56 protein-coding genes, 2 pseudogenes and 1 riboswitch are annotated in these 56,194 nt (G+C 66.6%); of the genes and pseudogenes, 41 read left to right on the plus strand and 17 right to left on the minus strand.

The genetic code is table 11. From position 1 onward, the window contains the following. Nucleotides 1-254: 254 nt before the first annotated feature. Entirely contained in the window at nucleotides 255-629 is a 375-nt protein-coding gene (locus U9978_RS10845; protein WP_322760963.1) for a hypothetical protein, read from the minus strand. Nucleotides 630-696: 67 nt separating this feature from the next. On the opposite strand from U9978_RS10845, the pseudogene U9978_RS10850 reads away from it, so the two are divergent. The 4 genes and pseudogenes from U9978_RS10850 to U9978_RS24015 all read left to right on the plus strand — a co-directional run. Next, nucleotides 697-895: pseudogene (locus U9978_RS10850) on the plus strand (IS701 family transposase); the annotation flags it as partial. Nucleotides 896-1,019: 124 nt separating this feature from the next. Beyond that, the gene (locus tag U9978_RS10855; protein ID WP_322760964.1) at nucleotides 1,020-1,211 is read left to right on the plus strand and encodes a hypothetical protein; all 192 of its coding nucleotides are present in this window, start codon (nucleotides 1,020-1,022) and stop codon (nucleotides 1,209-1,211) included. A gap of 95 nt (nucleotides 1,212-1,306) precedes the next feature. After that, nucleotides 1,307-1,456 carry a hypothetical protein gene (locus U9978_RS10860; RefSeq protein ID WP_322760965.1) on the plus strand — a complete coding sequence of 50 codons (150 nt, stop codon included), beginning with the start codon at nucleotides 1,307-1,309 and terminating at the stop codon, nucleotides 1,454-1,456. 200 nt (nucleotides 1,457-1,656) lie between these two features. Continuing rightward, nucleotides 1,657-1,773 (plus strand): annotated as a pseudogene (locus tag U9978_RS24015) (group II intron maturase-specific domain-containing protein); the annotation flags it as partial. Nucleotides 1,774-1,826: 53 nt separating this feature from the next. Here U9978_RS24015 and U9978_RS10865 read toward each other — a convergent pair. Together U9978_RS10865 and U9978_RS10870 are read right to left on the minus strand one after the other, a co-directional pair. After that, nucleotides 1,827-2,084: a hypothetical protein gene (locus U9978_RS10865; RefSeq protein ID WP_322760966.1), complete on the minus strand. Its 258-nt coding sequence runs from the start codon at nucleotides 2,082-2,084 to the stop codon at nucleotides 1,827-1,829. Nucleotides 2,085-2,539: 455 nt separating this feature from the next. Next, nucleotides 2,540-3,106: an HdeD family acid-resistance protein gene (locus U9978_RS10870; protein WP_322760967.1), complete on the minus strand. Its 567-nt coding sequence runs from the start codon at nucleotides 3,104-3,106 to the stop codon at nucleotides 2,540-2,542. Nucleotides 3,107-3,346: 240 nt separating this feature from the next. Here U9978_RS10870 and U9978_RS10875 point away from each other — a divergent pair, with 240 nt between their 5' ends. The 9 genes from U9978_RS10875 (at nucleotide 3,347) to U9978_RS10915 (ending at nucleotide 13,331) form a co-directional block, all read left to right on the plus strand. Then, nucleotides 3,347-3,844, plus strand: coding sequence for a hypothetical protein (locus U9978_RS10875; protein WP_322760968.1), 498 nt, complete (start codon nucleotides 3,347-3,349; stop codon nucleotides 3,842-3,844). 467 nt (nucleotides 3,845-4,311) lie between these two features. After that, a complete protein-coding gene (locus U9978_RS10880; RefSeq protein ID WP_322760969.1) occupies nucleotides 4,312-4,473 on the plus strand; it encodes a hypothetical protein in 162 nt (53 codons plus the stop codon). 675 nt (nucleotides 4,474-5,148) lie between these two features. Further along, the gene (locus tag U9978_RS10885) at nucleotides 5,149-6,291 is read left to right on the plus strand and encodes a sugar ABC transporter substrate-binding protein (protein ID WP_322760970.1); all 1,143 of its coding nucleotides are present in this window, start codon (nucleotides 5,149-5,151) and stop codon (nucleotides 6,289-6,291) included. 119 nt (nucleotides 6,292-6,410) lie between these two features. After that, the gene (locus tag U9978_RS10890) at nucleotides 6,411-7,964 is read left to right on the plus strand and encodes a sugar ABC transporter ATP-binding protein (protein ID WP_322760971.1); all 1,554 of its coding nucleotides are present in this window, start codon (nucleotides 6,411-6,413) and stop codon (nucleotides 7,962-7,964) included. 67 nt (nucleotides 7,965-8,031) lie between these two features. Further along, complete coding sequence (locus U9978_RS10895; RefSeq protein ID WP_322760972.1) at nucleotides 8,032-9,264, plus strand: ABC transporter permease; 1,233 nt, start codon at nucleotides 8,032-8,034, stop codon at nucleotides 9,262-9,264. A gap of 91 nt (nucleotides 9,265-9,355) precedes the next feature. Then, nucleotides 9,356-10,855 (plus strand): aldehyde dehydrogenase family protein, encoded by a 1,500-nt coding sequence (locus U9978_RS10900; RefSeq protein WP_322760973.1) that lies wholly within the window; start codon nucleotides 9,356-9,358, stop codon nucleotides 10,853-10,855. 57 nt (nucleotides 10,856-10,912) lie between these two features. Then, the gene (locus tag U9978_RS10905) at nucleotides 10,913-11,398 is read left to right on the plus strand and encodes a nuclear transport factor 2 family protein (RefSeq protein WP_322760974.1); all 486 of its coding nucleotides are present in this window, start codon (nucleotides 10,913-10,915) and stop codon (nucleotides 11,396-11,398) included. Nucleotides 11,399-11,555: 157 nt separating this feature from the next. Continuing rightward, entirely contained in the window at nucleotides 11,556-12,371 is an 816-nt protein-coding gene (locus tag U9978_RS10910) for a FadR/GntR family transcriptional regulator (RefSeq protein ID WP_322761014.1), read from the plus strand. A 96-nt stretch (nucleotides 12,372-12,467) separates the two neighbouring features. Further along, complete coding sequence (locus tag U9978_RS10915) at nucleotides 12,468-13,331, plus strand: TIGR03619 family F420-dependent LLM class oxidoreductase (RefSeq protein ID WP_322760975.1); 864 nt, start codon at nucleotides 12,468-12,470, stop codon at nucleotides 13,329-13,331. Nucleotides 13,332-13,338: 7 nt separating this feature from the next. On the opposite strand, the gene U9978_RS10920 is transcribed toward U9978_RS10915, so the two are convergent. The 4 genes from U9978_RS10920 to U9978_RS10935 are packed head-to-tail and all read right to left on the minus strand — an operon-like array spanning nucleotide 13,339 to nucleotide 17,510. After that, a complete protein-coding gene (locus tag U9978_RS10920; RefSeq protein WP_322760976.1) occupies nucleotides 13,339-14,481 on the minus strand; it encodes a thiolase family protein in 1,143 nt (380 codons plus the stop codon). Between the two features lie 17 nt (nucleotides 14,482-14,498). After that, nucleotides 14,499-14,990, minus strand: coding sequence for a Zn-ribbon domain-containing OB-fold protein (locus U9978_RS10925; RefSeq protein ID WP_322760977.1), 492 nt, complete (start codon nucleotides 14,988-14,990; stop codon nucleotides 14,499-14,501). Next, on the minus strand, nucleotides 14,987-16,207 hold the full coding sequence (locus tag U9978_RS10930) for a CaiB/BaiF CoA transferase family protein (protein WP_322760978.1): 1,221 nt from the start codon (nucleotides 16,205-16,207) through the stop codon (nucleotides 14,987-14,989). The genes U9978_RS10925 and U9978_RS10930 overlap by 4 nt, the downstream gene beginning before the upstream one ends. Nucleotide 16,208: 1 nt before the next feature. After that, complete coding sequence (locus U9978_RS10935) at nucleotides 16,209-17,510, minus strand: CoA transferase (protein ID WP_322760979.1); 1,302 nt, start codon at nucleotides 17,508-17,510, stop codon at nucleotides 16,209-16,211. Nucleotides 17,511-17,797: 287 nt separating this feature from the next. On the opposite strand from U9978_RS10935, the gene U9978_RS10940 reads away from it, so the two are divergent. The 9 genes from U9978_RS10940 to U9978_RS10980 all read left to right on the plus strand — a co-directional run bounded on the left by U9978_RS10940 (nucleotide 17,798) and on the right by U9978_RS10980 (nucleotide 24,505). After that, nucleotides 17,798-18,856 carry an NADP-dependent oxidoreductase gene (locus U9978_RS10940; protein ID WP_416210923.1) on the plus strand — a complete coding sequence of 353 codons (1,059 nt, stop codon included), beginning with the start codon at nucleotides 17,798-17,800 and terminating at the stop codon, nucleotides 18,854-18,856. Nucleotides 18,857-18,958: 102 nt separating this feature from the next. Further along, nucleotides 18,959-19,117 (plus strand): hypothetical protein, encoded by a 159-nt coding sequence (locus U9978_RS10945; protein ID WP_322760980.1) that lies wholly within the window; start codon nucleotides 18,959-18,961, stop codon nucleotides 19,115-19,117. After that, nucleotides 19,117-19,257: a hypothetical protein gene (locus U9978_RS10950; protein ID WP_322760981.1), complete on the plus strand. Its 141-nt coding sequence runs from the start codon at nucleotides 19,117-19,119 to the stop codon at nucleotides 19,255-19,257. Before U9978_RS10945 ends, U9978_RS10950 begins: the two co-directional genes overlap by 1 nt. After that, on the plus strand, nucleotides 19,254-19,715 hold the full coding sequence (locus tag U9978_RS10955; RefSeq protein ID WP_322760982.1) for a nuclear transport factor 2 family protein: 462 nt from the start codon (nucleotides 19,254-19,256) through the stop codon (nucleotides 19,713-19,715). Before U9978_RS10950 ends, U9978_RS10955 begins: the two co-directional genes overlap by 4 nt. A 55-nt stretch (nucleotides 19,716-19,770) precedes the next feature. Next, nucleotides 19,771-20,235: a nuclear transport factor 2 family protein gene (locus tag U9978_RS10960; RefSeq protein ID WP_322760983.1), complete on the plus strand. Its 465-nt coding sequence runs from the start codon at nucleotides 19,771-19,773 to the stop codon at nucleotides 20,233-20,235. 59 nt (nucleotides 20,236-20,294) lie between these two features. Next, a complete protein-coding gene (locus U9978_RS10965; RefSeq protein WP_322760984.1) occupies nucleotides 20,295-21,464 on the plus strand; it encodes a cytochrome P450 in 1,170 nt (389 codons plus the stop codon). Beyond that, entirely contained in the window at nucleotides 21,461-21,721 is a 261-nt protein-coding gene (locus U9978_RS10970; RefSeq protein ID WP_322760985.1) for a ferredoxin, read from the plus strand. Before U9978_RS10965 ends, U9978_RS10970 begins: the two co-directional genes overlap by 4 nt. Nucleotides 21,722-21,880: 159 nt before the next feature. Beyond that, complete coding sequence (locus U9978_RS10975; RefSeq protein ID WP_322760986.1) at nucleotides 21,881-23,062, plus strand: amidohydrolase family protein; 1,182 nt, start codon at nucleotides 21,881-21,883, stop codon at nucleotides 23,060-23,062. A 237-nt stretch (nucleotides 23,063-23,299) separates the two neighbouring features. Beyond that, entirely contained in the window at nucleotides 23,300-24,505 is a 1,206-nt protein-coding gene (locus U9978_RS10980) for an acyl-CoA dehydrogenase family protein (protein WP_322760987.1), read from the plus strand. A 129-nt stretch (nucleotides 24,506-24,634) separates the two neighbouring features. Here U9978_RS10980 and U9978_RS10985 read toward each other — a convergent pair whose 3' ends face one another. After that, on the minus strand, nucleotides 24,635-25,423 hold the full coding sequence (locus U9978_RS10985) for a CHAP domain-containing protein (RefSeq protein ID WP_322760988.1): 789 nt from the start codon (nucleotides 25,421-25,423) through the stop codon (nucleotides 24,635-24,637). 388 nt (nucleotides 25,424-25,811) lie between these two features. Continuing rightward, nucleotides 25,812-25,972: riboswitch (cyclic di-AMP (ydaO/yuaA leader) on the plus strand. Nucleotides 25,973-26,317: 345 nt separating this feature from the next. Here U9978_RS10985 and U9978_RS10990 point away from each other — a divergent pair. The 10 genes from U9978_RS10990 (at nucleotide 26,318) to U9978_RS11035 (ending at nucleotide 34,999) form a co-directional block, all read left to right on the plus strand. Continuing rightward, nucleotides 26,318-26,764 carry a C40 family peptidase gene (locus U9978_RS10990; protein WP_416210924.1) on the plus strand — a complete coding sequence of 149 codons (447 nt, stop codon included), beginning with the start codon at nucleotides 26,318-26,320 and terminating at the stop codon, nucleotides 26,762-26,764. Between the two features lie 147 nt (nucleotides 26,765-26,911). Then, nucleotides 26,912-27,784, plus strand: a complete 873-nt coding sequence (locus U9978_RS10995; RefSeq protein WP_322760989.1) for a peptidoglycan-binding protein — start codon at nucleotides 26,912-26,914, stop codon at nucleotides 27,782-27,784. Between the two features lie 305 nt (nucleotides 27,785-28,089). Further along, nucleotides 28,090-28,461, plus strand: a complete 372-nt coding sequence (locus U9978_RS11000; RefSeq protein ID WP_322760990.1) for a hypothetical protein — start codon at nucleotides 28,090-28,092, stop codon at nucleotides 28,459-28,461. 338 nt (nucleotides 28,462-28,799) lie between these two features. After that, the gene (locus U9978_RS11005) at nucleotides 28,800-29,894 is read left to right on the plus strand and encodes a hypothetical protein (protein WP_322760991.1); all 1,095 of its coding nucleotides are present in this window, start codon (nucleotides 28,800-28,802) and stop codon (nucleotides 29,892-29,894) included. Between the two features lie 169 nt (nucleotides 29,895-30,063). Then, entirely contained in the window at nucleotides 30,064-30,696 is a 633-nt protein-coding gene (locus U9978_RS11010; protein ID WP_322760992.1) for a hypothetical protein, read from the plus strand. Nucleotides 30,697-30,794: 98 nt separating this feature from the next. Continuing rightward, nucleotides 30,795-31,544 (plus strand): protein phosphatase 2C domain-containing protein, encoded by a 750-nt coding sequence (locus U9978_RS11015; RefSeq protein WP_322760993.1) that lies wholly within the window; start codon nucleotides 30,795-30,797, stop codon nucleotides 31,542-31,544. Next, a complete protein-coding gene (locus tag U9978_RS11020; protein ID WP_322760994.1) occupies nucleotides 31,535-32,668 on the plus strand; it encodes a protein kinase domain-containing protein in 1,134 nt (377 codons plus the stop codon). Before U9978_RS11015 ends, U9978_RS11020 begins: the two co-directional genes overlap by 10 nt. 65 nt (nucleotides 32,669-32,733) lie before the next feature. Beyond that, nucleotides 32,734-33,444: a vWA domain-containing protein gene (locus U9978_RS11025; RefSeq protein WP_322760995.1), complete on the plus strand. Its 711-nt coding sequence runs from the start codon at nucleotides 32,734-32,736 to the stop codon at nucleotides 33,442-33,444. Between the two features lie 9 nt (nucleotides 33,445-33,453). Next, nucleotides 33,454-34,398: a hypothetical protein gene (locus U9978_RS11030; RefSeq protein ID WP_322760996.1), complete on the plus strand. Its 945-nt coding sequence runs from the start codon at nucleotides 33,454-33,456 to the stop codon at nucleotides 34,396-34,398. A 151-nt stretch (nucleotides 34,399-34,549) separates the two neighbouring features. Next, the gene (locus U9978_RS11035; protein WP_322760997.1) at nucleotides 34,550-34,999 is read left to right on the plus strand and encodes a peroxiredoxin; all 450 of its coding nucleotides are present in this window, start codon (nucleotides 34,550-34,552) and stop codon (nucleotides 34,997-34,999) included. Nucleotides 35,000-35,135: 136 nt separating this feature from the next. Here the strand turns inward: U9978_RS11035 and U9978_RS11040 are convergent, their stop codons facing one another. Then, the gene (locus U9978_RS11040; protein WP_322760998.1) at nucleotides 35,136-36,656 is read right to left on the minus strand and encodes an MDR family MFS transporter; all 1,521 of its coding nucleotides are present in this window, start codon (nucleotides 36,654-36,656) and stop codon (nucleotides 35,136-35,138) included. Between the two features lie 245 nt (nucleotides 36,657-36,901). On the opposite strand from U9978_RS11040, the gene U9978_RS11045 reads away from it, so the two are divergent. Continuing rightward, complete coding sequence (locus U9978_RS11045) at nucleotides 36,902-38,110, plus strand: FAD/NAD(P)-binding oxidoreductase (RefSeq protein WP_322760999.1); 1,209 nt, start codon at nucleotides 36,902-36,904, stop codon at nucleotides 38,108-38,110. A 122-nt stretch (nucleotides 38,111-38,232) separates the two neighbouring features. Here U9978_RS11045 and U9978_RS11050 read toward each other — a convergent pair whose 3' ends face one another. After that, nucleotides 38,233-38,442: a BldC family transcriptional regulator gene (locus U9978_RS11050; protein WP_322761000.1), complete on the minus strand. Its 210-nt coding sequence runs from the start codon at nucleotides 38,440-38,442 to the stop codon at nucleotides 38,233-38,235. Between the two features lie 288 nt (nucleotides 38,443-38,730). Here U9978_RS11050 and U9978_RS11055 point away from each other — a divergent pair, with 288 nt between their 5' ends. Further along, complete coding sequence (locus tag U9978_RS11055; protein WP_322761001.1) at nucleotides 38,731-39,294, plus strand: hypothetical protein; 564 nt, start codon at nucleotides 38,731-38,733, stop codon at nucleotides 39,292-39,294. A 58-nt stretch (nucleotides 39,295-39,352) separates the two neighbouring features. Here the strand turns inward: U9978_RS11055 and U9978_RS11060 are convergent, their stop codons facing one another. Continuing rightward, nucleotides 39,353-40,456, minus strand: coding sequence for an ABC transporter substrate-binding protein (locus tag U9978_RS11060; protein ID WP_322761002.1), 1,104 nt, complete (start codon nucleotides 40,454-40,456; stop codon nucleotides 39,353-39,355). Nucleotides 40,457-40,763: 307 nt separating this feature from the next. Continuing rightward, nucleotides 40,764-41,777, minus strand: a complete 1,014-nt coding sequence (locus tag U9978_RS11065) for a hypothetical protein (protein WP_322761003.1) — start codon at nucleotides 41,775-41,777, stop codon at nucleotides 40,764-40,766. Between the two features lie 155 nt (nucleotides 41,778-41,932). Here U9978_RS11065 and U9978_RS11070 point away from each other — a divergent pair, with 155 nt between their 5' ends. From U9978_RS11070 to U9978_RS11090, 5 genes are all read left to right on the plus strand, one after another. Then, on the plus strand, nucleotides 41,933-42,067 hold the full coding sequence (locus tag U9978_RS11070; RefSeq protein WP_322761004.1) for a hypothetical protein: 135 nt from the start codon (nucleotides 41,933-41,935) through the stop codon (nucleotides 42,065-42,067). 225 nt (nucleotides 42,068-42,292) lie between these two features. Further along, nucleotides 42,293-43,180, plus strand: a complete 888-nt coding sequence (locus U9978_RS11075) for an alkaline phosphatase family protein (protein WP_322761005.1) — start codon at nucleotides 42,293-42,295, stop codon at nucleotides 43,178-43,180. A gap of 6 nt (nucleotides 43,181-43,186) precedes the next feature. Continuing rightward, entirely contained in the window at nucleotides 43,187-44,593 is a 1,407-nt protein-coding gene (locus U9978_RS11080) for an MFS transporter (protein WP_322761006.1), read from the plus strand. Beyond that, complete coding sequence (locus tag U9978_RS11085; RefSeq protein WP_322761007.1) at nucleotides 44,590-45,618, plus strand: TolB-like translocation protein; 1,029 nt, start codon at nucleotides 44,590-44,592, stop codon at nucleotides 45,616-45,618. The genes U9978_RS11080 and U9978_RS11085 overlap by 4 nt, the downstream gene beginning before the upstream one ends. Before the next feature lie 178 nt (nucleotides 45,619-45,796). After that, on the plus strand, nucleotides 45,797-47,170 hold the full coding sequence (locus tag U9978_RS11090; RefSeq protein WP_416210925.1) for a M20/M25/M40 family metallo-hydrolase: 1,374 nt from the start codon (nucleotides 45,797-45,799) through the stop codon (nucleotides 47,168-47,170). Between the two features lie 99 nt (nucleotides 47,171-47,269). Here U9978_RS11090 and U9978_RS11095 read toward each other — a convergent pair whose 3' ends face one another. The 3 genes from U9978_RS11095 to U9978_RS11105 form a co-directional block, all read right to left on the minus strand. Continuing rightward, on the minus strand, nucleotides 47,270-50,656 hold the full coding sequence (locus U9978_RS11095; protein WP_322761017.1) for a pyruvate carboxylase: 3,387 nt from the start codon (nucleotides 50,654-50,656) through the stop codon (nucleotides 47,270-47,272). Between the two features lie 197 nt (nucleotides 50,657-50,853). Next, complete coding sequence (locus U9978_RS11100) at nucleotides 50,854-51,519, minus strand: response regulator (RefSeq protein WP_416210927.1); 666 nt, start codon at nucleotides 51,517-51,519, stop codon at nucleotides 50,854-50,856. 299 nt (nucleotides 51,520-51,818) lie between these two features. Beyond that, the gene (locus U9978_RS11105) at nucleotides 51,819-51,995 is read right to left on the minus strand and encodes a hypothetical protein (RefSeq protein ID WP_322761008.1); all 177 of its coding nucleotides are present in this window, start codon (nucleotides 51,993-51,995) and stop codon (nucleotides 51,819-51,821) included. 282 nt (nucleotides 51,996-52,277) lie between these two features. Here U9978_RS11105 and U9978_RS11110 point away from each other — a divergent pair, with 282 nt between their 5' ends. Then, nucleotides 52,278-52,835 carry a hypothetical protein gene (locus U9978_RS11110; protein WP_322761009.1) on the plus strand — a complete coding sequence of 186 codons (558 nt, stop codon included), beginning with the start codon at nucleotides 52,278-52,280 and terminating at the stop codon, nucleotides 52,833-52,835. A gap of 69 nt (nucleotides 52,836-52,904) precedes the next feature. On the opposite strand, the gene U9978_RS11115 is transcribed toward U9978_RS11110, so the two are convergent. Together U9978_RS11115 and U9978_RS11120 are read right to left on the minus strand one after the other, a co-directional pair. Then, entirely contained in the window at nucleotides 52,905-53,747 is an 843-nt protein-coding gene (locus tag U9978_RS11115) for a rhomboid family intramembrane serine protease (RefSeq protein ID WP_322761010.1), read from the minus strand. A 319-nt stretch (nucleotides 53,748-54,066) separates the two neighbouring features. Next, nucleotides 54,067-54,351 carry a GlsB/YeaQ/YmgE family stress response membrane protein gene (locus U9978_RS11120; RefSeq protein ID WP_322761011.1) on the minus strand — a complete coding sequence of 95 codons (285 nt, stop codon included), beginning with the start codon at nucleotides 54,349-54,351 and terminating at the stop codon, nucleotides 54,067-54,069. A gap of 236 nt (nucleotides 54,352-54,587) precedes the next feature. Between U9978_RS11120 and bioA the strand changes: the two genes are divergently transcribed. Then, nucleotides 54,588-55,868 (plus strand): adenosylmethionine--8-amino-7-oxononanoate transaminase, encoded by a 1,281-nt coding sequence (gene bioA, locus U9978_RS11125; protein ID WP_322761012.1) that lies wholly within the window; start codon nucleotides 54,588-54,590, stop codon nucleotides 55,866-55,868. Nucleotides 55,869-56,194: the final 326 nt, after the last annotated feature.

Genomic DNA, 56,194 nt, shown 5'->3' on the forward strand with positions numbered 1-56,194 from the left:
AAAACAGGACAGTTATGGACGGGCCCTTGTGTGTGCTAACGTGAGCAGTCAGATGCAAAACGTGGCATCGACAAACGACTTGGAGATCTTAGACCATCGTGCGAATGCGAAAAATTCTCCTCTTCTCGCCCGTCTTGGCATTAACCGCGCTGACGGCATGCGGGACGGCGGGCACGGGAACCTCTGTTACTTCAGCAGCTGTCACGTCAGCCTCCGCCACAGTCCGCGAACCACAAAACGTAATCAGAACCGATCTAGGGCGCGTCCTTGTTTCCCCGAAAGGCCCGCCCATAGAAATAATCGTAGATCGAACTGGCGCGTTTGATTGGGCTTCCCCATCCTTCGCGAAAAGGCCGGTCGACTTCCTGCCCGGAGTCCGGGTTGAAAATGGCGAAATAACCTATCGGGTCGAGCCGAGATTCGAACCGGTCGAGCAGGCCGACGGCAGCTTCGCCATTAAGCTTCATTTTGAAGTAGACAGTTTCTCCGGCAGTCCCATATTCAAGATAGTTCACATTGAATACCACGAAGAGAAACCTATATCCACATCCTCTTAGTACCACAGCCACAGTGATCGCCGTGTGGTCTCTTTCCGGATCGTCGGCGTGGCGCGATGCGCGGGCGGCCATCGCGTGATTCCTCGACTGTGTGAAGAAAAACGACGCAGATGCGGTGGCCGCGACTGACAGCGTAACCCTGGGTGACGTCGCGGAATGGGAGGCTGGGCTTGCCGAGCTGTTCGGTCGTGTCGCGCACTGTATTCCCCGGCGACCAGCCGAGGGCGCAGGCGTGGGCCTACTTGGACGGGCTGTTGTCGAAGAACGAGCGTACGAACGGGTGGACGCTCGCCGAGCACGCCAAGGATCCAGGGCCCCGGCGTAGCGAACTTGCGTGGTGATCTGCGATGTCTGGGTAGTTGATGACGGGTTGGCCGGTTTCGGCGGGGGTGGCAGGAGGCGGGCACAACTTCACAAAAGATCAAGGGTGTCGAATCCAAACGATGATCGGGGGTCGCGCCCGTGTCTGCATCTTCGCCTGTCCAGGTCCAGAACACCGAACCTGACACTCGGGACCTGTTCGCGGTCCTCAACGGCTTGCCCGATCCCCGCAGAACCCGGTGGCGGCGCCACCCGCTGGGCTACGTCCTGGCGGTGATCTTGTCGGCATTCATGGTTCCGGGGTTCGAGTCGCTGGACGCCGCCGGGCAGTGAGCCGCAGCCTGTACCCGTAGCCAACTGCTGCGACTGGGCGCCTGGGTGGACCCGTTCGATGGTGCCGTGCTGCTGCCGTCGGAGAAGACGATCCGGTGGGTGCTCACGAGGCTGGACCCGGACGCGTTGGTCGCCGCCTGTGTGGCCGGACTCTCGCCCACCTGCACGCGGACGCCGGCACCGCCGACGCCGAGCAGGAGGGTCAGGCCATGGCCGGCCGGCTGAGCGGGTCGACCTGTGGCTGAAAGACCGGGGGCTGGCCCTGAACCAGGAGAAGACCGCAATCCGTCGCATCGACGGCGGATTCGACTTCCTGTCGTTTAACATCCGCCGCTACCACGTCCGTGGCGGCACGAAGGTCCTCACCAGACCCAGCCGTGACGCGGTCAAGAAGATCCGGCGGAGGAACGCCGCGACACTGCGTAGCCTGCGCGGCGCGAACCCGATCGAGGTGATCGTCACCATGAACCCGATCATCCGAGGCCAGGTGAGCTACTACCGGTCAAGGGTATCGAAGAAGTCGTACCAGAGCCTGGACGAGCACCTGTGGCAGCACCTTTACAAATGGGCTTGCCGCAGGCATCCCAGGAAAGGCCGAAAATGGGTCACCGCCCGCTACTTCGGCCAGTTCAACCCGGCCAGGAAGGACCGAGCGAAGACCTTGCTGACCGAAATCCCGATATCCGGGTGGGTGCGGTCGACGGCGAACGGTTCGACCCCGGTGTGCTGGAAGATTTTCTCGGCGCAGACCCGGACGGCGTCGTCCACGGTCGGAGGGTCGGCGACTGGCGCCCGGACGTCGACCAACAGCTGATCGTGTTCGGGCGGCGGTTTGGCCAGGGGATCGAGCGACCGGTAGATGTCCACATCCACGTCGTCACGGGCGCCCGAGATCGCGACCAGCCGTGGCTGCCGATGCTCACCGGGACACCGGTTGCGGCGAGCCCGGCACGTCTTCGAGACTCCGGTCGTGGCCCGGCCGTTGCCGTTGCCGTTGCGACCAGGCAGGGGTCGGGCTGGCTGCTGTTCGGCTAGGAACTCGTCGGGATGACCGTCACGCGATGATGATGAGAATGACCACGACGCCCGCCGAGACGGTGTCCAGGTCGGCGTCGGTCAGTTCGGCCATGTCGACCAGTGGCTGTTCGGGGACGTGTAGCCTCAAGACGCGGCGCTTTCCCGGCAGGGACTCCAGCCGATGGCGCTCGATGGGCGGCTCGGATCGATGGCGAACAAGGCCGAGTGGCCTGTCCGCCCACCCGCCGCCGGTCGTGCCGATTCAGTGCGGACCGCCGGTGGAGGCGGTTCTCAGTGCGGGAGATCCGCCATCAGGGGGCGGTGGCCGCCAGCGCCCGGCGAAGGCTCAGCGCAAGGATGATCTGTGTGACCCCGTGGACGATCAGCCAGATGCCGAAGACCACGGCCAGGACGAACACGGTCGCCGACGGCCAGGACATCGCCACGATGCCGGCGATCACGCACAGGATGCCGGCCGCGGCGGCTCGCCCACGCCCGGGGTCGTCCGCCGGAGCGGCTGAGGCGATGATCAGCCGAATGAACCCGGCTATCACGAGGGACACTCCGACGATCACTGCCAGCGTCCAGAGCGTCACATCAGGCCACGCCAATGCCACGATTCCGCCCAGGACCAGCAGAACGCCGAACACGGCCGCCCTGGCAGGCTCCGGCGCGCGTCCCGCCGCGAGCACCTCGGTGATACCGGCGAGCACCAGCGCCAACCCGACCAGAATCGCCAGCGTGCTCGCCGAGTCGGACGGGTTCGCGACGAGCACGGCGCCGAGCGCCGTGACGGCGATGCCCAGTACAAGGAGAACGGCCCACACGGCACCGGCGGCGTCGCCGTACACTCGATGCTCCGTCGCTGTCCTGGACATCGTGGCCTCCCTGTGTCCGATGCCGCCGCGCCATGGCGATGGTCGGTGGCTGACCGAGGTATTCCCCGACTTCGACCGCGCCAGTCCCGGGGAGCCTCGCCCGACCCGATGGAGATGCCAGCGTTTTCTTCCCCTGTGATGAAACCATTACCACAGTGCCCGGTATGTGACGTCTCGACGCCGTGCGACGGCTTACGGTTCCAGGGAAACGTCCACTACGGATATCTGCTGGGGGCAAGCATGACCGCCAGAACCCTGCGGCGTGCCGGTGTCATCACCGTCACCGGCGTGCTCGCCGCGATCCTGGGTGCCACTCCGGCCAGCGCCTCTCCCTTCCTCACCGCCGGCGGCGACCCGGGCGCCGGGGCAGCCGGGGCAGCCGGCGACGTGTCCCGCGTTGCTGTCGACATCACCCGTGGTGCGCTGTTCAGCGCCGCGAATGCGGTCTCCGGCGCTGGTGGAACCACTACCAGCGCCAGCACCACCCCCGGCTCAGGTGTCGGCTCCACCTCGGGGGGCGACACCGGTACCGGTACCGGCGGCAACAATGGTGCCAACCCCGGCAGCAGCGGCGAGAACACCGCCAAGGATGTTACGCATGCTGCGTTGGACCTCACCCGTGGTGCGCTGTCCAGCGCCGCGGACGCACTGTCCGGCGCTACCGGGTCCGGGCCTGGGTCTGGGTCCGGCACCGGAACGGGCGGCGGCGCCGGTGCCGGTGGTGGGTTCCCGGGGTGACATCGACCGTCAGGACCGGACCGGTACCCGTTATCCGGCCCTGACGGCTTCGCAGCAGTGGTCGCCGTGTGCAACAACGCAGCCGGACGGGCGTGAACTCACGCCCGTCCGGCTGCGTTCTTGGGCTGCGTTCTTGGGCTGCGTCGTTGGGCTGTGTCGTTGGGTTGTGTCGTGGGACAGGTCCACGGGAGCGGATAGGTACCTGCCGATACCGGGCCGACCAGTTGGCCTCGCATTATCATGCGAGGCATCGCATGACTGGCCGCCCCTGCCCGCACCACCGACCACCCGCCACCCCATCATGGTCGGTGGCGGGTGCGATGTCGGATGGGTGAGGGGGCGAGTCAGTGGCTGGCCGGGACGTCGATTACGACCGTCCGACTCTGTTGAGCTGTGGGCGATGCAGTGTCCGTTGGACGGCGTTGAACGCCGCCCACTGCCCGAGCTGTCATGAAACGTTCGTCGGGGTGAGCACCGGATTCGATACACACCGGGTCGACGGCAGGTGCGCTCCACCCGCGCAGGTCGGCTTACACCGTGACGGTGGCTACTGGTTGATCAACGGCGAACGGGCTCCGGGCAGACTCCTGGTGGTGGGCAACGACTCCCGCACGCATCCGGTGGACTGAGCTCGCCCCGCACGACACCCACGGCGACGATCATGGAATCGGCGCCTTGCCCGTTATTCCTCATGAGGAGTCACCTGCGAGGGTGCCCTCGCGCAGGGCCGGCGTCTGTGCCGGCCGATGCGCGTGACCTTCCCGCATCGTTCCCTTGCGGTTAATCGTCATGACGTTTATGGTCTCCGTGTGACGTGGACCACGGTTGGAGCGGGCAGCGTGGACGCCCTCCGGTATCTCCTCGGTCCGCGTGTCCGGTCCGGCGGTACCGACGGTCGGCGGAGGGGAGGGCATACCTCGTACGTGGCCACGGCGTCCGGCGACCCATGGGGCCTTCGAGCGCGCGAAAAGGTCCATGATCGCGTGATCTTCGGCCAACTGGATGACGGCCGGGCGTGTCTGGTTCCCGGTGGATCTCCAGGAGGGGGCCGCCGAGTATGTCCTTGACAGCGAACATCGCGAGGAATACTTTTCCTGGCACTTGATCCGGCTCTGACTCGGCGTCCAGGTGCGACACCGCCGACAATCCTTCCCCACATCCAGCTGTTTCCCAACTGATCTTCTATCACTCGGCGACGGCATTCCGATACGGTGGCCGGCCTGTGCCGGCGCTGTGTCAGGACGCCCGTCTTTTCCTTCAAGGACCGACGGGGTAATCACATGCATCGCAGTTCTCGAAGAGTAATGCCCCTCGTCGTCGGCGTGGTCCTCGCGCTGTTCCTCGCGGCGTGCGGCAGTGATTCGGACTCGGCGTCGACGCCGGCGGCGACGGCGTCGGTAAACCCGGCTCCGACGTCCGACGCGTCGTTAGCAGCAGCCAAGGCGAACCTCGCCAAGTACCTGACGCCGCCGACGAGCATCGTTCAGTCCACGCCGCTGAAGTCTGCGCCGCCGAAGAAGAAGGTTGCCTTCGTCCAGTGCGCGGACCCGAACTGCGCCATCCTGGCTGGTTTCGTCAAGGACGCCACCGCAGCCCTGGGTTGGAGCCTGACCACGCTGAGCGCCACCGCAACCGATCCGGGTTCGGCCATTCAACAGGCCATCGACGCCGGCGTGGACTACATCGCCACCACCGGCTTTCCCGTCGACCTGTTCAAGCAGCAGATGAACCAGGCGAAGTCCAAGGGCATCCCGCTGTTCATGTGCTACAGCACGGACGTGCCCGCGGGACCGAGCAACAACCTTTTCTCGGACTGCAACGACGCCACCGCCGCCAGTGCCTTCGGCGGCGCGATGGCCGACTTCATGGCTGTGGATTCGAACGGCAAGGCCGACATCCTGCTGGTGACGATCCCCTCCTACCCGGTTCTGACGGCACAGGCCGACGGGGTGAAGGCCGAGCTCGGCAAGAACTGCCCCAGCTGCAAGATCCACACTCTTGAGACGACGGTCAACGACCTCGCCGGTGGCGCCGTGCCGCAGAGCGTCTCTTCCTACCTGCAGGCAAATCCCAGCGTCAACTACGTCTTCTTCACCTACAACGGCCTTGAGAAAGGTGTGCCGGCCGTCCTGAAGACAGCCGGCCTGTTGGGGAAGGTGAAGCTGGTCGGTACCCAGGGGGCGCAGCCGCAGTTCAACGAAGTCATCAACGGCACCTCGACGGCGTGGAGCGCACTCCCGCAGGAGCTCGCGATGTGGACGATGGCGGACCAGATGGCTCGTGTCGCGGTCGACCAGTGGTCGCTGCCGGACGAGCGCAAGGCTGCCATCTCGCCGTTCTATCTCGTGAGCACACCCGACCAGGCGAAGGCCATCGTGGACGAGAAGAACGGCTGGCCCGGGCCGGCCGGCTTCAAGGACACGTTCAAGAAGCTGTGGGGTTTCTGAGGTGACGGCAAGCTGAAATCACACGGTTCGCCGAAGAGTGCGCGATCATTGTTCATTCGCGCATTCTTCGGCCCCAGCAGGCGCGAGGTGTCAGGTCAGTTGAGTAATGGTGAGTAATGGTGAGTAACGGCGAAGTCGAGACAGCTTCACAGGAGGACAGGGCGAACGTGCCGGCCCTGGACATCCGCAACCTGTCCAAGACGTTTTCCGGGCAGGTGGTCCTCGACCGTGTCGATCTTGCCATCGCCGAGGGAAAGGTGCACGCCCTCGTCGGGCAGAACGGCTCCGGCAAGTCCACCCTGATCAAGATTGTGGCGGGCTACCATCGTCCGGATCCGGGCGGCAGCGTCTGGGTGCGCGGTATGCCGTTGCAATTCGGATCGGCGGCGGCGCACGAGGCCGGAATCCGTTTCGTCCACCAGGACCTGGGGCTGCTCCTCGACCTCAGCTCGGTGGAGAACCTCATGCTGGGGCTCTCCTATCCGCGGGGCTTCCTCGGCCGGATCCACTGGCGGGAAGCTCGCCGGCAGGCGCAGGAGCGGGTGGCGCGGGTTGGGCTCGACATCGATGTCCGCGCCCCGACGGGCGAACTGGGGCTGGCCGACCGCACAGGTCTCGCCATCGCGCGGGCGCTTCCCGAACCGGACCAGGGTCGGGCGGTGTTGGTGCTCGACGAACCGACCGCCGCCCTGCCGGCGGCCGACGTGGACCGGCTGTTGGCGACGATCCGGCGGTTGCGGGACGCCGGACACAGCGTGCTCATCGTCTCGCACCATCTGGACGAGGTCCTCGACATCGCGGACCAGGTCACGGTCCTGCGCGACGGCCGGAAGGTCGCATCGGCGGATGCCGCCGACATGGACCGCGACACCCTCGGCCGGCTGATGGTTGGTCACGACCTGGTCATCTCGACCGGGCGTGACGAGGCGGTCGAGACGGCCGGGCCCGTCGTCCTGGGACTTGAGGAGATCGCCGGGGGAACCGTCGCCGGAGTGTCCACCACCGTGCGCCGTGGGGAGATCGTCGGAATCGCCGGCCTGACCGGTTCGGGTCGCGAGGTGCTGGGTGCAATGCTCAGCGGACGGATGCCCCGGGCGGGCCAGGTGTCCGTGGACGGTGTCGCCGTTCCGTCGGCGAATCCCGCCGCGGCCATGGCTGCCCGGCTGGCCTTCGTACCGGGCGAACGGGCGCGGTACGGCACCTTCGCCACCCTGACGGTACGCCAGAACCTGACCATGGGGTCGCTGCGCCGCCATGTCCGGCGCGGCTACATCGACGCCGGGTCCGAGCGCCGGGAGGTTCGTACCTGGGTCGACGAGCTCGGGATCGTGACCCGCGGCGTGGACGCGCCCATCACGAGCCTGTCCGGAGGGAACCAGCAGAAGGTGCTCGTCGCCCGCGCGTTGCGCCTGTCCCCGAAGGTGCTCGTGCTCGACGACCCGACCGCCGGCATCGACGTGAAGGCGCGTGATCAGGTCCACAGCATCATCGAGCGCAGCGCGGACGCGGGAACGGCGGTCCTACTGGTCTCGACCGACAGCGAGGAGCTGGCCCGCCTGGCCGACCGCGTACTCATTCTGAGTCACGGACGTGTCGTGCGCACACTGCGCCGGGGCGTCGACCTTTCACCGGAAGCCATTGATCACGCACAGGTATCGCTGGGAGCGCCATGAGTCCCTTTTTCGACCGGCGGTCGTGTGATCAAGGCCGTCTTCGTCCTGCATCTTCCGAGGTGGAGCAATGTCGTTAGAAATCGGTCGGCGATCCGCGGCCGACAGCACCGCGGCCGACAGCACCGCGGACCGGGCCGGCGGCCAGCCGGCCGGGCCCGTCGTCGCCCAGCCACCCGCTGTGGAAGCCGGGACCGCGAAGGGCGGGGCAGGTCGTGGTGTCGCGGGCGGTCCGTACCCGCCGGAGCCTGTCCGGCAGCCGGTCAGCCTCACGCTCGGCAAGTACAGCGCCCTCCTCCTTTTCGCGCTGTTCATCATCATTTTCGGAGCGCTCAAGCCACATTTGTTCCTGACGGTCAGCACGTTCCGTCTCACCTTCGGCGAAGGCGTGGTGACCGCGGTCCTGGCGCTGGCCTTCCTGGTCCCGCTCGCGGCCGGCATCTTCGACCTGTCGATCGGCGCGATGATGGGTCTGTCGCTGGTATTGATCAACTGGTTCGCGGGCAACACCCACATCCCGGTCGGCCTGGTCTGCCTCGGCGCTGTGCTGGTGTGCTGCCTGGTCGGACTGGTCAGCGGCTTCCTGGTCGTGCGGTTCCGGGTCAACTCGCTGATAGCCACCCTCGGCGTGAGCCAGGTGCTCACCGCCGTGGGGCTGAAGGTCTCTGACAACCGCCAGATCACCGGCGCGTTCTCCGACCGGTTCGCGACGCTCGGCAGTACGAACCTGCTGGGCGTTCCGGTGGTCGTGCTCTACCTTCTGGCGCTGGCGGTCATCCTGTGGTTCGTTCTGGAGCACACGCCGGTCGGGCGCTACCTGTTCGCGGTCGGCAGCAACCCGGAGGCCGCGCGGCTGGCCGGCCTGCCGGCGGAGCGGCTCGTCTACGGCTCGCTCATCGCCTCCGGCGGGGTGGCCGGGATCGCCGGCGTCATCTACTCGATGCGGGTCGGCGCCTATACCGCGGACTCCGGTTCAGGTCTGCTGTTCCCCGCACTGGCAGCGGTGTTCTTCGGGGCGTCGCAGTTCTCCCGGCGGCCCAACGTGTGGGGCACGCTGGTCGCGTATTTCGCGCTCGCGTTCGGTGTCAAGGGCCTGCAACTGGCCTTCGGGCCCGGCACCTTCTGGATCCAGCCGCTGTTCCAGGGCGTGGCCCTGCTGATCGCCGTCGCCCTGGCGAGTCGGCAGGTCGCCCAGACCCGGCGCAGCCGGCGAACGCAGGCGGCGGCTGCCGAGTCCGGGTCCGAGTCCGGCGCGCAGCCTGAGCCCGTCGCGACCGGCGAGCCACGTGCCCCGGCCCCGTGACCCGGTTGCCGGTTGCTCTCAGTGCAGTCGCTTTCAGTATATCGGGACCTTTTTCCGCAGATATCTCTCCTACCGGATCGGAGTACCTTCGGTGATCAGTACATCGGACGATTCCTCGACATATCCGATTTCGGCGGAAGCCGCACGGCAGCTGGCACGCCCCCTGTTCGGTCACGTTATCGACGGTGAGGTCGTCCCGGCTGCCGACGGGGCGACGATGGCGGTCATCGATCCCGCGACGGAACGGCAGGTCGCCACCGCCGCTGCCGGCTCGGTGGCCGACGCCGAACGGGCCGCACAATCTGCGCGCGCCGCCTTCGAGGACGGCCGGTGGCGGTTCCTCCCGCCCTTGGAAAAAGAACGCCGGATGCGCAGGCTCTCCAGCCTCCTGACGGAGCGGGCGGACGTCTTCGCCGAGATCGATGTGATCGACGCGGGATTGCTGCGCTTCTATGAGGGATTCATCGTCCAGTTCGCGGTCGACGGTATTGACTACTACGCGGGCTGGCCCTCCAAGCTTTCCGGAACGATCCCGCCGGTACCGTCGGACCTGGCCGTGTATCAGCACCGGGAGCCGATCGGCGTCGTCGGCCTGATCACTCCGTGGAACGGGCCGACGGCCGTGTTCGCCTCGGTGGCCGCCGCCATCAGCGCGGGCAACAGCGTCGTGCTGAAGCCGGCCGAGCAGACCCCCATGTCGGCGGTTCTCATGGCGGAGCTGGCGCTCGAGGCGGGGATTCCGCCGGGGGTCTTCAACGTCGTTCAAGGTGTCGGTGAGGTCGTGGGCGCCGCCCTCGTCGCCTCTGCCGACATCGACGCCCTGTCGTTCACCGGGTCCGTGGCTACCGGAAGCGCGATTCAGGCGGCCGCCGCCGCACGGGTGAAGCGGGTGAGCCTCGAACTCGGCGGCAAGAGCCCGTTCATCGTCTTCCCCGACGCCAACCTGGAGGCCGCCGCCGCAGCGGCCATGGCCGCGGTGTGGGGCGCATCCGGACAGGTGTGCACCGCGGGTAGTCGTCTGTTGGTGCACCGTTCCGTGCACGACAAACTGGTAAGTATGATCATTGATGGGTCGCGTGACATCCGGCTCGGCTCGGGTTTCGACCCCAGTAGCCAGATGGGACCGCTGGTGTCCGCGGAACAGCTGGAGCGGGTGCAGCGCTACGTCGGCTACGGCCGTGACGAGGGTGCGGAGCTGGTGCTCGGCGGTGAGCGTCACGGCGACGTCGGCTACTTCCACCAGCCGACGGTGTTCACATCCGTGCGCAACGACATGCGGATCGCCCGCGAGGAGATCTTCGGTCCGGTGATGTCCGTGCTGGAGTTCGGCTCGGAGGAGGAGGCCATCGCCATCGCCAACGACACCGAGTACGGTCTGGCGGCCGGCGTGTGGACCAACGACCTGGGCCTGGCACACCGCGTGAGCAGAGCATTACGGACAGGAACGGTGTGGGTGAACACCTTCCAGATGGTCTACCCGACGGTGCCCTACGGCGGTGTGAAGTACTCCGGGCATGGCCGCACCCTGGGCGCGGCCTCTCTCGACGATTTCACCCAGCTCAAGAGCGTGTGGATGAAGGTCGGGGCTTGACCCGGCAGTGCCGCGGTAGACGTGGCACCCGTCGGGACGGCTGCGAAGGGAGCGAGCATGCGTACAGCGGCCGAGATTGAGGCCGGCCTGGACCGCGCCGACGTCACCGAGGTGCTTTACAGGTATGCGTCGTGTATCGACAAACGGGATGTCGACGGGATCCGTGTGACCCTCGCCGACGACCTGTGGGCGCAGTACGGCAACGCTGATCCCATCGTCGGCGGTGACGCGGTCGCTGATTGGATCGACGAAGGCACCCGGGAATGCGTCTGGCAGCATCATCTGCTCAGTGTTTACCATGTGGACCTTGTAGGGGATCACGCCACGGCGCTTATCTACCACACCTCGCACCAGGTGTTCCGCGCATCGCCGGAAACGGTGCACGTGCTCGTCGGCCGGTACCATAACCAGCTGCGACGCACAGCGGACGGTTGGAAAATCAGCAGGCTTCTCTTCGAGATTCTCTGGGGCGAGCGTCGGGTGGACTCCACCGGTTACCTCGCTGCCGTCGGCGGCTGCGGCCCCCAGGTGTATCCCCGTTGACGCGGCCTGACCGGTGAGATTCATCAGGACCAACTGAACCCGGCGGTACCCTCGGCTCATGTTGAGCAGCCCAGATGGCCAAAGGCGGCGCGATCCTGCTTCATCCGCGCCGCCGCAGGCTCCTGTCCCCGGGTCGCTCACCGGAGAGCCGTTGCCTGTGCCAGCCGGAGCGGTGGACCCACCTCGGCGCACGCCGGCCGCTGCGACTCCACGAGGCTGTATCGCGATTGCGTCGGGTGACGGGGTCACGCGCCGCCTGAAGACATCGGAGACCGTCGCGCGGGATGTGGTCCACGACATCATCGCCCGTGGGCTACAGCCCGGTGACGGCCTGCCGTCGGAGGCGGTCATGCTCGAGCAGTACGGGGTGAGTCGCGAGTCGTTGCGAGAGGGGCTGCGCCTCCTGGAGGTGCAGGGTCTGCTGTCCATCCGCCGTGGACCGGGCGGCGGTCCGGTGGTCGGTACCGTCGACCCGTCGAACCTCGGGCGGATCTCGACGCTGTACTTCCATCTGGCCGGAGCCACCTACTCCGAGCTCTTCGAGGCGTGGGTGCTGACCGAATGCGTTCTGGCCGATCGGGCCGCCCGCAACCCGGACAGGAACGCGCGCGCCGCCGCGATGGCACCCTACCTCGACGGGGACGGGGCGCACGAAGAGCACGAGGAGCTGGAGAAATTCGTCCGGGAACATGGCGGATTTCACATCGCGATAGCCTCACTGGCCCGCAACCGCGTGCTCGAACTGACCATGCAGACCATGGGTCAGATCGTCGCCCACCACGTCGCCGTCACCGACGACCCTCGGGTGATGCGCGACCTGATCGCTGATGATCACCTGAGGCTGGCCCGCGCCATCCTGGCCGGTCATGCCAACCAGGCCCGCGGTCTCATGGAGGAGCACATTCACGGCATCGTCGGGTACAGCCGTGAGCGCTTCGGCGCCCGGATGGACGACTTCATCGAGTGGCGGTGACCACCGCCCACGCCCCTATTGCCGGGCGCTCTTACCGGCAGCGCAACCAAAGCGGATGTATCCACTACCTCGGTTGAGGCCGGAAGGGAACTGATGATGCGGATCGGCCTGTCGGTATACGACATGGGTGCGCGTGACCTACTGGACCTCGCCGTGGCGGCCGACGGCCTCGGCTTCGATGCCCTCTGGCTCGGCGAGCATCTCGTCCTGCCGTACGACTACTCCAGCGAGCACCCCACCCAGGGCGAAACGGCGCACCAGCATCACACCCGGTCGATCATCGACCCGGCCACGAAGCTGCTGGACCCGTGGTCGGCGTTGAGTGCCGCCGCGGCGCTTACGACGAGGGTGAAGCTCGCGACGGGCATCTACATCCTGCCGTTACGTCACCCGCTTCTGACAGCTCGTGCCGCCTGCACGACGCAGGAGATCGCTGCCGGCAGGTTCATGCTCGGGGTCGGAGCCGGTTGGCTGCGCGAGGAGTTCGCCGCCCTCGGCGTTCCGTTCGACGAACGCGGATCCCGCCTCGAGGAGTGCCTGGAGGTCCTGCGGTCGGCCTGGAGCGGAGGACCCTTCGAGCATCAGGGTACCCACTTCACGACCGGCAGGATCCAGGTCACCCCCCGGCCCGTTGCGGTGCCGCTCGTCCTCGGGGGGAACACCGACCGGGCGCTGCATCGCGCAGCCCGGCTGGGGGACGCCTGGTTCAGTTCCGGCACACCCTCCTTCTCCGACGCAGTACGGCTTCGTGACCGGCTCGCGGCACTGTGCGAACAGTACGGGCGCGCGATGATTGCCTGCTACTTCCGGTTGGAAGGCCAGGAGCTGGAACTGGTGCCCCGCTACGACGCCGAGGGGATCACCAACCTGGTCGTGTGGGCGGACCAGATATGGCGCGGGGCCGACCTGGCGCAGAAGCGAGCGTGTCTCGCCCGCGCTGCCGACCGGTTCATGATCTGACGGCCGGTCAGCGGGTCAGCACGGTGCAGGCGCTGACCCCCGGCGCGCCGTAGACGTGGCTGAACGCCACCGTCGGGTTTGCGGGCACCTGGCGCGCCGCGGCGGCCCCGCGCAGTTGCAGGACGTTCTCGTACACCTGACGCAGACCCGACGCGCCGATCGGCTCGCCGTTGGCGAGGCAGCCACCGTCGGTGTTGATCGGAAGGCTGCCGCCGATCCCGGTGGCACCCGTTGCCAGCAGTTCCTCCTGCTCACCGTCTTTGCACAGGCCGCACTCGGCCATGTGACAGATCTCCGCCCCGGACTCGGTGTCCTGGATCTGCGCGACGTCGACATCGCCGGGGGCGACCCCGGCCAGCTCGAACGCCGCCCGGGCCGCGTCCACGCTCGGGCTGTCAGCGCGTTCTAGTGCCAGCCACGGGCTGAACACCTCGAACGAGCCGAACCGGCGTGAACGTAGTACCGCGGACCGCAGGTACACCGGCGTGTCGGTGTACCTGCGCGCGCGGTCCGCCCGGCACAGCACGAGCGCGACTGCACCTTCCCCCGGCGAGCAGAACATGTACTGCGTCAGCGGATGGCTCACCATCGTCGACGACATGATCGCGTCTTCCGTGTGTGGGACACGGCGCCACGCGTTGGGGTTCAGTGAACCGTTGTAGAAGGCCTTGGCCGCCACCTTCGCCAGTATCGACGGACTGAGGCCGTACGTGTGCAGGTAGCGCTGCGCCTTCATCCCGAAGAACTGGGTCGTCAGCATGAGTCCGGTTTCGCCGTACCACTGCCCCAGGCCGACCGTCGCGGGGTCGGTGTCGAAGGCACCCCGCGGATGCTTGTCGAAGCCGATCACCATCCCGAGTTCGTACGCGCCCGACCTGATGGTACTGTCCGCGTTGATCAGTGCGCTGCCACCCGTCGCGCATCCGTTGGCCACATTGATGAACGGGAGGCCGGTCAGCCCCAGGTCCGAGACGAGCGAGTCGGCGGCCCCTGCCGCGAGGCTGCCGCCGAAGGCGAACTGGATGTCGGGCCATTCCAGGCCCGCGTCCGTCAGTGCAGCCCGGGCCGCGTAGGCTCCCTGCGCCCGTCCGCTGACCCCCTCGTGCCGCCCGAACGGATGGATTCCGATGCCCACGATGGCGACATCCACGGCGCACTCCTTTGTGGTTACTTGTGGTTACCCACGTTCGGGACCTGGTTTTCGTCTGATCTACGTTCCCGGTCACCGGATCGGACGGGGGAGAACGCGTAGGTGAGGACCTGGGTGCCGTCGTCGTCGTGACACAAGGGCACGAGGACCAGCTCCATCGGCGCCCCGATGTGCAGCCGCTGCGGGTCGTTTTCGGTCAGGACGGCCTCGACGATGACCACGCCGGGAAGCTCGACGTATCCCACGCCGTAGGGCGTGAACGGCTCCGGACCGGCGTAGGGCGGTTTGGGACGGAAACTCTGCACGGTGAAGGACCACAGTGTGCCGCTGCGGGGGAGAAGGCGGTCCGCCATGTCCATCCGGGTGCATTTCGGGCACGACTGCTGGCGCGGAAAGGTCGTCGTCCCGCACGACCGGCAGCTGCTCGCGACGAGGCTGGGCCCGTCGTCGCCCTCGACGAACAGTCCGTCGTCCACCGGCCGTGTCCGTACCACAGGTCTGCTCATCATCGGTCTGCCTCCTCGGCGGCGAGTACCTGTCCGGTGTGTTCACCCAACCATGGCGCCCGCGTGGGAGCCACGGTCTGGAAAGACGAGAACCGGTAGGGGCTCGTCGGGACCAACGCGCTGAGATCGCTGTCGAAGGCGACCGTGGTGAAGAAGTTCCTCGCCTGCAGGTGCTCGTCGTCCAGGACGTCCTCGGGGGCGTTGACCGGCCCGATCGGCAGCCCGCGCCGCTGCCCCTCGTGGTAGGCCGTCGTGGCGTCCTGCAGGAGGAACAGGCATTCGATGAGTTCCTGAATGTGCTGGAAGTTCTGCTGGCGGTGCGCCAGATCATCGTAGGCTGTGTCGGTCAGGTCCGCGGCGACGCCGAGGCTTTCCATCCATGCGACCAGCGCATCCCATGGCTTGCGGTCGGCGAGGATGAGCGCGAAGTAGACCCATCGGTCATCGGCGCAGCGGAACAGCGCCGGCTGTGTCGGCACGGGCTGGGCGTGGCGACAGGTCTGCCTGTGCACGAGGACCTTCGGGTAGAACCAGTATGGGTTCGCCAGTTCCCCGCTGACGGCGAGCGACTCGTGCATGGACACGTCCACCAGCTGCCCCGCACCTGTCCGCTGGCGATCGAGTAATGCCAGCAGCAGGCCGCAGTGGGCGAAACTCGCCGCCGTGTGGTAACCCTGATTGCCGCCGGGGCGGATGGGCGGGATCGAGTGGTCGTCATAGCCGCAGCTGGCCAGCGGGCCGCCCGCGGCGAGTCCGACCAGATCGCAGGTGCGGTAGTCCGCCCACGGGCCGTCCAGCCCGAACGCGGTGACCGACAGGATGATCAGTTGCGGATGCGTGGTCAACAGCGCGGAGTAGTCCAGGCCGGCCGCGGCGATCTCGCGCGGGCGCAAGGTGATGAGCAGGACGTCCGCGCCGACGAGCAGGCGGTGCAACAACGCCTGGTCCGATTCCGATCCGTCGGGGACCACGCTGCGCTTGCCGAAATTGTAGTACCAGAACGTCAGGCTCGTGTCGGCGCTGACAACGTCGTGCGCGAAGGGACCGATCCGCCGCGTCGGTGATCCCTGCGGTGGTTCGATCTTGATCACGTCGGCACCGAGCTCGGCGAGGAGTCTTCCGGTCCCTTCACCGGCGGGGTCACCGGCCCACTCCACGACCGTCAGCCCCGAATACGGAAGCGGCGGGGAACCGGCTGTCCCGGTCTGGGCCGTGGTCATCTCAGATCACACCCGCCGCGGCGAGGTCGGCCACTTCGTTCGTGGACAGGCCGAGGATGTCGCTGAACACGTAGGCGTTGTCCTCGCCGAGCAGCGGGGCTGACCGCCAGTTGTCCTGTTCGATACGGGAGAACGTCACCGGTGTCCCCTCGAAGCGCGCCGGGCCGATCACCGGGTGGTCCAGCTCGAAGAACGTGCCGCGATGGGCAAGCTGCGGGTCGACCTCGTTGAGGTCGCGCGCGTCCTGGACGGCACCTGCACAGACGCCGTTGTCCTGCAGCAGTGTCATGACCTCATGCGGTGACCGGTGTCTGGTCCACTCCGCGAGGTGGGCGTCGAGCGCGTCAGCGTGGGCGAACCGGCTCGATCCGCTGGCGAAACGCGGGTCCGTCGTCCATGCGGGGTTGCCGATGGCTTCGGTCAGACGGTGCCAGTCGGTGTCGTCGAAGACTGCGACGGCCACCCACCGGTCCTCGCCGGCGCAGGGGTACACCCCGTGCGGGGCAGCCTGTGGGTGTTCCAGCCGGTTACCCGGGGGGAAGCCCGGCCGGCGGGTCGGTCGTGCGTTCACGGTGACGTCCAGCAGGTCGGGACCGAGCAGGCTGACGCCGACCTCCACGGCGGAGGTGTCGATTTCCGTGCCCTTCCCGGTCGCGTTGCGATGCATGATCGCCATGAGCAGGGCCGCGCTGTTGTAGTAGGCAGCCTGGTTGTCCATGTAGGACAGACCCCAGCCCGAGGGCTCCCGGTCGGGCAGGCCGCTGATGAAGGACAGCCCGCTGACCGCCTGCACCACCGGCCCGTAGCTGCGGTAAGTGTGGTGCGGGCCGCTCTGGCCGAAACCGCTCATGTGGGCGTAGATGACCTCGGGGCACAGCGCGCGTAGCCGTTCGTAGGTCAGATTCCAGCCTGCCATGACGCCGGGAGCGAAGTTCTCCGTCACCACACTGCTTTGTGCGATGAGTCGCTCGGCCAGTTCCCGGCCCTCGACGGACCGCATGTTGATTGTCACGCCGAGTTTGTTGCGGCTGTAGTTGTTGAACAGTCCGCCCTTGTCCGGGTCGGGATCGGGATCCTCCGCGCCGAACGAGCGGGAGTCGTTCTTGTAGAGCGGTAATCGGCGGGGCAAGTCCAGCCGGGTCCGGCTTTCGATCTTGATGACCTCGGCGCCGAAGTCCGCGAGCATGCGGGTGGCGACGGAACCGACGCCCATCCAGCAGAAGTCGGCCACGCGGATGCCCGACAGCGGCCCGCGTCGGGCCCGGGGCTGCCGTTGCACCAGCGACGGATGCCGAGCGTCCACCGTGTGACCTCCCTGTACGCGGATGTGTAGCCGACTTTATTTCTCATGATGAAAAGCCGCAAGCCCCGGTTACGACCGCTTTGCTCTGGTCTGCTCTGGTCTGCTCTGGTCTGTCGTCGACGGTGGAGATGGTGGTGACGCGGTCACCCGCCCAGCCGGCGGGGGGAAGGGGTGACATGACCCTTGTGGCTTTTCATCATGACGAATATTGTGCGAATCCGGCATGGCGCGGGCAAGGGCCGATGACGATGGGCCGGCGGGGTGAACCGGGTGGAGAGGAGTCAGCGGTGACCGGTAGCCGGGAATGGCACCTGGTGCGCCGTCCTGCGGGGTGGCCGACGGACGACGATGTGGCTCTGGTCGAGGTCGACATACCCGACCCCGGCGCTGGTGAGCTTCTCGTGCGCAACACCGTGATGTCGGTGGAACCGTACATGCGTGGCCGGATGAGTGAGGTGGCCTCGTATGTCGAGCCCTATGCGCTCGGCGCCCCGATGCAGGGACACGCGGTCGGCGAGGTGGTTGCGTCCGATGTGTCCGCCATCCCGGTCGGCCGGCACGTGGTCCACCAGGCGGGATGGCGGGAGTACGCGCTGGTCGCCGCCGCGGACGCCGAACCCGTCGACGCTGAACCCGTCGACACGACCGGGTTCCCCGACTCCGCGTACCTCGGTGCACTGGGCATCACGGGTATGACCGCCTATGTCGGGCTGCGCCACGTCGCCGCGTGCAAACCCGGAGAAACCGTGTTCGTCTCGGCGGCGGCCGGTGCGGTGGGCGCCACGGTCGGCCAGATCGCCAAGGTCATGGGCTGCCGTGTCATCGGCAGTGCGGGCTCCGCGGAGAAGGTCCGCTTTCTCACCGGGGATCTAGGGTTCGACGCCGCGTTCAGCTATCGTGATCAGTCGGTGCGGGCGTCACTCTCCGAGGCTCTCGCGCAGCTTGACACCGACGGTTTGGACGTGTATTTCGACAACGTCGGGGGAGAACAGCTGGAAGCCGCGATCCGGGTGATGCGCCCGTTCGGCCGCATCGCGCTCTGCGGGGCGATCTCCACCTACAACGCAACCGAGCCCGTGCCCGGTCCACGCAACCTGCTGCTGATGATCTGGCGGCGGCTGCGGATGGCGGGTTTTCTCGTCGGTGACCATGCCGACCAGCGCGCCGCATTCACCGATGACATGTCGCGCTGGCTGCGCGAGGGCGCTGTCCGCAGTGTCGAGACGGTTGTCCACGGTGGTATCGAGGCCGCCTGGCCGACCTTCCTGGCCATGCTCCGCGGCGACAACGTCGGGAAAATGATCGTGTGTCTCGACCAGTCCTCCGGTAGTGACTCGGATCACTGATCGCTCTTGACAAGCTAGTTCGTTATAAGGAATCTGTCTTCAATCTCGACTGCAGCCGTCGACGAAGGTGGGAGATGCAGGCGGAATCGACCCGTCAGACCGATGCGGATCACTGAGGGCATGGACCTGGCACCCGAGGCGAAGTCGTTCCAGCCTGCGGAGTTCTGGACCCACGACAACGTGCCGCGGCCCGCCCGTGAGGACACCGGACCCGCGGGCTATCAGGACCAGTGGAAGGCACTGTGGAAGGTGACCGGCTGATGACCAGCATGTTGGTGGACCCGCGCAGCTATCCCCTGTCGGAACCGGGCGCGTCTTACCTGGCTGACGCGACCTTCGGACACGTCATCGACGGGGAGTTCACCACGGTCAAGAGCACCTGGATGAAGGTGTCGCGATGACCGTCCGCACCGTGGCGGATGCCATCGACCGGCTGGCGGTGACGGAAATCCTGCACCGCTACTGCTCCCAGATCGACGCCGGGAACTTCACCGCCGTGCGGGAACTGTTCACCGACGATGCCCGCGGGCGCTACTGGGGCGGGGAGTGGCTCGAAGGCGGCGACGCCATCGTGCAGTGGCTGGTCAGCACCTGCGCCTCGGCCTTGTTCATGCACCACATGGACAAGGTGTACTCGATCGAGATCGACGGCGATCGGGCTACCGCCCGCTGCCACATGACCGCGCACCTCACCGGTCGGGACGCGCCGGGCACGGTCATGCTCAGCGTCGGCAATTACGTCGACGAGCTGCGCCGTGAGGACGGCGGATGGAAGATCTCGTCCAGGGCGTTCGAGCAGGGCTGGAGCGAACTGCGTCAGGCCGACCAGCCAGAGCCGGTCCAGGGCGCGGCCGGCTGACAGCGTCACCGTAAGGCACCGCAACCCGATCCCACCATGGCAGGAGGAGCACCGGATGACCACCGTGAGAACGTTCGAGGACGTACGTGACCACATCAACGCGAGCGACACGCTCTACCGTTACTGTTCGACGGTCGACCAGAAAGACTTTGTAGGCTTACGCACGGTGTTCGACGACGACGCTCGGATGCGTTTCACCGCAGCCGGTACGTGGAGCGAGTGGGTCGAGGGGGCCGATGCCATCGTGGCCTGGGTCGACAAGATGACGGCGGACCGCAGCTTCCAACACCACCTTGTGTCCGTCTACCACGTCGACGTCGAAGGCGATCAGGCATCGGCGCTCGCCTACCTCACCTCCCACCAGGTTGCCGCCGACGACCCCAACCAGGTTCTGCAGATGTCAAGTCGTTACCGCAACCGGCTGCGCCGCGACGGTGATGGTTGGGTCATCACCGAGATTCAACTCGAGATCGGCTGGATCGAGGTCCGGACGTTCGACCAGAGTCTGGCACTCGGCTGATGTCGGCGCCCGTACCCACTCCCACGCCGGAGCGCGCGACGCCCGCCGGGACCTGTCCGGTGGTCAACTACGACATCATGTCGCCGCGGCCGGTGCTGACGGGCATCGGGGAGATGGCGCAGCTGCGTGAGGCGTCCCCCGTCTACTGGAACAGTTTCGGGGCCGGCTTCTGGATGATTACCCGCTTTGATCAGTGCCGCGAGGCATATCAGAACCCCGAGGTCTTCGGCAGCGACTCGGTGATCGTCCTGGACCCGAACCCGGGTTACCGCTGGATTCCGACCAATGTCGCCCCGCCCGAGCACGGCAGGTACCGTCAGATCCTCAACCCGCCGTTCTCACCCCGTGCGGTCGCCCGGGCGACGCCCCGGATGCGCGAACTGTGCGACCGGACCATCGACGCCTTTCTCGACTCCGGTGGCTGCGAGTTCGTGGCCGACTTCGCGGCGGTGTACCCGACCCGGGCGTTTTTGTCGATCATGGGTCTGCCTGAGACCGATGACGCGTTGTTCGTCGAGTGGGTGGACACGGTCTTCGACGCCTTCACCGATCCTGAGGGCCAGGCCCGGACAATGGCGGCGATGGGCGCGATGACCGAGTACTTCATCGGTGTCGTCGCGGATCGGCGGGCGACGCTGCGCGACCCCGAGATTGACTTCGTCAGCTATCTCATGACAGCGCGTTATGAAGATCGACCGTTGCGTGATGATGAGATTCTGCAGATGTGCGTTGTGTTGGTGCTCGCGGGCCTCGACACCGTCAAGAGCCAGCTGAGCTATGCGTTCCACCATCTGGCGACGACGCCGGAGCACCGTCGACGGGTGGCGACCGAACCGGGGGTGGTGCCGACGGCGGTCGAGGAGTTCCTGCGGGCGTTCCCGATCATCCAGGACGGCCGCAAGATCACCCGTGACGTGGACTTCCACGGCTGCCCGATGAAGAAGGGGGACATGGCGCTGCTGTTGCTCGGTGCGGCCATGCGCGACCCGCGCTCGTTTTCAGATGCTGACCAGGTCGATCTCGACCGTGCGGTCAACCGGCACATCTCCTTTGCCGCCGGACCGCACCGGTGCCTGGGCTCCCATCTCGCGCGCGCCGAGATGGCGGTCGCGCTGGAGCAGTGGCACCGGCGGATCCCCGACTACCGGATCGCGGGCGGTGAGCCGGTGCTGGAGCGCGGTGGTGCAGCCGGGCTGGTCGCCCTGCCGCTGGTCTGGGACCGGTCATGACCGCCGATCCGACAACGGGGGAGCAGCTCACCGTGCAGATCATGGTCGACCCCACCCGGTGTACCGGGCAGGGCCGCTGCTATTCGCTCGCTCCGGAGGTGTTCGACACCGATGACGACGGTTTCTGCCTCCCCCGCGGCGTCACCTTCGTGGTGACCGCGGACCGGGCACGAGCGGCCCGGCTCGGCGCCAGTTCGTGTCCAGAAGACGCGATCGCGGTCGCGGCCGGTCCGCCGGAGCCGGCGGTGGACGTCTGATCTTTCCGTTCGGCGAGAGGAAATCGCGTCCGCGCTACGTTTCCGGGACCGCTTGTCGGATTTCCTCATAAGAAATAAGGTATAGATCACATCAGAGTGCGGCCGGGACGTGCGTCGTGACATCCGGCGTCTCCCGAAGACCTCGAGGGGAGCGGCGCCATGGCCGGGACGGCAGTGACCGATGGCATCAGGGTGATCGACGCGGATACCCATGTGATCGAACCCGCTGATCTGTGGACATCGCGGATCTCCACGGCGAAGTGGGGTGATCTGGTTCCGCACGTCCGCTGGGATGACGACCTCCAGGAGGAGGCGTGGTATTTCGGCGACGCGCGCCTGTCGGCTACCGCGGGCGGCGCGATGGCCGGTTGGGCGGAGTTCCCGCCGAAGCATCCCCGGCGCCTCGCCGACGTCGACCCGGCGCTGTGGAACGCCCCCGACCGGCTGCGCAAAATGGACGAGTACGGGATCTGGGCGCAGGTGCTGTATCCCAACGTGGCGGGGTTCGGTACCGGGAGGTTCCTCGGACTCAAGGACCCCGAACTGATGGTGGCCTGCATCCAGGCGTACAACGACTACCAGACCGACTGGGCGAGCGCGGACCCGTCCCGGCTGCTGCCCATGGCGGCGCTGCCCTTCTGGGATCTGGCGGCGAGCGTCGCTGAGATCGAACGAACAGTCGCGATGGGGCACCGGGGCGTGATCATGGCTCAGGAGACCGACTTCTTCGGTCTGCCGCTGCTCGGTGATCCGCACTGGGACCCGATCTGGGCGACCGCCCAGGATCTCGGCGTTCCGGTGAACTTCCACATCGCGTCGGGCGACCTGTCCCTGATCGAGAAGAACTTCCCGGGTAACGGGATCCACGCGAACTACGCCTCGGTCGGGGTTTCCTTCTTCATGGGCAACGCCCGCGCCATCGCGACCGTCATCTGCGCCGGGATCTGCCACCGTTTCCCGAGACTGAATTTCGTCTCGGTCGAGAGCGGAATCGGCTGGCTCCCCTACGCCCTCGCCGCTTTGGACTGGCAGTGGAGGAACTGCGGCGTCCCGATCGAACACCCCGAATACGACCTGCTGCCCAGCGAGTACTTCCAGCGCCAGATCTTCGGCTGTTTCTGGTTCGAGCGGGAGACCGCCCGGCAGGCGATCGAACTTCTCGGAGCCGACAACTTCCTCTTCGAGACCGACTTCCCACACCCGACGAGCATGTCGCCCGGCCCTGCGAGCGCGGCGGTCCGTCCGGACCTGTTCGTCGCGGAGGCGTTTGCGGAGCTGCCCGCCGACGCGCTGCGCAAGATTCTGCACGACAACGCCGCCCGCATCTACCACCTGGACTGATCCGGCCGACCGGGCCCGCCGTCGCTGGGCACGGAGCGCGGGTTGGTTCGGGCCGTTCGCGTGCACACATGATAGTCAACAATGTTGACGATCCTCGTCCACGATTTGATCTTCAATGGCGCCTGTTCCTTGTGCAGGAGTCGACCGGCCTGCTTTGCTGACGGAAAACTGACGATTTTCGGCCAGATCCGCGGCGGGTCTCCTCCGGGCGACGCGGCCGGTATGAAGGAGGTTCACGTGTCCATTGATCTTGGCCATGACCAGGTGGTCAGTGAACTCGCCAGACGCACTGCCGAGTTCGTGCGCAGCGTCGTCGTCCCCGAGGAGGAGGCGTTCGCAGGCGTCGCCGCGCGCGGTGGCGACGCGATGCGGGCGCGGCTACAGCAGGCGGCGAAGGACGCGGGGGTCTTCGCCCCGCACGTACCGGCGGAGCTCGGCGGCCACGGCCTGGACATGCGCGGACGCGCTCCCGTGTTCGAAGCGGCGGGCTATTCGCTGTTCGGCCCGCTGGCGCTGAACATCGCCGCCCCCGACGAGGGCAACATGCACATGCTGGCGGCCATCGCGACGGCCGAGCAGAAGGAGCGGTACCTGCGGCCGTTGGCAACCGGCGAGGTGCGGTCCTGCTTCGCGATGACCGAGCCCGCGCCCGGAGCGGGGTCGGATCCGGCCGCTCTGACCACGCGCGCCGTGCAGGAGCCCGGCGGCTGGCGGATCGACGGCCGTAAGTGGTTCATCACCGGCGCGGATGGTGCCGCATATGCGATCTGCATGGCTCGCACATCGGGCGAGCCGGGTCAGCGCGGTGGAGCGACGATGTTCCTCGTCGACGCGGACAACCCCGGCATGAAGGTCGTCCGCCATGTCGAGACCCTCGACGAGAGCCTGTACGGCGGTCACTGCGAGATGTTGTTCGATGGCTGTCTGGTGCCGCACGACGCGATCCTCGGCGAGGTGCACCAGGGGTTCGACTACGCCCAGGTCCGTCTCGGCCCGGCGCGCACGACCCACTGCATGCGTTGGCTGGGCATCGCCCGCAGGGCCCAGGACATCGCCGTGGCCAGGGCGGCGGACCGGCAGCTGTTCGGTTCCCGGTTGGCGGAGCTGGGCATGGTCCAGGCGATGATCGCGGACAATGAGATCGATATCGCGGCGTCCCGCGGGCTGGTCCTGCAGGCATGCTGGGAACTCGACCAGGGTCGTTCCGGGGCTCAGTCGACCGCGGTAGCCAAGACGTTCACCGCCGAGGCCGTCTGGCGGGTCGTCGACCGTTCGCTGCAGATCTGCGGTTCCCTCGGTATCTCCGGGGATGTGCTGCTCTCGCGCTTCCTGCGCGAGGTCCGCCCGTTCCGTATCTACGACGGGCCGTCGGAGACCCACCGCTGGGCGATCGCCCGACGCGTGGTCCGCCGTCACCTCGACAACCTCTCGAGCGCATCATGACGGCGGTAGCCGCCGCCGGGACAGCGCCCGCCGGCTACCCGCCCGCCGGGTAGATGATTTTTCGAGGTTTGTGCGACGAAAGAGTCCTTGTCGATCGCACAAACCTCGAAAGATCGCGTGGGCGTCGGTTCAACGGCCTTTGATGTCGAGGAAATAGTCGAGAAGGCGCCAGGTCGTCCGGTCGACCACACCGGTGACTGCGACCGCCGGGTCGTTCAACCGGCAGAATTCCTGGAAATCACGGAACGTTGTCTCCGTCAGCGGGCCGAAGGCGCCGTCCGGGGCGAGCAGGCGATTATCGCCCTCCCGGCCCGTAGCGATGTTGAGCGCGTTCTGAGCGGTCGTGACCGGGTGGCGCAGATCCGGGAACACCCCTGACTCGCCCTGGTCGAGGAACCCGCGCGCGACCGTCGGGAAGTAGGCGAACCGGTTCGGCGGGTTCTGGGGGGCGAGCGGGAAGCGCGGGCCACCGCTGAACATCGATTGCCAGTTCACGCATCCGGCGATGAGTATACCGCCGGCTAGCCAGGTTCTGCGTAGTACTTGATCGTTTCCGACGTTACCCTCGACCGTGACAATATTATTGCCGGTGCGTTCGACGACCAGACCGGTGTGGGTGTCATTGCCGGCGGCGGTTTCGTGGCCCGTCCAATCAAAGATGATCTGGTCTCCGGGGTTAGCCTGGGTGGAGGCGATAGTCAGGCCATGGGCTCGCGCCCAGGACCAGATCGTGGGCACGTGCGCCGACTTCAGCGGCAGGTTGATCCCGACCTGCTCGAACATGCACCAGACGAAAATCGCGCACCATGCATTCCCGTCGTAGCCGAACTCCTGACCGTACTTCGTGTGATTGCGGCCGTCCCCGGCGTAGCCGACCTCCGCTAACGCATGCTCGACCAGCTGTTGTACAGCCGTCATCGCTGACTCCTTTGCGGCGACGCCGCGTTGCCGGCCGGGGCCGATGGTAAGGATTCGACCAAAGACGGTGCCCGGGCCGCTGCTAGAACCCCTGCCTGATGAGACAAGACGTACCCCGTCGATTGGCCTGTTTCCTCATCGGTATCACCGTGCGTGCTCTGGCGGCCAGTGCATGTCGGTATTCTGTCGCCGTGCTCGACCCACTGCCAGCGGTGTTGATCTGATTTCTCTGACCGGCCGGCCGGATGATTGATACGCATAGTAGTTGACATGCCCCGAGATTCGCGGAAAATGGCCCTTGCGGTCACAGCGTGTAGTTCGCTAACGTGGCCGGGCTCTCAGTAACACCGGGCTGGACGCCGAGTTCTGCCCTCGGTCCGGTGTTCCCTTCTCACAATCACCAGGGCAGCAGCGGGGGAACCAGGACTTGACGGACGTCGCCGCGCTGGCGCCGTCCTCGGGGTGAAGTCGGCCGCGGATCTCCGCGGGCTGACCGGGCTTCCCGGCCCGAACCCGACAGCTAACCTCGCAGGCGTACGGGAAGGATCATTGTTGCCTGCATATCAGGCGTGTGCAGATTCGGCTGACGCGATTCCGTCCGGACGCGGTCGCCACCGTGCACCGATCGCCAGGTCCAGTTTCCGCCGCCGGTCCGCGCGTGTGGCGGTTGCCGCCGCGGCCACTGGGACCGTCGCCCTGACCGCTTTCTCGGCCCCGGCACTGGCGAACGACGCCGGGGCTGACAGCCCGGCCGGCTCGACCACTACCACCACTACCACCGCTGCCCCCGGGTCGACCTGGGCCGGTGACACCGGGGGCGCGCCTGCGGCGTCCGATTGGGCGTCGGGTTCCGGCTCGGCGTCGGCCCCTGGTGCGGTGGAGGCTCCTGGTGCGGTGGAGGCTCCTAGCTCGGTGGAGGCTCCGGCAAGCGGCATCTCGGCACCGCCGGACGGCACGTCATCGCAGCAGGACGGTTCCTCGGCCACCGCCGGTCTCGGTGAGAAGATCGTCTATCTGGCCTCGAAGCAGGCGGGTAAGCCATACGTCTGGGGCGCACAGGGTCCGAACGCCTTCGATTGTTCCGGGCTTGTCCAGTACATCTACAAACAGCTCGGCCGGAGTGTGCCGCGGGTGACCGACGCCCAGTACGCGGCGTCGCAGAAGATATCGCGGGATGCCAAGCAGCCCGGTGATCTCATCTTCTTCGGGCAGCCCGGCAACATCTATCACGTGGCGATCTACGCCGGGGACGACATGATGTGGGCCGCTCCCCACAGCGGAACCGTCGTCCGGCTTCAGAAGATTTATTCCTCGAGTTATCTCGTTGGCCGCCTGGGGTGACCTGGCTGGGCCGGTAACAGGCCTGCGACCCGTCATGGCCGGGCTGCCGCGTGCCCCACGATGGGCATTCCCGCGGCCTGGCTGTGACGGGTGCCTCCGCGCGGCGCGCATGAGCCGATCGACGATACTGAAGTGGGATATTTTATAATGGCCAGGGGAAGGCACAGAAAGCAGTCTCAGTACAACCGCGGCGCGGTGGCCGCAACCGCCGGCGTCATCGGCGCGACGGCGGGAATGATGCTGACCGCGGGTCCGGCGAGCGCGAGCTCGCCGGCATCGCCCAGCGCCGATACCGCGACTGAGCCCAGCGCGGGTTCTCTCGCTGGGGCACCTGTTTCCGACGTTTCCATCGCTGGTGCCGGCAGGAAAGCGGGACTCGGCGGCTGCGACGGGAAGCCATTGGAGACCTGGGTCGCAGTCGCGCTGGCTGAGTCCGGCGGCAACGCGACCGCCCACAACTCCAATGGCGAGGATTCCCGCGGACTATGGCAGATCAACATGCGGGCGCATGCGGGTTGGGTCGGCGGGGCAGATCTGTTCGATCCGGCCATCAACGCCCGGGCCGCCAAACGAGTGTGCGACATACAGGGCATCGGAGCGTGGAGTACGTACACAAACGGCTCCTACCGCCTGTACCTCGGGCGGGCCGCGGCAGCCGCCACCGACGCAAGTGGTGAGGGTGCGACGAGCATCTACCCGGCGTCCCCGGCCAGCCCGGGTAGCCCTACCGGGCCGGTCAGTAGGCCGGGCTGGACCGCTGCGGCCGGCGTGGCGGCGGCGCGACCGGTAGCCGCTGCAGCTCCCCGTGTGCGGGAGGTCGGCTACACCCACCGCGGGCGTCCCGGCGTGCGCCAGATTCAGCGAGCGCTGACCGGATGTGGCTATCCTGTCGCGGTGGACGGGAAGTTCGGGCCACGTACCACGAGTACGGTTAAGGCATACCAACGCCGGCACGGACTTGTGGCCGATGGTGTGGTCGGCGCGCGAACCCGCGCCGCCCTGTTTCATGTCACCGCGTAGGTCCCTGTGTTTCACCGCGTAGGTCTCTTTGTCGGGTAGCTCGTCGGATTCTGTCTGCGTTGTCCCGGGGAGCAGTGTAACTCAGGCATCCACCGGGATGCGTTCGAACGTTTTCGTGATCCACTGACATGCCTGATAACAACGCTTTTCCAGATAAATGGTGCCGCGGTCGACATCGATCCCGTCTGCGGATTTTTGCATCATTCTGCGTTTGGCGACAAGACCATCATGATTTCCGGTTGACTCGTGGTGTGGGTGACATAGATTTATGGTTGCAAATGACGGTTCGATGTGGAGGTGATCGAATGGAGCAGCAGCAGGCGCAGCAGGTGGAGCAGTATCTGCGGCAGAACTGGCAGGAGATTCGGCACCAGATTCTCGACCAGTTCGTCCAGGTCAGCACCGCTGATATCGAAGCCGCATCCAGCGTCAACGATCTCGTGCGGCGGATCGCGGACAGGTCGCATTACACCGAGCCCTACGTCGAGGCCCGCCTGCGGGAACTCGTCGGCGTCGCAGTCGGGGTCGGCCAGTCGGCGCAGGCCGAGGGCGGGGCCGAGCAGTCGACCGCCGAGGCCCAGCGGACCACCGAGGCCGCGGGCGAGGAGCAGGCCGAGCCCCTGGGCGGCTCACGGCAGGCATTCGGCGGATCGGAGCAGCCGGCAGATCCTGGGTGAGATCTGATTCCAGGTGGGAACGGCACGCGGCAGCCGTCCAGGTACACAGCCGGCGTCGTAGTGAGCACCGAGCAGGACCGTGACCACGACTATCCTGCACAGGCCGCGTCCGGAACATTTCGGGCGTGGCCGCGGTCTGTTCCCACTGCGTTCCCACTGTGCGCCCAACTGCACCACCGACCATGCTGTCACGTGGACGACGTGTCCGTCCTCGGGCCTATGCTGCTTTCTGATCACTATAATGACCGGTAGGGTCACCAATAGCAGCAGACATCCGGGGGGCTTCGTTGCTGCGAGGCAGCCATCATCACCGCGTACCCGACGCGGCGGGCGTTGCTGTGCGGCGTCCGGTTCGATTATGTGCGCCGCTACCTGCGACGGGGACGATCGTCATCGTCCTGGGGCTGGTCACCGGGCTTTTCCTGGGGCCGGTCATCGGCCGGTGGGGTCTTGCGCCGGCATCCGCGCTCACCCCGGCTGGCACGTCGTCATCGAGCGATGGCAGCACCTTCGTGATCCGTGTCGTGGACCTGCCGGCGAAGGTCGACCAACCTGTACTAAAAAACCTGAGCCGCTTACTCGAAGGCATACCGGCATCCGGTGGTGCCGTTGTCGTTCGGGTGATTAGCCCGGCCATCCTGTCCGATGACCATGGTAAGCTGGCCGACCTGGATTCGATCTTCAGGCGTCGGGCGATGCTCGCGGTCGAGATCGCATTGCCGGCCCAGTCGGCGCCAGGTGACTCGCCGGATCTCGGGACGGCCGGTTCGTTGCTGCTGGCGATCGCCGACCACCGCTTTGCCGATACGGACGAAGCCCGTGCCGCGCTGTCGAAGAATCGCGGATCGGGGGAGTTTCCCTGCGAGAAAGACTGTCAGGCGAGGGCGAAGGGTACCGACCAGGAAAGCGCCTCGGGGATGTATGCGACCAACGGCGACCTGTTCCTTCTGGCCGCCAGACCTGGGCAGGGGTCCCGGGTGGAAATGCTGGGTAGTCTCGCCGACCCGGCTTCAGCGACTCAGGACCGACCGATACTGTCGACGTGGGCTTATGCGCTGATTGCGGCTGTGATTATCGCGATCAGCGCCGTGGTCCTGCGTAGACGCCGGCTGCTGGTTTGGCTGCGCGGGCGGCGACGCGATGTCGATGCCGGGGATCAATCCGCGAGCGGCGCGAACAGGGAGCGGACCGAACAACGACCGGTTTCTCCGGTCGCGCCGCCGAATGTGGCGCTCGGCCCGGTCGGCACGGTGCATTCCGCCTTTGACCCGCAGGGTTACGTTGCGGTCGACGGCGGACTTTACCGGGCAACATGGATGGGAGGTCCTGGATCGCCCCGACCTCGCGTAGGTGCACAGGTGCAGTTGAGGATGGACGAGGTGGACGGACTGCAGGCGTGGCCGCCACAGGATCACTCCGGCGTCCGGCGATAGAGCCACCTGGGTCCGCCGGGTGTACGAGAAGGAACTGGAAACGGGGACGAATCAGACAATGGCTCCGCGCAGCAGCCCCGACCGGGCGACGGACCGCCGCCAGCCGCGGGACGTCATCGGTAGCATCCCTATTCCCCGGCCGAGCCATCGGGTACTTGTGGTCCTGTGCATGGACACCTCCTATTCCATGCGCGGCGAGGCGATCGGAAGACTCAACGACGCGCTCGCCGGTTGGGCGCGCAGCATGCACGGTGGCGAGAAGATGGCGGCGACCACCGAGTTCGCGCTCATCACTTTCGGTGCCGGGGGAGTACGCAAGTGGCGCGGCGACGAGAGCTTCGATCCGCGTAGCGACCGGACGCCGTTCGTACCCGCCGACGGTTTTCGGCCACCGACATTGATCGCCGACGGCGTGACACCGCTGGTCGAGGCGGTCCGGCTCAGCATCTCGGTCATCGAAGCGCGCAAGCGGCAGCTCGCCCAGGAAAAGGTGACCTGGAAGCGGCCACTTGTCTGGCTCGTCACCGATGGCAGGCCAACCGATGACGAGGGGAAACCGACGACGGACTGGCGTCCACTGGCGAGCGAGATCCGCGGGCTGGAGGCAGCTCAGAAACTCGCGCTCTTCGCGATCGGCATTCCGCCCATTGACGACCAGGGCCAGGAAACCCTGCGTGAGTTCGCGCCGGAGCGAAATATGATCTACGGGCGGTTTGATTTCAGTGACATCCTCCTGCAACTGGACCGAAGCGTGGAGGATCCCAACTACAAGCTGCGTGGCTACCAACCGAGGCAGGCGTGACCGCCCGCCCACAACCCGCACCCAGGGGACGAAACGAGGGCCGCGTCCGGCCCTACCGCTGGCGGGTCCGGGGAGCCAGCGTCCAGGGATATTCACACGTGCGGGAAGGGCGATGGTGCGAGGATTCGTTCGCCCATCTTGCCCTGTACAGCCGGGAGCCTCTGCCCGACGTCCATGTCCTGGCGGTGGCCGACGGCGCCGGATCGGCACCACGATCAGCTGAGGGCTCCCGGCTCGCGGTCGCCATCGCGACCCGTCTCGTGCGCGACCGGATCCACACCAGCGGTCGGCCCGCGAACGCGCCCGACCTGCGCCAGCTGCTGGCCGCGGTACATGAGGACATCGTCACCGAGTTCCATCGGGTCGTCACCGCGGTCGCCGGCGCGGCGCATGTCGGCGAGTTCGCGACGACGTTGACGGTCGTCGTGCTTGCGCATCCCGTCATCGGCTACCTGAGTATCGGGGACGGTTTCATCGTCATCCGCACCGGGGACGGGGGACAGACCAATCTGCATCTGCTCGACGCCGGAACCGCCGACGCCGAGCATGCCAGCCAGACGGCCTTCCTCACCTCGGACACGAGCCGGGCTGTGCGGGTGCATGCCGTCTACGACCCGTGGATCACTGGTGTGTTCGTATCGACCGACGGTCTGATTCCGGTCGCACTGCGACGCGACTCCGACGGCCGGCTGGCGGTGGCCAGGGAGCCCGTCATCGACACCGTGCTCAGCCTGCTTGACGACGATCACTTCGATGCCTCCGGCCTCGTCCAGCTGCTGTTACGGGAGGCGGTCACCGATGTGACTCAGGATGACACGACACTGGTGGTGGCCGTCCTGTGTCCGTGACCGAGATTTTTGTGAACGGACGCAGGCTGACCTGCTCGACCGTTCTCGGCAGCGGAACCGAGTCGATCGTCTACGCCGTGGATGCCGATTCCCGGCAGGCCGCGAAGATCTACCGGGAGCCCGACACCGAGCGTAGCCGCCGGCTTGAGTACATGCTGCGGGCCTTCCGCGCGTCGCAGTTCGTCGAGCCCGCCTCCGGCCATCCGGGGCTGGTGTGGCCGCAGGATGTCGCCCGCGATTCCACCGGGGCGGTTCTTGGTTATGTCATGCGCCGTTCCGATCATCATCCGCTGAGTACATTCCTTGAGCACCGCACCCGGCTGACCGCATTCCCGGACAAGGACTGGAAATTCCTGCTGGGGGTGGCCAGTAATCTGGCCCAGCTGGTCGCGATCCTGCATGATCAGGAAATTGTGGTGGGCGATCTCGCGCCATCCAACATCCATGTTCGAGCGGACGGGTTGATCAGCTTTCTCGACTGCGATTCGCTGCAGTTCTCCTTCGACGGAGAGGTTTTCGCCTGCCACACCGTCACCCCGGAATACGCTGCGCCCGAGCTGCTGCCGGAGCTTGCGGGTCCCAAGAGCGTCGAGACGGACCGGTTCACCCTCGCCGTGCTCGTATGCCAACTGCTGCTGTGCGGTGACCATCCGTTTCACGGCATTCCGGTCCGGGCGCTGGACGTCGACCCGTCACCGGAAACCAACATCCAGTACGGCATCACCGTCCTGACGGCGCCCAGTGAGGTCGAGGTCCCGGCCGAGGCCATCGAGCCCGGTGTGCTTCCGCCACCGGTCGCCGCGCTGGCCCGCCAGACGTTCGGATCCGGGCACGGCACGGCCGGGACGCGTCCGGCCGCGCAGGAATGGGCCGAGGCGCTCGACCTCGCCTGGGACGACGTGCGGACGTGCCAACACCGGCCGGGCCACACCTACAGTGGGCATCTGTCGGAATGCCCCTGGTGCAGGCGGGCCGGCTCGGGGCGTTTCGATCCGTTTCCGCTGCTGTCGAGCCCCGCCGCCAGCCCTGCCGGCACCCCCGGTGCCAAGGTCCCCGATGTTCTTCTCGTCGTCGGGGCTCTGGTGGTTCTTGTATTGATAGTCGTTCTGCTCGCGACCCGATAGCCCGCCACCCGATAGCACGGTGTCGGCCTGACCGGTCACACGAGATCGGTAGAAGGAGGTAGCCTGTGTACGGTCGAACCACCTTGATTCCTTTCTACCTCGTCGTAGACGTCTCGCAGTCGATGGACGGGCCACGGCTGAACACGGCGAATCTCATTCTGCGACGGATTGGGGAGGCGCTGGCTCACGATTCGGTCGCCGCTGCGCGGGTTCGGGTGGGTGTGATCGATTTTGCCGGCGGCAGCCGCACGGTGCTTCCACTGTGCGATCTTCTCAATACGGCGACGCTGCCCCTCCTGGCGTGCCGCGATGACGGCACCCGATATGCGCCCGCCTTCAATCTGTTGCGGGCCACCGTCGACCGCGACTGCCGCCAACTGGAGGCCGACGGTTTCGCCGTGGGCCGACCCGGCGTGTTCTTTCTCAGCGACGGCGAACCCTTCGACGACCCCCCCGGCGCGTGGGAGGCGGCATTCGCCGCTCTGCTGCGGGAGTGCCAGAGCACGCCGAACATCATTCCCTGTGCCGTCGCCGACTCGAATCCCGATATCATGCGAGCGCTGGCGCATCCGGCCCCGACAGTGCCATTGTTCATACAAAGCAGGCTGGCCAGCCCGGAAAGTGCGATAAAGAACCTGACTGAGATCATCGTGCGGAGCGTCGTGGCCTCGGGCCACCAGGAGATGGTTGTGATCGATGAGACCGACGTTCACGCACTTGACACGGTCATCGTCGATCCGCCCGAGACCTGGATCGATCCGGACAGCGGATTCTGAGCGTATGTCATGAGATGGCAGGATGCCGCCGTCGCGCGGGAACGACTCGGCCGGGTCGAGCAGTTGGCCAGAGGAGGCCAGGCACGCATTTATCGGCTGCCTGACTTCGATCTTCCCGGCGTGGCGGTGCCGCTCGTCTACAAGGAATATCACTCCGTCGTCGGGCGGGTACCGCCGCAGGGTCTGGCCAACATCATCGCATTGCGGCTGGCTGTGCCGGCAGAGCAGCGACTGTGGTTTGACACCCACCTGACCTGGCCGCTTGCGATCGTGGTCGACAATGCAGACGCTCCCGCCCGAGCAAGAGTGGCCGGGGTTGTGATGCGACTCATACCCGATGCCTTCTTCCAGGTGTTCGCGACACCGCCGGGACCGCCGGAGCGCCAACCGAACGAGGCGCGATCGTTGTTCGTGGGCCCCGCCGAGTTACGCACACGCGGCCTGGCGTTCCCGAACCGCGCGCAGCGCTGGTGGCTGTGCCTGCGGCTGGCCTTTCTCGTGGCGTACCTGCATAAGCAGAACATCGTCTTCGGTGACATCTCCGCCCGCAACGTCCTCTACCGGCTGCGACCGACACCGGATGTGCTTTTAGTGGACTGCGACGCCGTGCGCAAGGTCGGTAGCGCCCCCGTCGTCGATCAGGGGCATACGCCGGACTTCTTCCCGCCGGCACTGCACGAGCCGCAGTCCATCAGCTCCGATTTGTTCAAGCTCGGTTTGTTCATCGCCCGCATCCTCGTGCCCGGCCGAGTGGTCACGCCGGACGTCGCGCCGGACGCCGTCGACGGTGTGCTGGATCGCACCGGCGTGAACCTCGTACGGGCAAGCCTCGCCGACGATCCGCGTGCCCGGCCGGCAGCGCTTGTCTGGTATCGGTACCTGCGATCCGGTGCGGGTTCACATCCCACGACGGTGCCCCTTGATGACTGGCGCGATCGACATTCCGCTCCTTGATTCACGCTCCTGTTGCCGGGCATTTTTAGTCAACAGTGTTGACGGCCTTTTGCCGCCGATTGGATCTTGAGATCCGTACGGCAGGCGCATCCCGATCTCGGGTCCGGTAGCGTGTCATACGTCTCATCCCATGAGAAGTGAGGATTGTCGCATGGATATCGGGGATCGGGTCGGGGATCTGTCGGGTGTCGATGAGACGGGTGCGGAGCTGCGCCTGGCCGGTCTGCTGACCAAGGGGCCGCTGGTGGTCTTCTTCTATCCGGCGGCGATGACGTACGGCTGTACCAAGGAAAGTTGTCATTTCCGCGACCTGGCCGGTGAGTTCGCCGCGTTGGGCGCCGGCATCGTCGGGATCAGCGCTGACGACGTCGCCAAGCAGGCCGCGTTCAGTGCGAAGCATTCGCTCGGCTTTCCATTGGTCGCCGACACCGACCGGACGATCGCGCAGGCGTTCGGCGTCCGGCGCAAGGTGGGCCCGAACAAGCGCGCCACGTTCGTCCTGCGCACGGACGGCACGGTGATTGCGCGCATCGACTCCGAGCTGTCCATGAGCCGGCACGCCGACGCCGCCCTGGCCGCGCTGCGCGCCGACGCCGCGTAAAGGGCCGAAGGCGATGCGATCGTGGTTCTTCTCGCATCGCCCGTGGTTCTTCTCGCATCGCCGGAGGCCGAAGTCCCCGGGTCGCTAGCGGACGGGCGCGCCCCTATTGCCGGGCGCTGTTATCCCGGTGATCTGGCTATTCCGGGGTTTCGACGGTAGCGGTGCGCGCGCTGGTGGCGGCGGTGGTGCGCAGCCTCTGTTCCCGGAGGAAGAACGAAAGAGCGAAGGCGGTGAGTCCGACCGGAACCGCCCACAGGTAGGCGCGGTCCATTCCATGGACGAACGTCTGCAGCGGTCCGTCATGGGGGCCGTAGTGTTCGATGTCGCCGACCAGATGCGAGCGCTGGTAGGCGATGATGATCGCGCCCAGGCTGGAGGCACCGACCGCGCCACCGAGTGTCCGCAGGAACATGACGGCCGAGGTTGCGGTGCCGAGATCAGCGATGCCGACACCGTTCTGCGTGGCCAGGACGGTGTTCTGGATGAACAGGCCCAGGCCGGCGCCGACGACGAACAGCATGGCGGAGAGGACCCAGCCGTTGGTGTCCAGGCGGATGAGGGCGAGCAGGGCTATGCCCACCGTCATGACCCCGGTGCCGACGACGATGAAGATCTTGTATCGGCCCAGTTTCGTCACCAGCCGCCCGGCGCCGATCGTGGTGACGATCATGCCAGCGAGCAGCGGAAGTAGTCGCAGACCCGACAGGGTGGGGCTGATGCCGCGCGCCAACTGCAGGTACTGCGGCAGGAAGATGACGGCGCCGAACATCACCGCGCCGGTGACGAGTGACAGCGCGCTGGTCACGCGGAAGACCGCGTTGCCGAACAACCGTAGGGGCAGTATCGGTTCGGCCGCCCGCCGTTCCCAGCCGAGGAAGCCGACGATCAGCGCGAGCCCGATACCGGCGAGGATCCAGATCGTCTCGGTGATCCGTGCCTGTTGCCCGGCGTCCTGCACGGCGATCAGGAACAGCGACACCCCGCTGACCAGCAGCAGGGCTCCGAACACGTCCAAACGTACCGTGCGGTGCGCATAGGTGATCGTCAATACCCTCTGGATGACGATGAGCGTGAAGACGCCGAGGGGGATGTTGACGTAGAACACCCAGCGCCAGGACGCCTGGTCGACCAGGAAGCCTCCGATCAGCGGGCCGAGGATGCTGGCGGCACCGAACACCGCTCCGAAGTAGCCCTGGTACCTGCCTCGTTGACGCGGTGCGATAATGTCGCCGATGATCGCGAGTGCCAGTGAGATCAGGCCGCCGGCACCCACGCCCTGTACGCCTCTGAATACGATCAACTGGAGCATGCTCTGGCTGAGGCCGGCCAGCGCCGACCCCAACAGAAAGATCACGACCGCGATCTGAAAGATTGTTTTTCTGCCGTAGAGATCACCTAGCTTGCCGTACAGCGGGGTGCTCGCCGTTGAGGTCAGCAGGTAGGAGGTCACGACCCAGCTGTACAGGTCGGGTCGGTGGAAGTCCTGGCTGATCCGGGTGAGTGCAGTCGAGACGATTGTCTGATCGAGAGCCGCGAGGAGCACGCCGAGCATCAGCCCGGACATGATCACCATGATCTGCCGGTGCGAGTAGGGGGTGCTGCCTGCGTTCGGTGCCGACACTGATTCCGGGGGCGGCGCCTCGATGGTGGCAGTCATGAAGCGCTGACCTTTCCATCTGCGAGTAGCGCAAATTTGTTGTTGCATACAAGCTTATCATGGCGATCCGTTCCGGAGCCGTCGCTGATCTGAACCGGGCGCCACGAACGCCCGGCAGAATGGTCGACGCTGCTATGATCATTGCGGGAGGAGCGACGGCTGCGCCGCACGCGTCTGATCGTCGGCCCGCCCATCATCACCGATCCGGCCTGACCCCACCTGTCGGTGCAAAAGGGATGCTGCCCATGGATACGACCAGCCACCACACCACGCTCATCATCGGCGGGGGAAGTGCCGGAATCTCCGTCGCGGCCCGCCTACGCCGCGCCGGTAGCGCCGACGTCGGCATCATCGACCCGGCCGAAACCCACTATTACCAGCCGCTGTGGACCCTCGTCGGGGGCGGGTGCGCACCTCTTGCGAGCAGCGCCCGCCCGCAGGCCCGCGTCATGCCCGCCGGCGTCGTCTGGGTCCGCGACCGCGCCGAGACGATCGACACCGACAATCAGATCGTCACCACCGGCGGCGGCGCACGGATCGGCTATGATCATCTCGTCGTCTGCCCGGGCATCCAACTCGACTGGACGACGATCCCCGGCATGGGAGAGGCGGTCACCACACCGTGGGTGTCGAGCAACTACACCTATGAGCTCGCGCCGAAGACCTGGGAGATGATCCGTTCGCTGCGGTCGGGCACCGCCGTGTTCACCATGCCCGCCGGGCCGATCAAGTGCGGCGGCGCACCTCAGAAGATCGCGTACCTGGCCTGCGACTACTGGCGCGGGCAGGGTGTCCTCGACGACATCCGGGTCGTACTCGTGCTGCCCACCCCCGCTCTGTTCGGTGTGCCGGAGTTCGCCGATGTGCTGGCGACGGTCGTGGCCCGCTACCGCATCGAGGTCCGCCTCAACAGCGAACTCACCGAGGTCGACCCCGAATCGCGTCGTGCTGTCGTCATCGACCATGCCACCGGTGTCACCGACGACATCGGCTATGATCTGATGCATCTCGTCCCCCCGCAGAGCGCACCAGACTGGATCAAGAGAAGTCCGTTGGCGGACCCAACCAGCCTGGCCGGGTATGTCAGTGTCGACAAGCACACGATGCAACACACTCGCTACCCCAACGTGTTCTCCCTCGGGGATGCCAGCAGCTCGCCCAATGCCAAGACCGGCGCGGCCATCCGCAAGCAGGCGCCTGTCGTCGTCGCGAACCTACTGTCGGTCATGAACGGCCAACCTGCCGTGCGACAGTACGACGGGTACGCGTCATGTCCGCTGACCACTGCACGGAACAAGATGCTGCTGGCCGAGTTCGACTACACCATGCGTCCCCATCCGACGTTTCCCCCATGGTTGATCAATTCCCAGCGGGAACGCCGCGACATGTGGTATCTCAAGCGCTACGGCCTGCCGTTGATGTACTGGAATCTGCTGCTCAAAGGCCGCGCCTGATGACCCCCGGCCAAAGGCCGCGCGAGGATGGTTTGTTCGCGCGGCCGGAGGCCTGACAGGTTGCTTGGGCCAAAGGCCGCGCGAGGATGGTTTGTTCGCGCGGCCTTTGGCCTGAAGGGCAGCTAGCCCAGGGCGTCCCCGGGCTGGATGCCCGCAAGGAGCGCCCGGACCTCGGCTTCCTGGTAGCGGCGGTGGCCGCCGAGGGTACGGATCGAGGTCAGCTTCCCGGCCTTGGCCCAGCGGGTCACCGTCTTGGGGTCCACCCGGAACATGGTGGCCACCTCAGCAGGTGTCAGCAGAGGAGCGGATTGCGGTGTTCGTGTCGTTGCCATGCAGCCTCCCATCACAGAACGTCGATGTGTAATATACACACGGTTCTTCCTTCGAGGGCAATTCGGGCATGACACGTCGGGGTCATGTGTTGACTAGTCCGGTCGCATCCGCAGGGTCGTAGTTACTCTCTGTAATGACTTGTCCTTATAATCAACAGTGTTGACGACCTTGCATCCACAAATTGATCATGAATCTCTCTTCGGCCGGTTAACGTACGGTTCATATATTTATGACCCAACGCACTGCATGGGAGACATGTGGGCGGCGCGTTCATATCAGGAGGTTTGATGGGTCGGGACAGCAGACACCAGCTTCGGACGATGACGGCCGGTGCCACGGTTGGCGTCACTGTCGCTGTGACGGTCCTGCTCAGTGGGTGCGGCGGCGGTTCAACGCCCGCCACCGCACCCGCGGCATCGGTGCCGGTCGCAGGTGCGTCCGCAGCTGGACTGTCCACCAACGTGCCGACCGACCTGCCGACCGACCTCGACCTGGCACGGACGGCGTCTCCAGCGGCGACGGCGACGCCAGCAGCCACCGCGACGTCGGGAATCGCGGCACTGCGGGGAACGGTCGTCCCCAAGCACTTCCCGTTCCCGAAGGGAGCGACGCCGACGGTCGTGGCGTCCGAGGGCATTGGAGCGACCATTGCGTTGAGCGGTGTGACCGGGGATGAGGCGATCCGGTACTACCGCCAAGCGATGCCCGCTGCCGGTTATACGTTCCAACACCAGGTCAAGTCCGCCACCACGACGGAGCTGACCTTCGTGGGATACAACCAGAGCGTCGAAGTCGTATCGAACGGCACCGGCGCAGCCCAGACCGTGACGGTGATCTTCGCTCCCCAGTGATCCGGTGACGTGACCGATCGCCGCGATGCCCGCGCCATCCGTGGTCAGTGGTCAGTGGTCAGCCGAGCCGTGAGCCGCACAGCGGCGTGGGCGGGACGAGCTGGAAGCGATTCCCATCCGCACTGACCTGGAGGAAGGTGTAGCAACGGCTGAGTTGGCCGAAACCGGCGGTGAAGTCCACGGGCGCGGGCAGCAGTCCGTGCGCGTCATAGTCGTGCACCGCACGCAGCCCGGTGATGAACCGCTGGCGGGTGGGGCAGGTCCCGGCATCGGCGAGTCCTCGAAGGAACATGTCCGCTGAGATCCAGCCGGAGAGCGCGGCCTGCTGGTTCGGTGGCTGAAGTTGTGGGGCGTAATAGGGCACGGCCCGGAGGAATTCCCGATGTGCGGGCGTGTCGGTTTCAAAGGGTGTGTAGTCGACGAAGATGTAGACGCCGGCAAGGGTGGTTCCGAACAGGCGCAGGACGTTCTGATCATAGCCGGTCGGGGAGAGGACGACCCGTAGTCCGGCCCGGGCGGTCCGGGCAGCCGCGACGACTTGGCCGAAGGACGCGGCGGTCACGGCACCGACGAGGACGTCCGCCCCGCTGGCCTTGATGCGTCTGCCGATGTCGGCGGCGTCGATGGGGCCGGTCACGTCGAGGGTCTCGACGACAGGAACACCCGCTGACCGCAGGCTTGTGGTCAGTTCGGCGGCGACGCTCAGCGACGTGGCGGAGAAGGTTGCCTGGGCCACGACCGCGGTGTGGCCGCCGTGAGCGGCGACGAAGTCCCCCCAGGTACTGATGGACGTGCCGTTGGCAATCAGGTTGGAGTAGCTGAACATGTTGTCATAGATCGTCCAGGGTGTTTCCAGGGACGTGCCGGTGACCGGTATCCCGCGGTCGTGCAGGAATCCAGCTGAACCGCTGGCCACCGAGGTCGACTCGATGATGCCGAAGACCTCGTCGGTGTCGACCAGGCTGTGTGCCGCGGCGAGATTGGCAGCCGCTTGGGACTCGTCGTCGCGCCAGGTGTACACCACCTCGCGACCGTTTATTCCACCAGCGTTGTTCGCGACGCCCAGTCGGGCGTCTACACCTGCGCGGAAGGGCAGGAACAGCGAGGCTGCGTTTCCGGTGTCAGGGTACAGCATCCCTAACGTGATCTGGTCCTTGGTCACTCCAGGTTCTCGGCAATCGGTGGCCGTGGCCGGTCTGGTCGATGTATTTCGGGTGTCGCAGGCAGAGATCACGAGTGCACATGCGATGCATAGTCCCGCCATGACTGTGGCCAGCCGCCCGTACCCGTATCCGGGGCGTGCGGTCAGCCTCGCAGCACGCGGTCCCGCGGCGATTCGCCTCACACCACCACGCTAAGCGCTCACAGGCGCCAGCCGCGGTGATTAACAGGAATGGCACCTTCGCGCTACACCACCGCGTGGTTGCCTACCCTGCCCCGCGACGCCGCGTCCCTGTTGCCGGGCGCTCTTACGCGAAGTTGCACTGTCCACCGTTGCGGCCGAAGCCGGGACGGGCGACGTCGAAATCCATGTGGTTGTCGGCACCAGTGATTTTAGGAAGATCGTATATGCACTGGTGCCCGGTGGAGCTGTCGTCGACGGTGACCCGCTGTGACCCGGCGTACATCGCTCCGCTGGTCCAGTCTGGGCCGCCGCTGCTGTAGGTGACCGTGAAGGAGGAGATCGGATATCCCACGGACGAACGCGCATCACCGCCGAAGATCATGAACCTGATCTCGTTCTTGGCTGGCGCGGCCCCGCCCCTGGTCACGTTTCCGGTGATCTGGGCGGTACCCGGGTCCGCGAGGGTGGCGAGCGCGATGGTTCCCACATAGGCGGAGTAGGTCCAGCCGTTCGCCCGGTGGTTGAACCGGTCGACGTAGAAACGGGAGTGTACGTATTCCTGGTCGCGGGTGACGTCGGGGTAGAACTCCAGGGAGAGCCCGGCGGTGCGAGCGCCCCAGTCCGTCCGCAGCGAGCCGCCCTCGACCAGGTTCGGCTGCGTGTCGGGCATGAAGTAGCCGTGTGGGAAGAGAATTCCGTTGCCAGCCGCGAACCGCGTGTAGGTGGCGTAGCTTCCGCGGACCTCGCAGGCATTCACGAAGGTGTCACCGGTACCCGTACGCGGATCGAAGTTCTGGCACGGCAGATATGGCCGGGTGGTCGAGCCGAGAACGAGGTCCGCGCCCACCGCGCCCGAGATCGCGACCGGTTGTCCATTACGGTCAGTGAAACCACTGAACGGGATGGCGACACCGAGGCCGCGCGAGGCGTCGCCGCCGTACTGGGTGGAGTCGGCAGCCTGTGCCGGCGTGGGCTGGGCGAGCAGGAGCACAGTGATCGACATCAGCGTGAGCGCGGCGATGCGGGCTCTACCCCTGCCAGCGGTGGTGCTCCTGCTAGCGGTGGTCGTGCCGCCGGCCACTCGCCTGGACGCTGGAAAGCATGCCCGCCGGCGGAACGGCTGGCGCAAGCGTGTCATCCTCCACCTTGTCCCTTGGTCGGCATACCGGGTTCGCCGGTGACGAACCGGAAGTCTGTCGGCGAGATTAGGGCGGAGTTGCAAAATCTGTATTCCGCGATGATGAACAACAGGTGTGCGTCGGCCGGTGTGGCGGAAAAAACAGGCAGCTTCGTGTGCTGATGGTATTTGCTGCGCGGTTTATTGCGCTCAGCGCTTTCTTCGGTGCTCAGGTCTCAGGTGTTCAGGGTACCGCGCTGACGATTCCGGTCACCGTTCTGTCGCGCTGTTTCAAAACAGGTTCTGCATGAGCTGCCCACGCCTGACTACGCGTGATCAGTTCGTTATGGGTGTCAACCGGGCATACCAGACGGCGGGGGTGGGGTCGGGTAACAACCGGGGTCAAATACCGACACAACTGTTTGTGTGGCCGTCACGTCCGGTCCGCTGACGGGACGGTAACCGCGCGCTTAGCCTGACCCCCGCCCAGTCGACGCCCCTGTGTTGTCCCCCGAGGCATTTTCCGGAGGTCTGCTGTGTCCGTTCCCGCCCGCCTCAGACGCCCGCGCTGGGTGCTCGCAGCGCTCGGTGCCACCGCCGGTCTGGCGGCCGCGGCCGTCGGTCTGCTGCCAGCCAGCGCGCAGGCCGCCGCGCTACCCACACCCGACCACGTGGTCGTGGTCGTACTGGAGAACCATTCCTACTCGCAGATCATCGGTAGCTCGAGCGCGCCGTACATCAACAACACGCTGAAGAGCGGCGGCGCCAACCTCTCGTCCTCCTATGGCATCACCCACCCCAGCCAGCCCAACTACCTTGCGCTCTTCTCCGGCAGCACCCAGGGCATCACCAACGACAGCTGCTACACCCCGCAGTTCAGCAGCGCCGCCAACCTCGGCTCCGAACTTATCGGCGCGGGTCTGACCTGGGGCAGCTACAACGAGGGCCTGCCCTCCGAGGGCTCGACGGTGTGCACCAAGAGCAGCACGAAGTACGCCCGCAAGCACAACCCGTGGTTCGCCTTCAGTAATGTGCCGCTGAACACCGCCCACACCTTCGCGCAGTTCCCAACCGACTACACCACGTTGCCGAAGGTCTCGTTCGTCGTTCCGAACCTGTGCAACGACATGCATGACTGCTCGGTCTCCACCGGTGACACGTGGGTGCAGAACAACCTCGGCGCCTACGCCACCTGGGCCAAGACCCACAACAGCCTCCTCGTCCTGACCTTCGACGAGGACAACGGCTCCAGCAGCAACCACATCGCCACGGTGGTCTACGGGCAGCACGTCATCGTGGGCGGCAGTTCATCGACGACCTACAACCACTACAACGTGCTACGCACGCTGGAGGACCTCAGCGGCCTCACCACCCATGCGGGTAACGCCGCGACCGCATCGGACATCACCGGTATCTGGAACTAAGAGACCGTGTACGTAGCGGACGCCCGCACCGCGTCCGAGTCGTCCGGCCCGGGTCCACACCCGGGCCGGCCGCTCGGCCCCCTGCCCGGCGCCGAGAGCCGCGCCGAGATTCGCCCGGCCGGCCGCACCGTGCTGCGGGCGGTGCCGCACACGGTGCTCATCCTGGGCACGGTCAGCCTCATCACCGATGTCTCCTCGGAGATGGTCACCGCCGTTCTGCCGCTGTACCTGGTGACCGAACTGGGTCTGTCCCCGCTGGGGTTTGGCCTGCTCGACGGCGTCTACAACGGGGTCAGCGCACTGGTCCGCCTCGTCGGTGGCAACCTCGCCGACCGTGGCCGGCGGCACAAGACCATCGCGGCGTTCGGGTACGGTATGTCCGCTCTGTGCAAGCCGGCCCTGCTCGCCGTCCACAGCGTGCCGTTGATCGGTGCTGTTCTCGCCGTCGACCGCACCGGCAAGGGCCTGCGTACAGCCCCCCGCGACGCGATGATCTCACTTGCCGCGCCGCCCGGTGCCCAGGGCCGTTCCTTCGGCGTGCACCGCGCCATGGACACCGCGGGAGCGCTGCTGGGCCCGCTCACGGCCTTCTTCGTCCTGCGGACGGCTGCCGGGGGATTCGACGCCGTGTTCATGGTGAGCTTCTGCATCGCCACCATGGGCGTGCTGGTGCTGCTGCTTTTCGCTCCCGGACGTGTCCCGGCGCCGGCCCCACCCAGCTGTGCCGCGGTGCAGCCGGCCGCAGCCCAACCGGCCGTGGCGGCAGCCACGGTGTCCGTGCGCGCGGCGCTCGGTCTGTTGGGCCGACCGCACCTGCGGCGGCTCACGCTCTGTGCGTTCCTGCTGGGTCTGGCGACGGTCAGCGACTCCTTCGTCTACCTGCTGCTGCAGCGACGCCTGGGTCTGTCCGAGCGCTGGTTCCCGCTCCTGCCGCTCGGTACGGCGGGCGCGTTCCTGCTGCTGGCTGTCCCGCTCGGCCAGGCTGCCGACCGGTTCGGCCGCTGGCGGGTCTTCCTCGCCGGGCATCTGGGCCTGCTCGTGGCCTACGGGCTGCTGCTCGCGCCGACGCACGCAACGGGAGAGCAGGTCGGGCCGGTGACGGTAGCCGGCCTGGTTGTAGCCGGCCTGCCGGTCGCGGTGCTCGTCCTGCACGGCGCCTTCTACGCCGCGACCGACGGGGTGCTCATGGCGGCCGCGGCCGGCTCGGTGCCGGCCGAGCTGCGGGCCAGCGGCCTGGCGCTGGTACAGACCGGGCAGGCCGGCGCCCGCTTCGGGTGTTCGTTGTCGTTCGGCGCGGCCTGGACGGCGTGGGGGAGCCACACCGCGCTGATCGTCGCCACGGTGACGCTGGCGACCTGCGCCGCGGCGAGCGCGATCATTGCACCCATCGCAGCAGTGGAGGCGACACAGTGACCGTACGTACCCGCCTGCTCGTCCTACTCGCCGCGATCGGGCTGCTCACCGCGATCGCCGTGGGCTCGGTGCGCCACGCCGCCGACCGCGGCGCCCGCCGCGATCGCACGGTTGGCGGCGTGGCGGTGACCGCTGGGCAGGTCGCGCTCACCGCTGCGGATTCGACCCGGGCGCCGATGCTGGTCTTCCGCAACATGCTCTGGGGTCCGCACCGTGACGAGCTGACATCGGTGCCGTCGGCGGACCCGGCCGGTCCGCGTACCGCGTCCACAGTTCACTGCCAGCGCTTCTACGCCGCGGCCGGGACAGGTATCTGCCTGCAGGCGGTGCACGCCGCGGTGTCGGACACCTTCGCGGCGGTGATACTCGATGCGGGCCTGCGCGAACAGCGGCGCTACTTCCTCGACGGCATCCCCACCCGGGCGCGGGTTTCCCCGAGCGGCCATCTGGTCGCATGGACGGTTTTCGTCAGCGGCGACTCCTACGGGGTCGGGCAGTTTTCCACCCGTACCTCGATTCTGGACACCCGCACCTGGACCCTTCAGCGCACGCTGGAGGACTACCAGGTCGTGAAGGACGGGCATGCCTACCGCAACGCTGACGTCAACTTCTGGGGCGTGACCTTCGCCGACGACGATCACTTCTACGCGACGCTCGCCACCGGCGGGAGCACCTACCTGGTACGGGGTGACGTCGTGACCCGCACGCTCACCACTGTGCGTGAGAACGTCGAGTGTCCGTCACTGGCACCGGACGGGACCCGGCTGGCATTCAAGAAGCGGGTGCCGGGCCTGCCCGCCGACGCGCCCTGGCGGCTGTACGTCCTCGATCTTCAGGCGATGGTCGAAACGCCTCTCGCCGAGAACCGCAGTGTTGATGATCAGGCGGTCTGGCTTGACGACGAGACACTCACCTACGCGCTGCCCGGGGACTTCGGCAGCGATATGTGGACGGTTGCGGCCAACGGTGGCGGCAACCCGCGGCGGTTGCTGACGGCGGCGATGGCGCCAGCAGTGATCAGCTGAGCCGGTGCCGGCCGCGCGTACATGCAGGCTGCCCGCGGCCAGTGGACCGCTCCACAGCTCATCAACCGTTGATCGATGGGGCTGCGACCGGCTGCGAGATCAACCTCAGCTGTAGTCAACGGTGTTGACGGCATCTCTTGTTGCAATTAATCTTCAACCACGCTGGCAAACTAGTCCCATGGCAAGCAACCACCCGGTCTCCAATGACACAACAACGTCCCTGTCGGCCACATCTGATCTGGTTCCGATACCCAGCGTAACGGCGCAGGATGAGGCGGTCGAGATCTGCCGGGACCTGTTGCGGATCGACTCGGTGAACCGAGGCAGCGGTGACGGCAATGAACGGGCGATCGCCGAGTACGTTGCCGCCAAACTCGCCGAGGTCGGCCTGGAGACGACCCTGCTGGAATCGGAACCGGGCCGTACCAGCGTCATCAGCAGGGTCGAAGGCCGTGACCCGAGTCGGGCACCGCTGCTCATCCACGGTCATCTCGACGTGGTGCCGGCGGATCCGGCGGACTGGCGGGTCCACCCCTTCAGCGGCGAGATCGTCGATGGGTGCCTGTGGGGGAGGGGCGCTGTCGACATGAAGGACATGGACGCGATGACCCTCGCAGTCATTCGTGATCTTGTCCGGTCCGGTCGCCGTCCACCGCGCGATCTGGTCCTCGCCTTCGTGGCTGACGAGGAGGCCGGCGGCACCCTGGGCGCCCGTTGGCTGGTCGACAATCACCCGCAGCTGTTCGCCGACTGCACCGAGGCGATCAGCGAGGTCGGCGGCTTCTCCTACACCGTCTCCGACGACCTGCGGCTGTACCTCATCGAGACGGCCCAGAAGGGCATCGCCTGGATGAAGCTCACCGTTGCCGGCCGGGTGGGACATGGATCGATGATCAACGATGACAATGCGGTCACCGCGCTGTGCGAGGCGATCGTACGGCTGGGCCGCCATCGTTTCCCCGTGGTCCTGACCCCGACCGTGCGCATGTTCCTGGACTCCGTCGGCGACGCGCTCGGCATCGATGTGCAGACCGAGGACCTGGAGACCACGATCGCCAAGCTGGGGCCGATAGCTCGGATGATCGGTGCCACCATCCGCAACACGGTGAACCCCACGCAGCTCGAGGCCGGCGCGAAGGTCAACGTCATCCCGGGCGAGGCCACCGCCTACGTCGACGGGCGCTTCCTGCCGGGCCAGGAGGAGGAGTTCCTCCGCCAGATCGACGAACTGATCGGCCCGGCGGTCCGCCGCGACTGGGTCGTCTACGACCAGGCGCTGGAGACCGGGTTCGACGGGCCGCTGGTGGACGCCATGGCCGGCGCTCTGCGGGCCGAGGACCCGACCGCCCGGGTCGTCCCCTACATGCTCTCGGGCGGCACGGACGCCAAGTCCTTCTCCCGGCTGGGAATCCGGTGCTTCGGCTTCTCCCCGTTGCTGCTACCCGCGGACCTGGACTTCGCCGGGATGTTCCACGGTGTGGACGAACGGGTGCCGGTCGAATCGCTGCGTTTCGGTGTCCGCGTCCTCGACCGTTTCCTCGCAGCCTCATGACGCAGCCTCATGACGCAGTGCCATAGGACGGCCTCATAGGGTCGCCGCGGCCCCGGGTCCGAGCGGGACCGCGCTCAGACCCGGGGCCGGCGTCCTGGGTCAGCTGCCGGTCGGGTCCGGGATGACGACGAGCAGAAGGTCGCCGACCTCGACCGAGACACCGGACGAGCGGAGCACCTCGGTGACGGTTCCCGTGTGTGGGCTGGTGACGGCCGCCTCCATCTTCATGGCCTCGATGGTCGCGAGCCGGTCACCCTGGCCGACCCGGTCACCGGCAACGACTGCGTAGGTGACCAGGCCGGGTAGCCCCGCGGGGATCTGGGTCGGATCGCCCGGATCGGCGCGTCGGGCGGCGTTGGACGCCGGCGCGATGGAGTTGTCCCGCACCGACACCGGCCGTGGCGCTCCGTTGACCCGCAGGTAGAGGGTGCGCATACCCGCATCGTCCGGTCCACCGATGTCGTGCAGCTCGACGATGGTCTCGACACCCGGTTCCACCGTGACGACCACCGGCTTACCCGGGGTGAGGCCGTAGAAGAACTCCTCGGTGGGGATCGCCGCACTGTTGCCGTACGCGGCCAGCGCCGCGGTGTAGTCCTTCCACGGACCCGGGAACAGCAGCCGGGACAGTGCCTCCCGCCGGCCTGCGCCGGCCAGTGCCGCGGTGTCCGCCGCGCTGAGCTCGGCTGTGGGCGCGGCCGGGCGCCGGCCGGCGAGCGCACGTTCGCGGAACGGCTCGGCAAAGCCTGCCGGCGGGGTACCGAGTTCGCCCGCCAGGTAGCCCAGGACGCTCGCTGGTAGGTCGTACCGTTGCGGATGATCCCGCAGGGCGGCGACGTCGATATCGCCGCTTGCGATGAACAACGCCAGGTCTCCGACGACCTTGCTCGTCGGAGTGACCTTGATGGGTTTGCCGAGCAGGTCGTTGGCCAGGGCGTAGCACTCCTGCACCTGTGACCACTTCGCGCCAAGTCCGAGCGCGATCGCCTGCTGACGTAGGTTCGTCAGCTGCCCGCCGGGGATCTCATGGCGGTACACCGCACCGGTCGGTGCCCGCAGGCCCGCCTCGAAGGGCGCGTAGAGGTCACGCGCAGCCTCCCAGTACGGCTCCATGGCGGACAGCGCGGCCAGGTCGATCCCGGTCGCGCGCGGGGTGTGGTCGGTGGCGGCGACCAACGCGGACATGTTCGGCTGGCTGGTTCCACCCGACAGCGGCGCGGCCGCGGCGTCCACAGCGTCCGCGCCGGCGTCGGCCGCCGCGAGCAGGGTGGCGAGCTGACCGCCGGCGGTGTCGTGGGTGTGCACATGGACGGGCAGGTCGAAGTTCGCCCGCAGCGCCGTCACCAGGATGCGCGCCGCGGCCGGTCGCAGGAGCCCTGCCATGTCCTTGACCGCGAGTACGTGGGTGCCGGCGGCGACGAGTCCTTCGGCCAGGCGAAGATAGTAGTCGAGGGTGTAGATCGATTCGGTTGGATCCGCCAGGTCACCGGTGTAACACAGGGTGCCCTCGGCGACCGCCCCAGCCTCGATGACCGCGTCGATCGCCGGCCGCATCTGCTCGATGTCGTTCAGCGCGTCGAACACGCGGAAGATGTCGATACCGGTTGCGGCCGCTTCGGCGACGAACGCCCGGACCACGTCATCGGGGTAGGGAGTGTAGCCGACCGCGTTGCGTCCGCGCAGCAGCATCTGTAGGCAGATGTTCGGTACCCGCTCGCGGATGGCCGCGAGACGCTCCCACGGGTCCTCCGCCAGGAACCGCAGCGCCACATCGTAGGTCGCCCCGCCCCAGCACTCCAGGCTCAGCAGCTCGGGGGTGAGCCTGGAGTATGCGGGCGCCGCCGCGAGAATCTCAGTGGTCCGCAGCCGGGTGGCCAGCAGCGACTGATGGGCGTCACGCAAGGTGGTGTCGGTGACCGCGAGCTGCTCGGACGCCCGCAGCCTCGCCGCCCATTCCCGTGGTCCGAGCTCGGTGAGAAGCTGGCGGGATCCGGCCGGCGCCATGGCGGGGGGCAATGACGGCAACATGGTCACCGGGTCGACCAGCGTGCCGGCCGGTCGCTTGTGCCCGTTGACGGTGCTGTGCGCGAGCCGGTCCAGCAGGCGGCTGGTCCGGTCGGTTCCGCCGTCACCGATCGACAGAGCGGGCCGGTCGTCCAGGAAGGACGTGGTCACGTGTCCCGCCAGGAAGTCCGGCTCGGCCAGCAACCGGCGCAGGAACTTCAGGTTCGTGCGCACACCGCGGACCCGGAACTCCGCCAGCGCCCGGCGGGCCCGCCCGGTGGCCTGCTCGAAGGTGGCGCCCCGGGTCGTCACCTTGACCAGCAACGAGTCGAAGTACGGGGTGACCTGCGCACCCTCGTAGGTCGCCCCGTCCAGTCGAACTCCCGGGCCGCCCGGGGACTGGTATCGGGTGATCTTCCCGATGTCCGGGCGGAAGCCGTCCGCCGGGTCCTCGGTGGTCACCCGGCACTGCACCGCGGCCCCGCGGATCGTGATCGATTCCTGGGTGAGGCCCAGGTCGGCCAGGGTCGCACCGGCGGCGATCCGCAACTGGGCCGCGACCAGATCGACACCGGTGATCTCCTCGGTCACGGTGTGCTCGACCTGGATGCGCGGGTTCATCTCCATGAAGGTGTGTGAGCCGTCGGCCGCAACCAGGAACTCGACCGTGCCCGCGTTGACATAGCCGACATGCCGGGCGAACGCAAGCGCATCCACGCACAGCTGGTCACGGACAGCCGGATCGAGCAGTGGCGCGGGCGCCACCTCGACGACCTTCTGATGGCGGCGCTGTACCGAACAGTCCCGTTCGTAGAGGTGGACGACATTCCCGGCCGCGTCGCCGAGAACCTGCACCTCGATATGGCGGGGCCGGTCCACCGCCTGCTCAAGGAAGATCGTTCCATCGCCGAACGCCGCTGCAGCCTCCCTGATCGCGCTCGCCGCCGCATCGGCGAGATCATCGATCCGCTGCACCCGGCGTAGCCCGCGGCCACCACCACCGGCCGATGCCTTCACGAACAGTGGAAAGCCCACCGCTTCGGCGGCTTCGGCGGCGGCCGCCGGGTCCGTCAGCGGGGCCGAGGCTCTCAGCACCGGCAGGCCCGCGGCCACCGCGGCCTCACGGGCGGCCACCTTGTCGCCGGTGAGGCGCAGCACCTGCGGCGGGGGACCGACGAACGTGATGCCGGCCAGTACACACGCCTCGGCCAACGCCGCACTCTCCGAGAGGAAGCCGTAGCCCGGGTGCAGCGCGTCCGCGCCGACCCGCTTCGCCACGGCCAGCAGGGCATCGACATCCAGATATCCCCGGACGGGATGTCCTGGCTCACCGAGTTCATATGCTTCATCGGCCTTTATCCGGTGCAGCGAACCCACGTCTTCGGGCGTATAGACGGCGACAGTACGCAGGCCCAGTTCGTTCGCGGCTCGGAAGACACGAACAGCGATCTCGCTGCGGTTCGCGACCAGGACCTTGTTGATCAAAGTGGCACCCCTCCACGACGCGGACAAGCGTCCCCTCACTGGGTCGACCCCGGACGGCTGTCTACCCGGACGAATTGTCGCAGTGTTTTCGGGCACGTGCCGTTGTTGTCTTCGGCTGGCAACCGTGGTCCACGGTTCTGATCTAGGAGGCCGCTGAACAACGTCTTCAGCGGCCTCCTAACCGCCGAGGCTTCCTAGCCGCCGAGTCTGGTGGCGAACACCGCAGCCTGGGTCCGACTCTCCAGCCCGAGCTTGGACAGCAGGCTGGACACGTAGTTCTTCACCGTCTTCTCCGCCAGGAACATCCGGGTGGCGATCTGTCGGTTGGTGAGCCCTTCGGCGATGAGCGCGAGAATGCGACGCTCCTGGTCGGTCAGGCCGGCAAGCTGCCCGCCCTCGTCGGAGTCCTGCCGAAGTCGGCACAGTACACGCGGCGTGACCGTGCGGTCCAGCAGCGACTGGCCGGCCGCGACCCGCCGCACGGCGTCCACCAGCGCGGTGCCACGAATCTGTTTGAGCACGTATCCGGCGGCTCCCGCCATGATCGCGGTGAACAGCGCGTCCTCGTCGTCGAAGGAGGTGAGGATCAGGCAGCCGATTGTCGGGTCCTGCGAGCGGACCTGCCGGCACACCTCGATCCCGCTGCCGTCCGGTAGACGTGCGTCGAGGATCGCGACGTTGGGCCGCGTCGCGAGGATCGCCTGGTCCGCACCGTCGGCCCGATCGGCTTCGCCGACCACGTCGATGCCGTGCTCACCGGCAAGGAGATCGCGTAGCCCGCGACGAACCAATTCATGATCATCCAAGAGGAACACCCGGATCGCGGTCGCGTCCGGTGCGATCCCAACCGGTCCGGCCACGTTCGCAGATTTCTCCGACACCGTATTCTCCGCCTGACCGGGGTTGTCTGTCACTACAAGTCACATTACGCAAACAGATTCTAACCGAGTCGGTGGAGCTTGACCCCCGGCTCTTACGTAATCGGCGACTGCCGGTTTCCGCGGGAGCGCCTCGTGTGTGGCAGAGCTCAACGCGGCAGTCTCCGGCGGCGTCGTCGGGTCGTCGCTGCGATGACCCGACGACCCGACAACTTCGTCACCACAATGAGATTGTTAAGTTACATCACGTTACATCTAGTTGGCTGGAAAACTAGATGATCTCAAAATTGGACCGTTATGGTTCCGCCAAGTAGCGGGATCGGCCAGAGGATCACCGCCAGGATGAAGGTGACAACCTGAGAGCCGTTATGAACCTCGTAGGTCTTGCTGACTGCGATGACGATGCCTACGACGAGCCAGACCAGGGCGACGATGGGAACCTGTGCACGGGTACGCATGGTGGTCCTCTCTGGGTCAGGGTTCCGAGGATGTTCGAGGTGGCGAAGGCGTCATCTCCGGCGCCCACGCCGCACTGCGTCTCTGATCAGACCGATTAGCGGATCTTTACCCCGGTCGCGGTGTTGAAACGCCTGATGAACAGATGTGTCGCCAATGTCTCGTGAGCACCCCGGTGCAGGAAGCGACCAGGGCATCCGGGAAGATGCGCTACCGGATTCTCGCGAGGTTGCTCGCGGCTGCCACGGTCCGGAGATTGTTCACGTGTGAGGGAGGACGTCGCCATGCGGCTGGGTAGAAGCGGTGCGGATTCAGGTCCAGCACCTGTCGAGCGGGTTGTCAAGATCCTCGAGGAGTACGTCGGTGGCCTCCCGGTGGCCGGCCCGGACGAGCCGTTCGTGTTTGTCCGGACCTGGACGCTCACGCGGACCGGCTCGGCTTCACCGCTGTCATCGGTATCACCCGCGACAGCACCCGCGGGTGTGTCGCTCCAGGTCGGGTGCGTGGTGTCGCGGCGGTCCACCGCCGACGAGGGCACGGACGAGCGCCCGGACGAAGTCGACGATCAGCGGACGTACGAACAGCTCATCGGCGCGGCCAAGGCGCTGGCTGCGAACGGGTTCGGGACCGAGGAGGTTTTCGAGGGCTGGCGGACGGTCGCCATCGAGGTTGCGCTGCCATCGGCCGCCCGGACCGCCGAGGCCGCCGACAAGGCAAAGCAAGCCGAGCAGGGCGAGCAAGCCGAGACGGCTGAGACGGCTGAGACGGCTGAGACGGCTGAGAAGGCTGAGAAGAAGCGGCGTCGTGGACTGCGCCGGCCGGAGCCTGTTCCTGTTTCGTAGATGCCCGTGAGCCCGCCGGCCGCGCGAGAAGAACCATGATCGCGCGGCCGGCGGCTGGCGGGGAACTCGTCAGGACCAGGGAGTCCGGCGGACCCAGCGGTAGTCGGGGGCGTGGCGACGAGGGGGCCCCGCGGCCCGCAGTTCGCGGACGAACGGGATGACCGCCAGGGCGCCGAAGACGAACCCGACCACATGGGCGCCATAGGCCACGCTGCCACCGTCGGCGACGCCCATCCCGGTGAAATACACGTATTGCAGCGCGAACCAGAAGCCCAGCACGAGCCATGCCGGCAGCCAGAACGGCAGGAAGAACAGGAACGTGACGAGGCCGATGACCCGCGCCCGCGGGAACACCACGAGGTAAGCGCCGAGAACACCGGCGATCGCCCCGGACGCGCCGATGAGTGTCGTGGTCGAGTCCGGTTCGAACAGCGCGAACCCGTAGGCGGCCGTGTATCCGCACACCACGTAGAAGATCAGATATAGAAATCGGCCCATGCGGTCCTCGATGTTGTTGCCGAAGACGCCCAGAAACAGCATGTTACCGAGCAGGTGCAGCCAGCTTCCGTGCAGGAACATGGACGTCAGTACCGACAGCACCGGCGACTTGACGAACGACGGCGGGGACTCCAGCTCGCAGAGCACCTGGCCCTGGGCGTTCCGGCCGGGGGAGTTGCCGCTCGGTACCCGATCGAGCTGCTGGTTATCCAGCATCTCCACGGGAATCGCACCCCACCGGTCGAAGAACCGTTGCTGTTCGCACACGTTCTGCGCGGCTGACGTGCTGAAGCCGGCAACCGAGGACACGATCGGCTCGAAGAACACGAAGACGGCGACGTTCACCGCAATCAGCAGCCAGGTCATGATCGGCCGGCGGCGAAGTGGGTTGATGTCGTGAATCGGCAGGACCACACGCTTATCCTGCCCGTGGCGCCGGCCCGGCCCACCACCGCCTCCCGCCTGCGGGCGTGGCAGTGCGGGGAACGTGCGATCCGATCACTGATGCAAACCGGGCAGCGCAGGACAGGGAACCGGACCAGGACGAGTGGATGGTTGACATACATTTTCCACCCGAAAACCCGCGTCTCCGGACGTCGTCCTTCCACTCGTCGCACCGCATGGAATGCGGATCAAGGAGTGGGGCTGGAGTGCGTGTAGATCGCGAGGTGCGTGCTTCGGCCCCGCGACGCCGCGTCCCCTATTGTCGGTCGCTCTAAGTAACGAATTCTTGTCAATAACGACTGTCGCTGTGCTGGGACTGTCGGTTCATCCACACGGGTGTCACGAGGACGACGAGCCCGGCGGCCACACCGACCTGCAGGATATGGCGTATCCAGTCGACACCACCGGTGTGGGCTACGCCGATCGCGCCAGCGATGATGTTGCCGACCAGTGCGCCGATAATCCCAACGATTACCGTGAGCCACAAAGGGATCTTCTGCGGACCCCGGACGACGAGGCGGGCCAGCAGGCCGATGACGAGACCTGCGAGCACGATCCAGATCAGTTGAAACACGGTGACCTTCCCCGGGCGAGACCGATACCGCTGCCGGTGACGGTCTTTCCGGGTACCGACCCCCACAAACGCCGCCGCCTACCGCCTCTGTCCGCCGTCGGTGCCTCCAGTGTGACAGGTTCGTCCAGGCTACCGGGGCCGGTCGTGCTGCGCGGTAGACATGCGGTATGGGGCACAGCCGGTGGGGATCAGGTCAGTCAGGATCAGACGGGTGGGGATCAGGCCGGTACAGCGACGTGGCGGAGCTGCTCGCCGACGACCGGGCGCATGTGTGGCATCCGTACGCGTCGGTGACCGACCCGCTGCCGGTGTTCCCGGTGGCCTCGGCGGCCGGGGTACGGCTGCGACTGGCCGACGGCCGGGAGCTGATCGACGGGATGTCGTCGTGGTGGGCCGCGATCCACGGATACGCCCACCCGGTCCTCGATCAGGCTGTCCGTACCCAACTCGACGACATGGCGCATGTGATGTTCGGTGGGCTCACCCACGCCCCCGCGGTGACGCTCGCGCGGACCCTGGTCGAGATCACTCCGGCTCCGCTGGAGAAGGTGTTCTTCAGCGACTCCGGGTCGGTCGCCGTCGAGGTCGCGATCAAGATGGCGTTGCAGTACGCGCGGGGGACAGGCCGGCTCGAGCGGACGAGACTGCTCACCGTCCGGCGTGGCTACCACGGCGACACATCCGGCGCCATGGCCGTGTGCGACCCCGACACCGGCATGCATCACCTGTTCACCGGCCTGCTCCCGCGTCACCTGTTCGCGCCCGCACCGCGACCGCGTTTCGACGAACCCTGCGCTGAGCATGATGTCGCCGACATCGCCCGGCTGCTCGACGAGCATCAGCACGAGATCGCCGCAGTGATCGTCGAGCCGGTCGTTCAGGGAGCTGGGGCGATGCGCTTCTACGCCCCCGGCTGGCTCAGGCGCGTGCGTGAGCTGTGTGACGTCCACGGCATCCTGCTCATCGCGGATGAGATCGCCACCGGTTTCGGTCGGTCGGGGGAGCTCTTCGGCTGCGACCACGCCGGGATCGGCCCGGACATCATGTGTGTGGGTAAGGCCATGACCGGCGGCTACCTGTCGATGGCCGCGACCTTGTGCACGGACGAGGTGGCGCGTGGGGTGTGCGCGTCCGAGGCGGGCGCGTTCATGCACGGTCCGACGTTCATGGGTAACCCGTTGGCCGCGGCTGTCGCGAACGCCAGTATCGACCTGCTGTTGACCAGCCCGTGGCGGAGCCGGGTTCGTGATCTTCAGGTCTGGTTGGAACAGGGACTGGCACCCGCCCGAGATCTCGCCGGGGTTGCCGACGTCCGGACGCTCGGCGCGATCGGGGTGATCGAGACCCGCGAACCCGTGGACCTACGGGTGATCCAACCGTTGCTGGTGGAGCTGGGAGTCTGGGTCCGTCCCTTCGGCCGGCTCGTTTATGCGATGCCGCCGTACGTCATGACGTGTCCCGACGTGGCCGCTCTGGCCGCGGCGATGGTCGAGGCGGTTGCTCGCACGACCGGTTGATCGACTCGCTCATCCAGGCGCTGACCTGCGCGAACAGGTCCCCGAGGGGATAGGAGCGTGGCGCGGATCGGTTCGCGCCGGCACATCGCCCGACGGCCTGCATGTCGGGACATCACCAAAAGTGGTTGCGGTTGCCGGTCGATCCTTCGTACTCTTTGTTTCCAAGGGCGCACTGTGAGTAATAGGCCGGGACGGGTCGAACCGGGACGGAGCGATCGAGGAAGGTCAACACCAGATGATGTCACGCATTGCGTTACCTCCGCAGGTGAGAATGACGCACGCTGCCGGAACAGCCGACTCTCTCGAAACGGTTGATTCGGCTGGAG

The organism is Protofrankia sp. Cr2, from assembly GCF_963555885.1.
Classification (GTDB): Bacteria; Actinomycetota; Actinomycetes; order Frankiales; family Frankiaceae; genus Protofrankia.

Coding starts and splice junctions, on each gene's coding strand:
- U9978_RS10975 (WP_322760986.1), top strand. CDS start 21,881: ATGGCCGGGACGGCAGTGACCGATGGCATCAGGGTGATCGACGCGGAT.
- U9978_RS10925 (WP_322760977.1), bottom strand. CDS start 14,990: ATGATGAGCAGACCTGTGGTACGGACACGGCCGGTGGACGACGGACTG.
- U9978_RS11040 (WP_322760998.1), bottom strand. CDS start 36,656: ATGACTGCCACCATCGAGGCGCCGCCCCCGGAATCAGTGTCGGCACCG.
- U9978_RS11045 (WP_322760999.1), top strand. CDS start 36,902: ATGGATACGACCAGCCACCACACCACGCTCATCATCGGCGGGGGAAGT.
- U9978_RS11090 (WP_416210925.1), top strand. CDS start 45,797: ATGGCAAGCAACCACCCGGTCTCCAATGACACAACAACGTCCCTGTCG.
- U9978_RS11000 (WP_322760990.1), top strand. CDS start 28,090: ATGGAGCAGCAGCAGGCGCAGCAGGTGGAGCAGTATCTGCGGCAGAAC.
- U9978_RS10895 (WP_322760972.1), top strand. CDS start 8,032: ATGTCGTTAGAAATCGGTCGGCGATCCGCGGCCGACAGCACCGCGGCC.
- U9978_RS10885 (WP_322760970.1), top strand. CDS start 5,149: ATGCCCCTCGTCGTCGGCGTGGTCCTCGCGCTGTTCCTCGCGGCGTGC.
- U9978_RS10915 (WP_322760975.1), top strand. CDS start 12,468: ATGCGGATCGGCCTGTCGGTATACGACATGGGTGCGCGTGACCTACTG.
- U9978_RS11055 (WP_322761001.1), top strand. CDS start 38,731: ATGGGTCGGGACAGCAGACACCAGCTTCGGACGATGACGGCCGGTGCC.
- U9978_RS11105 (WP_322761008.1), bottom strand. CDS start 51,995: ATGCGTACCCGTGCACAGGTTCCCATCGTCGCCCTGGTCTGGCTCGTC.
- U9978_RS10945 (WP_322760980.1), top strand. CDS start 18,959: ATGCGGATCACTGAGGGCATGGACCTGGCACCCGAGGCGAAGTCGTTC.
- U9978_RS11035 (WP_322760997.1), top strand. CDS start 34,550: ATGGATATCGGGGATCGGGTCGGGGATCTGTCGGGTGTCGATGAGACG.
- U9978_RS10970 (WP_322760985.1), top strand. CDS start 21,461: ATGACCGCCGATCCGACAACGGGGGAGCAGCTCACCGTGCAGATCATG.
- U9978_RS10905 (WP_322760974.1), top strand. CDS start 10,913: ATGCGTACAGCGGCCGAGATTGAGGCCGGCCTGGACCGCGCCGACGTC.
- U9978_RS10950 (WP_322760981.1), top strand. CDS start 19,117: ATGACCAGCATGTTGGTGGACCCGCGCAGCTATCCCCTGTCGGAACCG.
- U9978_RS10875 (WP_322760968.1), top strand. CDS start 3,347: ATGACCGCCAGAACCCTGCGGCGTGCCGGTGTCATCACCGTCACCGGC.
- U9978_RS10870 (WP_322760967.1), bottom strand. CDS start 3,106: ATGTCCAGGACAGCGACGGAGCATCGAGTGTACGGCGACGCCGCCGGT.
- U9978_RS10995 (WP_322760989.1), top strand. CDS start 26,912: ATGGCCAGGGGAAGGCACAGAAAGCAGTCTCAGTACAACCGCGGCGCG.
- U9978_RS10960 (WP_322760983.1), top strand. CDS start 19,771: ATGACCACCGTGAGAACGTTCGAGGACGTACGTGACCACATCAACGCG.
- U9978_RS11050 (WP_322761000.1), bottom strand. CDS start 38,442: ATGGCAACGACACGAACACCGCAATCCGCTCCTCTGCTGACACCTGCT.
- U9978_RS11110 (WP_322761009.1), top strand. CDS start 52,278: ATGCGGCTGGGTAGAAGCGGTGCGGATTCAGGTCCAGCACCTGTCGAG.
- U9978_RS10930 (WP_322760978.1), bottom strand. CDS start 16,207: ATGACCACGGCCCAGACCGGGACAGCCGGTTCCCCGCCGCTTCCGTAT.
- U9978_RS11010 (WP_322760992.1), top strand. CDS start 30,064: ATGGACACCTCCTATTCCATGCGCGGCGAGGCGATCGGAAGACTCAAC.
- U9978_RS11065 (WP_322761003.1), bottom strand. CDS start 41,777: ATGACACGCTTGCGCCAGCCGTTCCGCCGGCGGGCATGCTTTCCAGCG.
- U9978_RS10845 (WP_322760963.1), bottom strand. CDS start 629: ATGGCCGCCCGCGCATCGCGCCACGCCGACGATCCGGAAAGAGACCAC.
- U9978_RS11030 (WP_322760996.1), top strand. CDS start 33,454: ATGAGATGGCAGGATGCCGCCGTCGCGCGGGAACGACTCGGCCGGGTC.
- U9978_RS10985 (WP_322760988.1), bottom strand. CDS start 25,423: ATGACGGCTGTACAACAGCTGGTCGAGCATGCGTTAGCGGAGGTCGGC.
- U9978_RS10955 (WP_322760982.1), top strand. CDS start 19,254: ATGACCGTCCGCACCGTGGCGGATGCCATCGACCGGCTGGCGGTGACG.